The following is a 55712-nucleotide window of genomic DNA, read 5'->3' on the forward strand; positions in this document are numbered from 1 at the left end:
TGGAGCAGTGTCGTTCTGACTGGTAATCCAACGGGGGCGTCAACTGCCGCCACGGCTTCGCGCCCTGGGTGCTCGGCATGGGCCACGCCTTCAGCGAGGACCCCGACGGGGACGCCGGATGGGACCGCGATGAGGTCTACCGGGACACCCAGCGGCAGAGGGCGCTCGAGGCGGACGTGCGCGCCGCCAAGAGGCAGGCCGCCAACGAGCACGCGAGTGACCTCGAGCGCGCGGCCGCGAAGGCGCGCATCTGGAAGGGCCAGCAGGAGATCCGCAAGCTCACCTCAGAGAGGCCGTGGATCAGGCGCGACGCGAGCCGCGAGAGGGTCCCGGAGCTCGCCGTGCAGCCGAGGGGCGCGAAGAACGCGCCGAGGGCCACCAGGCACGCCGCCGAGCGGATGGCCGAAAGGGGAATCACAGACGGACAGGTTAAAAGGGCAATCGCAAGTCCAATGCATACCTTCCCCGTTACGGTCGACTCGCAAGGCCGTAAGGCCCAGAAAATTGTTGGGAGCGATGTCACAGTAGTTATCAATCCAACGACCAGGGATATAATCACGGCATACCCGACGAACAAGAAGATGAGGAGGCGGTATGGCACTGACGAAGAGGCAGGAGCAGATTCTTGACACTCTCCGTATCCCCCATGACATATCGTCCCTCACAGATTCGCAGTGGCTGGATGCGGATGACAAGGTAACTGAGGAGTTGCAGCTCCGGGGCCTATCGGACGATGGCCTGAACGAGTATGGTCAAGACTGCGACGCAATTCTCTATGCCCTTTCGCAGGTTTAAAGCGAACGCTAGAGCTTTACTACCAGTTTTGGAGCAGTGTCGTTCTGACTGGTAATTCAACCGGGGTCCTTCGACGCCGGTTTTGGAGCAGTGTCGTTCTGACTGGTAATCCAACCCGACGACGGGACGTTCGACACGGTAGAGGTCTTAGACCCATAAAAAATGACATCCGTCACCCCGACTCCTAGCCTGGGTTGCAATGTCATCAACGAACTTATACCACACATCGAGCACATTCATACGGAGCGTGGCGGAACCGGCAGGCGCGCGTGCCCCAGGAGCACGTGGCCCATGGCCGTGCGGGTTCGAGTCCCGCAGCTCCGACCATGAGGCAAGCGCGCGCTGCCCGACCCGGGTGAGTCGCTAAACCGCCCTCGCCAGGAGACCGGCCCCCGCCGCACGGCGTGGGCTTCCCATGCCCCCCCGCACGGGGAGGGGGATCGTTGGCCCGCACGAGCCAGATTGGAGCCGAACGTGGCAGACGAGCAGGAAGAGATCGAGCGGGCGGACGAGGGGGAGACCCCGAAGCCCCGCACCGACTGGAAGGCGTAGTCGCGCAAGTGGGAGGGTCCTCCCCGTACGCGTGGGGATGGCCCCGACTTCATGGAGAGTACGAACGCAGCAAAGAATAGGAGGCGGTGCCGCATGTGCTCAGAGGACCCATCCAGCGCCCCGATGGCCTACTTCTCACACGACGCAAACAGCGCCGGCGACATAAAGTGCCGCCGTCTCATAAGGGTTCTCGGCTACGAGGGCTACGAGCGCTGGTGGCGGGTCTGCGAGCTCATGGCGTCTGCGACGGGACACTGCCTTCCGGTGTCCGAGAGGATAGACGCCGAGATACTGTCCGACGAGCTCCGCTTCGATGGCACCAAGGCGCTCATGTCCTACCTGGAAAGCCTGGCGGACTTCGAGCTCATATCCTCCGACGAGCTTTCGCAGGGTCGTGTCGCGTCCGAGAAGATGATGCGCAACGCCGAGAGGTTCGGGCAGAACCGCAGGAACGGACGCCTCGGCGGAAGGCCCAAGAAGGAATGACCTCCGCCATCGCAAAAAACGTGCCCCCGAGCTACGGAAATCCGTGGCCGGGGGCTTTTTTGTGCGCGTAGCGTGTGGAACCGCCACCGAGAACTTTTCCCAAATCCGTGGCAGGATTGTGGCAGCTTTCGTGGCAGCAAACGAAAAAGGTCAGGGGACAAGCCCCTGACCTGCGAAAACATGGAGCCAGCTATCGGACTCGAACCGATGGCCCCCGCTTTACGAGGACTATCATCTGGGTTTTGCAAATGCGGATATTGCGGCTGCTCCCCGCGCGTGCGGAGATGCTCCTGTAGCACTGCATCTGCTTGTCGTTGGCGAGCGTGTAGGGCGTGTGGGAGAGCGTCGTGCTGCGCTCGGCGGCGAAGCGGCCGCACCGTCAACGTCGCGGTGACCTCCTTCGGAGTTCTGGCTGCGCTCCTCGAAGAGGGCAGGGGGTTCTATGTTTTCATGGCATTAGTCCGCAGAAGTCAGAGTCGGTTGCGGGGCTAGCCTCTCTTGCGTTCCATGTCCTCGCGTATGAGCTGCTTTATGTATCCCGCCTTGTTGGGCTGCTCGTTGAGCCACTCCCAGAGGTTGGCCTCGGCAGGGTAGAAGCGGACAGCTGTCTGCTTTACCTTCTCTTTGTGATACTTCTCGCTTGCCCTCTTTTGGGCTTCCGAGACTGCCATCAGCCCCTGTCCTTCCTGAAGAATACAATAACGAGGTTTGAGAGAAGCGATGCGATGAACATCGTAATAAACAACTTGATGTAGTGCATGAGTGACCTCGCAGCTTCGTAGTGGCAACGCTTGTGTGAAAGTTGCCTCCATTATGGAGCGTTGCTGCCGGTTGTTGGTCGGAGGTACCTCACTTCGCGACGCGAGCGGGCGGTTGGGTCGGAGCCTCGGCTTCGTTCGACGCGTGCGCGATACGTAATGGGCGAAGTGGGTGGTTTCTCTCCCGAAAAAGAGATCGAAATCACTCACTTCTCGCTTGCGGCGACGGGTGGACCACTCACTTCGCGACTCTCGTGGCTGTGACATGCCGTGGCGGCAGATGAACCGCCCACATCGCGCCTCCCGCGGCGACGCCGCCGCTCTCCACGGCGACGCCCCACTCCCCAGGCGACACCGCCACAAGAAAGGGGCGCCGCCCGCACGAGCGACGCCCCGAGCCATGTCCCGTGTCCTTCTCACCTACGCCATGCTGGCGAAGATCGAGGCGAAGGCGATGATCACGCCCATGACGGACTCTCCGCCCAGCAGTCCGGATGCCACCACGAGGCCGCTCTCCTGTGCCTTCTCGGCCGCCTCCTGGCGTTCCGCCTCGCCGAGGCCCGCGTTCCTGCGTGCGCTGACCTGCTCGTAGACGATGCGCGCCACGGCACCCAGCGCGGCGGTGACGCTCATATAGAAGGGCAGGTAGACGCCCAGTCCAAGCATCATCGCGGGAAGTCGGGCGAAATAGAGCGCAAGCCCTCCCGCAAGTCCCAGCACGAAGGCCGGTACGCTGGGGATGCCCGACACCATCGTGGCTACGACGGAGGCCTGGGCGCTCACGAACTCCTTGTCCGGCCCGAAGACGTCCGGACCGTAGGCGCTCACCAGGGCGACCATGACGCCCGCCGCGACGAGCGCCCCCAGGACGCCGCCGATGGCCTGGCCCAGCCACTGGGCGCGGGGGTCGGTGCCCAGGACGTGCCCTGCCTTGAAGTCGTTCATCACATCGCCTGCCAGGCCGCAGGCCACGGCCACGACGCCGGCGATGAAGAAGAGCTGCACCTCCTGCAGGCGTGCGAAGGCCGAGACCAGCAGGAGCACGATGAGCCCGAAGATCTCCATGGGGTCGATGCCCGTCTGGCCGCAGGACTGGGCGCTCATGATGGTGGTGACGAAGGTCAGCAGCACCACCGCGACGGCCGGGATGGGGCCGAGCTGCAGCCCGAAGCAGACGAGCACGGCAATCGCCGCGGTGGCGAGCCCCAGGATGCCCGCGTCGAGGCGGAGGTTGCCGCTCACGAGCGAGGTCGTCGCGGCCACGTCCTCGCCCTGCGCGTCGCCGGAGCCCAGGCCGCGGACGACGCCGGCCATCTGGGGCAGGATGTCCTTGACCACCACGGCCACGCCCGATCCCATCATGAGGCCCATGCCCAGGCTCTTCACGATGCCCTGGGCGCTGGCGACGTCCCAGAGCCCGGCGGCGCTGCCGGCCACGACGATGCCGAAGTTGGCCACGACCCCGCCCAGGAGCCACCAGGCCACGGCCACGCCGCCGATGAGGAAGCCGACGGAGAGCATCATGGGCGAGTTGTAGATGCCAAAGGCCACGCCGGGAATGGGCAGTTGCAGCAGCATGGCGGGCAGGAGATGCAGCCCGTCGCGCAGCAGGGCGTAGGTCCCGGCGATGCCCATCGAGCTGAAGAGCTGCCTGCCGGTGCGCCCGCCCGCCTCGGTGGCCCTGAGCGTCTGCGCCGCGGCGTTGCCGGTGGGGAACTCGAGGTTCGCGTCCACGATGAAGTGCCGGTGGATGAGGGCCGTGCAAACGAGGCCCAGGCCCGTGCCAGCAAGCGCCACCAGGAAGATCTGGACCCAGCCGATCTGGCTCGCGAGCCCCAGCATCCACGCGCCAGGTATGGTGAAGGCGAGGCCGCCGGCCACCATCGCGCCCGCCGACATGATGGTGTGGGTGACGTTGGCCTCGTTGAGGCTGGCGTTTCCGAGCAGCTTGAGGAAGAAGAGCGAGATGACGGCCGCGAAGATGATGGGCCAGGGGAGCGCCCCCAGGCGCAGCGCCGTGTAGACGGAGGAGGCGGTGATGATCGCGCAGCCCACGCAGCCGATGATCGCTCCGCGCAGGGTGAGCTGGCCACGCCACGAGGCGCGGCTGGTGCCGTTGTCCATATGCAGTCCCTTCAGGATATCCGCTCCCCCTGTGCCGACGCGCCGGTGCGCGGGCGAGGAGTCGGGTTGCTACGGGCGCCTGCGGGGCCGGACGAGCGCCACAGACTTGCTAGAGTGTAGCGCATGGGTCACGAGCTAGGGAGATGGTCTGATGGGTCAGCGCGGGGAAGGCGGGACGGGGGTCGTCTCGCTTGCCGTGGACGTGGGCAACACGACGAGCTCCTTCGGGCTCTTTGCCGCGTCAGCAGGGGAGACGGACGAGCCCTTGGGAACCTGCGAGCTCACCACCCCGCAAAGTCTCACGGTGGACGAAGCCTGCCTGCAGCTCGGCTCCGTGCTGGAGCTTCTGGGCGGGGGAGAGGGGCTTTGCGGGGGCGTTGCCGCCGGAGCGCTCGTGGGGGGTGCGACCGCCGGCGGTGGCGTGGGTGGGGCTGTCGCTATGCCGTGTGCCGGTGAGGCTGCCGCCCGGACGCGCGTCGCGTCGATCCTCTCCTGCGTGGTTCCCTCTCTGAGCGACGTCTGGGCCCAGGCCTTGGAACGCAGCCTGGGCGTGCGCCCCCTGGTGGTGGGGCCGGGCCTTCGCACGGGGATGTGCATGGCCTACCGTGACCCCGCCGAGGTGGGGCCCGACCGCATCGCCGATGCCCTCGCGGCGCGTCAGAGCCACGGCTCGCCCGTCGTGGTGGTTGACTTTGGCACGACGATGAACGTCGAGGTCGTGGACGCGTCCGGCGCCTTTGCGGGCGGCGTGATCGCCCCTGGTCTGGCCTTGGGCGCGCGTGCCCTGAAGCAGGCGGCGGCGCGTCTTCCCCAGGTGGAGCTGGAGGTTCCGAGCTCCGTCATAGGCCGCTCCACGCGCGAGGCCATGCAGGCGGGAATCGTGCTGGGGGAGGTCGCTCGTGTCGAGGGGCTGGTCGGCCGCGTGATGGGCGAGCTGGGCTGCGAGCCTCCGGTGGTGCTCACGGGCACCCGCGCGGAGGACATGGCGCGCCTTTTGGGAGAGGGGCCGCTGTCCGGGCTTCTGAGCTGCGACCAGACGCTCACGCTGCGGGGGCTGCACCAGCTGCTTCTGGGCCAGGCGCAGAGGCGCGCGCGTAGGTAGGGGCTGCCGCGTGGCATGCGGCTCCTCTCGCCCCAGGGCGGCTCGCCCGACCGGATCGTACAAAGAGTTGTATGTGGTTTTTCTCGCCCGATGGGGTGTATTACAAGGTTAGAAAACACATAAGAGCAGGTAGAAGGCTTGCCGAGAAATACGATTGTAAGCGAAGGCCACACACAAATTTTGAAATCACCCAAAGTGCGACGCCGACCTGGAAACCGACGACAGCGGGCGGGCGTCACGTCATGCGACCTGCGCAATCGCCGCCGTCTGCGTAGCGGATACCCTCGCCCTCGCACTGGGCACGGCGAGGCACCGGCGCGTCTAGCTGCGGCGCTGGTAGCGCTGCATGAGGTAGGTCTCGGCCCAGATGATGGCAAAGAGCGCGACCGCGAGCACCAGGCGCTGCTGGTCCTCGAGCTGCGGCAGGGCCAAGAAGGCGATGACCGCGGCGACGGCCGCCAGGGCCAGGAGGACGATGAGCCAGGTCAGCGGCTCGCGCGGGTCCAGGCTAGTCAGGGGGTTGAGGAAGGTGGGCCTGCCGAGGTCAGAGATTCTCATGCGCTACTCCATGGTGTGCGTTGCGAAGACGGGGTCGTCCTGCCACGGTACGACCTCGCCTGCGGCGAGCGAGGCGGGGACGTCGATGATTCGCTGGTTGGACGACCCGCGGAAGCGCAGGGTGATGTCGTATAGGTCCTGGACGAAGGGACCATCCACCAGCACGTCGAGGCAGGCGAGGATGCGGTCGGTGTGCTCCGTGTGCTGGGATCCGCCGGGGCGCAGCTGCTCCCAGCTGTGGCCGCTGTACATCCAGATGCCCTTGTCAGGGCGCTCGCGGCGCACGCGCTCGAGGAAGTCGACGAGGCCGGCTTGGTTCTCGGGCTCGGTGGGCTCGCCACCCAGGATGGAGAGCCCGTCCACGAAGTCGGGCTCGAGGCTGGCGATGATCTTGTCCTCCGTCGCGCGATCGAAGGTCTTTCCTGCGTTGAAGTCCCAGGCCTCCTCGTTGAAGCAGTGGGGGCAGTGCAGGCGGCAGCCCGAGACGAAGAGCGTGGTGCGCACGCCCGTGCCGTTGGCGATGTCGAAGTACTTGATGGTCGCGTAGTTCATGGGGCTCCCTCGGTCGCGGTGCACCCAGTATAGGCGCTGCACGGCTGGGGCTGGCCTGGCGGCGCCGCTTGCGCGCGCAGACCGCGCATGGTTTGCGCGGGATTCGGAGAAGGGGCAAGCCGCGCATGGTTTGTGCAAGATTCGGAGAATGCGCAGTTCACGGGCGAGAGGCGCGCAGGCTACGGCTGCTTTGCGCACCACGCGAGCCGTGGGACTCCCATGTCGGAGGCTCCGGATGCCGCGGGTTGGCTCATGCGCCACGCGTGTTGCGGGACGTTCGGCACGGGATTCCGCGCAGCTCTCGCCTTGCCTGCCTTAAGAAAGTCTTTCGCGCTTGGACCCTGGCTCCTTAAGCTGCCCTACCCGTATAAACGCAGGTAGTTGGAACGTTGGCCTGCGGGTGGGGGAGGTCTGGATGTACGCGAGGGCAGGGGGCGCTGTCGTGCGCGAAGCTCGGGACGGCGATTGGCAGCTGGCACGCAGGGGCTCCACGTGCGGGATGTGGCGCCGGTGCCGGCAGGGCTTCGGGCGCGGGGCGTGGTGCGACCTGCGGAGGCGCCCCGCGCGCAGGACGTGGCGGCCCATGCTCAGGGACCTCGTGCTGGGAGACCCCGCGCTTGTGGAGCGGCTCGTCGCACGTGCGCTCCTTGCCGCCTTGGTCCCGTTGGCTCTCCTTGCCCTGGCGGCGTTCTGGCTTGCCTGGCAGGAGGGGGGCTGCTCCTTGGCGCGACCGCCCGAAGGGACCCCGGCAGAGCTCGTCGAGCTCTACGCCCGCAACCCCGAGGCGCGCCGCTTCGTCCTTGACTACGCGGCGAAGCACGAGCTCGTGCAGCCGGTCGACCTCTCGTCCTTGGTGGGGTCGCGGGAGGTGCCGCTGCTGCTCCAGTGGGACGAGCGCTGGGGCTACCAATGGTATGCCGGCCAGTACCTCGCCCTCTCTGGCTGCGGTCCCACCTGCCTGTCGATGGCGTACGTCTACCTGACGGGAGACCCTTCCTTCTCGCCGCGCGAGGCGGTGGAGTTTGCCACGGCGCACGGCTTCGCGTCGGGCGGACGGCAGCGAGTGGAGCCTCATACCCGAGGGAGGGAGCCTCCTGGGACTCGACGTGACGGAGCTCCCGCTGGACGAGGGTCGCGTGCGCGCCAACCTCGAGGCGGGAAACCCCGTCATCTGCGTCATGGGGCCAGGGGATTTCACGACCACGGGGCACTTCGTCGTCCTTGCGGGTATGGACGGGGACTCGATTGTGGTGCGCGACCCCAACAGCAGGTCCCGGTCCAAGATGCTCTGGAGCTACGAGCGGCTTGCAGGGCAGGTGCAGGCGCTGTGGGCCCTTCGGAACGCGTGACGCGGGGGGGTTGGGCGCAGGCCGTGCGTTGGGTGGCGTCCCGGCTCGCAGGTCATGCGTGGTTTGCGCGGGATTCGGAGAATGCGCAGGTCGCAAGCGAGAGGAGCGCAGTCTATGGCTGGATTGCGCGTCACGCACGCCATGCAGGCCACGTGCGCCATGCGTGCCGCAGGATGTCCGGAACGGGATTCCGCGCGCCCGCGCCTCTCTCGCCCCCCTGCCAGCCTTAAGAAAGTCTTCTGCGTTTGCGTCCTAGCCCCTTAACACCCTGCTCGCGTATAAAGGTTGCGGGGCACAGGGGCTCCCGCCGGACGGAAGGGCTCCGACCGCAGGAGGGCCCCACCGCCAGCGACGTATGAGGAAGGAACGACATGCAGCGCATCCTCCTGGTGGACGACGACCACGACATCGTCGGCGCTCTCAGGATCTACCTGAACGACCCCGGCTACGAGCTCCACGCTGCCTACGACGGCAGGCAGGCCGTGGCGGCGGTGAGGGCGGGCATCGAAGCGGGGGAGCCCATCGACCTCGTCCTCCTGGATGTGATGATGCCGGTCATGGACGGCTCCGAGGCCCTGGTGCAGATTCGCCGCCTCACCAACGCCCCCGTGATCATGCTCACCGCCAAGGGAGAGGACGCGGACAAGGTCCTGGGCCTCGACCTGGGGGCGGACGACTACGTGACCAAGCCCTTCGTTCCCGCCGAGCTGCTCGCCCGAGTGCGGAGCGCCCTCAGGCGCTACACGAGGCTGGGAGGCAGCTCCGACATGGCAGACGGCCCGGCGGGCTCCGACGCCCTCGTCCTGGGCGGCATCGAGCTGGACGACGCGGGCAAGCGCGTTACCGTGGACGGCGAGCCCGCGGCGCTGACGCCCAAGGAGTACGACATCTGCCGCTTCCTCATGGCCCGCCAGGGGCACGTGTACAGCCCGGCGCAGATTTACGAGGCGGTGTGGGGCGAGCCGGCCTGCGGCAGCGAGGGCACGGTGGCGGTCCACGTGCGCCACCTCAGGGAGAAGATCGAGATCGACCCCGCCAACCCACGCTACCTCAGGGTGGTCTGGGGACGCGGCTACATGATGGGAGGCCAGAGATGAGACGCAACGGCATCGAGTCGGCGAACGAGAACGCAGGCGCGATTTGGGTTTGGTCGGCGTGCGTGGTGGGGGCACTCTCGCTCGTCATTCTCATGCCGCTTCTGCACTACGTCTACCTGACGCTCAACGGATCCGGCTTCACGATGAACGGGGAGCTCGTCTTGCTGGTCACGCTCGACGCGGCGCTCGTGGCGGGTCTGCTTGTCTCGCGGCGTCGCTGGCACATGGAGGATGACATCCGCGTGGCATGGCTCCACCTCTGGCGCTGGGCGCTCGCCTTCTGTGGCATCGTGCTGGGGCTCGTCCTCGGCCTGGCCTCGGAGCTGACGCCCCTGGTGATCTTCGCCTACCTCGTCGCGCTCTCGCTCGCGTTCGTGATGCTCGGCGAGCGCCAGGCGCGCCTGGCGGAGCTGGGGGAGGTCGTCTCTCGCCTGGCGCAGGGCGACTTCGAGGCCCAGGTGGACGTGGGCCAGATGAGGGGGGACCTGGTCGAGATGTCCGAGCGGCTCAACCAGGTGGCTGGCGCCGCATCGGCGGCTGCGGAGGAGCGTGCGCGGGCGCTGCGAGAGGCCCTCGAGGCCGAGCAGGTCAAGACTCGTGCCGAGCGCATGCGCACCGAGCTCATCACCAACGTGAGCCACGACCTCAAGACGCCCCTGACCTCGGTGATCAACTATGCGGACCTGCTCGCGTCCGAGCTCGTCCTCGAGCCTGGCGAGCGAGACGAGCAGAAGCTGGCCGAGTGCGCCGACGTGCTGGGCAGGCAGTCCGCACGGCTCAAGAAGCTCATCGAGGACCTCATCGAGGCCTCCAAGGCACAGACGGGCAACGTCCAGGTCGACCTAGTCTCCATGGACGCGGGCGTGCTCCTCTCGCAGGCGCTCGGCGAGTGGGGCGAGAGGATCGAGGGTGCGGGGTTGGAGTTCGTGGACAGGCTGCCCGAGCTGCCCCTTGCGGTGAGGGCGGACGGGCGCCTGATGGGGCGCGTGCTGGACAACCTGCTGGGCAACGTGGCGAAGTACGGACAGCCAGGGACGCGCGTCTACGTCAGCCTCGCCCCAGGGGAGGGCGTCGCGCGCATGAGCCTCAAGAACGTGTCCGCCGCCCCGCTCGACGTGAGCGCCGAGGAGCTGCTGGAGCGCTTCGTGCGCGGTGACTCGTCGCGTACGACCGAGGGTTCGGGCCTGGGGCTCTCCATCGCGCAGAGCCTGATGGAACTCCAGGGCGGCAGCCTTTCTCTGGACGTGGACGCGGACCTCTTCAAGGTGGAGCTCACGCTACCGCTGGATGCGGGTGTCGCTGCCAGCATGGACGCGGACACGGATGATTCCAGGCAGTGCCCTTCCGAGGACGAGGCGACCACCGTGCTGTAGGCGCCGAGGTGCCGGATGGACCGGGAGGTGGGGTGGGAGCCCCTTGGCCCCTGCTCCCCCTCCCGTCTTGTTGGTCCGGCCTTGCCGGGTGCGTGTTGATCGGCCCTGTGGGTCGCCGTCAATCCACGTCGACTTACACCCATTTGTACTTGTGATGTGCCCTTGCGCAGGGTCCTCGTCACCACATGCGGCGTTGGGGGATGATGCCCATGAGCGTTACGGCATCGTCCTTCTCGTCGTATTCGTAGATCAGGTCGAAGGGTGGGAGAGAGCACTTTCTGGTCCCGTCTCCAAATTCGCGGCGGATGGAATCAGGAAGGTCGCTGCTGCCGCTCAGCGGGAACGACTCGACCATCCGCAGGATTTGCTCCAGGCGGCTTGCGAGCCTTGGCGTGTAGATGGTCTCTGCGTCATCAATGAACTGTTCCGCGAACAGAAGTCTAGCCATGCCGTGCGAGCCTCTTGTCGAGGGCATCAGAGAATGCCTCCATGCCTTCCACGTAGCGGCCTTCTTCTATGTCTGCCCTCCCGTTCCTCAGGCATGCACGAAGCCTCTCCTCGTATGCGGCTCCTTCCGCCGCCTCCTGCAGTCGCCGCTCGAAGATCTCCTCGCTCATGAGCACGAACGCTCCGTTGCCGTTCTCCGTGATGTGGACCACGTCATGAAGCGCGGCATCCTTGACCTCTCGCTGTCGGGTCTTGAGGGCGGCGGAGGAATAGATGGTTGTCATGCCCTCGCTCCTTTCCTTGGAATAGATACCATATACAGTACTATTTTAGATATCAAAAGAAAGCATCTTGTCTCTGCGCTGCAAAGGGCATCTGACTTGCGAAGTCCACGGTGAAGAAACTCGCGCCGTACCTGGAAGCTTCCAGGCACGGCGCGGGTTGCGAGCGCGCGATGTCATGCGGACTAAAACGTCCGCCCCGGCTGCCTACAGGTGCAGCACGCGGTCCTTGATCTCTTCCGTGCGACCCTGGTTCCAGAACTGCGTGCCGATGTAGCCGCAGGTGCGGCGGGCGACGTTCATCTTGGACTGGTCGCGGTTGTGGCAGTGGGGGCACTCCCACACCAGCTTGCCGTCGTCCTCGACGATCTGGATCTCTCCGTCGTAGCCACAGACCTGGCAGTAATCGCTCTTGGTGTTGAGCTCCGCGTACATGATGTTGTCGTAGATGAACTGCATCACGCGGATGACGGCCTCGAGGTTGTCCTGCATGTTGGGCACCTCGACGTAGCTGATGGCGCCGCCGGGCGAGAGGCGCTGAAACTGGCTCTCGAACTGCAGCTTGGTGAAGGCATCGATGTCCTCGCGCACGTTCACGTGGTAGGAGTTCGTGATGTAGCCGTGGTCCGTGATGCCCTTCACCTTGCCGAAGCGCTTCTGGAGGCACTTCGAGAACTTGTAGGTGGTGGACTCCAGGGGCGTGCCATAGAGGGAGTAGTCGATGTCCTCGGCTGCCTTCCACTCGGCGCACTTGTCGTTCATCCTCTGCATGACGGCCAGGCCGAAGTCGGTGCCCTCGGGGTCGGTGTGGCTGTGGCCGGTCATGGCCTTGACGCATTCGTAGAGGCCCGCGTAGCCCAGGCTGATGGTGGAGTAGCCGCCGTAGAGCAGCTTGTCGATGCTCTCGCCCTTGTCCAGGCGGGCCAGCGCGCCGTACTGCCAGAGGATGGGCGCGGCGTCAGAGAGCGTGCCGGCGAGGCGGTCGTGACGGCAGCGCAGAGCGGTGTGGCAGAGCTCGAGCCTCTCGTCGAAGATCTGCCAGAAGCATCCCTCGTCGCCCTGGGCCGAGAGAGCCACGTCGGGCAGGTTGATGGTCACGACGCCCTGGTTGAAACGGCCGTAGTACTTGGGTTTGCCAGGCTCCCAGTTCTTGGCGTGGGCGACGTTGTCGTAGCCGTTGCCCGTGCGGTCAGGGGTCAGGAAGCTGCGGCAGCCCATGCAGGTGTAGCAGTCGCCGTTGCCCTCGGTCTCTCCCTTGCTGAGCTTGTACTCGCGCATCTTCTTCTCGGAGATGTAGTCGGGCACCATGCGCTTGGCGGTGCACTTGGCGGCCAGCTTGGTGAGGTAGAAGTACTCACTGCCCTCGCGGACGTTGTCCTCCTCGAGCACGTAGATGAGCTTGGGGAAGGCAGGGGTGATCCACACGCCGGCCTCGTTGCGCACGCCCTGGTAGCGCTGGCGTAGCATCTCCTCGATGCAAAGCGCGAGGTCATGCTTCTCCTGCTCGTCCCTGGCCTCGTTGAGGTACATGAATACGGTGATGAAGGGCGCCTGGCCGTTGGTGGTCATGAGGGTCACGACCTGGTACTGGATGGTCTGGACGCCGCGCGCGACCTCCTCGCGCAGGCGCCTCTCGACCAGCTGGTCGATCTGCTCGGGCGTGGGGTGGGCGCCGATGGCCTCCATCTCGGCGAAGACCTGGCGGCGGATCTTCTTGCGGCTCACGTCCACGAAAGGCGCGAGGTGGGCGAGCGAGATGGACTGGCCGCCGTACTGGCAGGAGGCCACCTGGGCGATGATCTGCGTGGCGATGTTGCAGGCGGTCGAGAAGCTGTGGGGCTTCTCGATCATGGTGCCACTGATCACGGTGCCGTTCTGGAGCATGTCCTCGAGGTTCACGAGGTCGCAGTTGTGCATGTGCTGTGCGTAGTAGTCCGCGTCGTGGAAGTGGATGATGCCCTCGTTGTGGGCGTCCACGACCTCGCGGGGGAGCAGCTCGCGCATGGCGAGGTCCTTCGACACCTCGCCGGCCATGTAGTCGCGCTGGACGCTGACGACGGAGGGGTTCTTGTTGGAGTTCTCCTGCTTAACCTCCTCGTTGTTGCTCTCGATGAGCGAGAGGATCTTGTCGTCCGTCGTGTTCTTGTGGCGCTTCTGGTTCTGCACGTAGCGGTAGATGATGTACTTGCGGGCCACGGAGAACCTGTCGAGCGCCATGAGCTGGTCCTCGACGAGGTCCTGGACCTCCTCGACGGTCACGGTGTGGCCGGCCTGGCGGCAGGCGTCCTCGACGTTGAGGGAGGCGAAGCGCACCTCGCGGTCGGTGAGGCGCTCGTTGGCGGGCACCTCCGCATTGGCTGCCTTGATGGCGTTCTCGATCTTGCTGAGGTCGAACTGGACCTCGGAGCCGTTGCGCTTGATGATCTTCATTGCTTCCGCCTTCGTCATCGCTGGTTCGCAGCTGGTTGGGCACACCGCCGAGTTATTGGATGCGAGGACAAGACTACCACAACAACTTGGGGCATTTGATTTACTTTGCCACTAGATATTGTTGATAGTTGGTCGATAAGTCTGTTGATAACTGCCGAGCCCCAGCTCCCGCAATTGGTTCTGATAAAAACATTTAACTAAGGCGAGAGGGGCGTCTGATGAGTTTGTGTACGCCCCCCACCGCTCGCCGACGGCGGGCGGAAGCGCCATCCTTGGGGGAGAGGGGCGGGGTGCCAACACGGCTGGGGCCCAAACGGATTGCGTACCGTGCGTCCTGGGGGCCCAAACGGATTGCGCGTCGTGCATTTGCGCACATCCGCGCATTGTTCGGGCGCCGTCCGTCACACGTCGGCAAAGTTCGCGTGCAAGAATGCTGGCGCCGGGACGTCTCCGGCACCGTGACGGCAATGCGAGGGGAGAGGCGCATGCAGTTCTCTAAGAGGCTCGACCTGTTTGGCAGCGAGGTCTTCGCCACGCTCAACGCGCGTCGTCGCGCCCTCGAGGCGGAGGGCCGGGAGGTCTTCGACCTCTCCGTGGGGACGCCCGACTTCAGGCCGCCCCAGCACGTGGTCGACGCCCTCGTGAGGAGCGCCCAAGACCCGGACAGCTGGAAGTACAGTCTGCACGACAAGCCCGAGCTGACGCGGGCCGTCTGCGACTACTACCGCGACCGCTTCGGCGTGGCGGGCATCGAGCCCGACATGGTGATGAGCTGTCGCGGCACCCAGGAGGGCATGGGCCACGTCTGCGCCGCGCTCGCCGACCCTGGCGACCTGGCGCTCATCCCCGACCCCTGCTACCCCGTCTTCCAGGCGGGCACGCTCCTGGCCGGGGCCGAGCCCTGGTACTACCCGCTCACGGCCGAGCACGACTTTCTGCCCCACGTGGCGGACATCCCCGACGAGGTCGCCGACCGTGCCAAGTACATGGTGGTCTCGCTCCCCGCCAACCCCGTCGGCTCGGTGGGCACGCCCGAGGTCTACCGCGAGGTCATCGACTTCGCCCGCGCCCATGACATCGTCGTGATCCATGACAACGCCTACTCCGACATCGTCTTCGACGGCCCGGCGGGCGGCTGCTTCCTGCAGTACGAGGGCGCGCTCGACGTGGGCGTGGAGTTCCTCTCGCTCTCGAAGTCCTTCAACGTCACCGGGGCACGCCTGAGCTTCCTGGTGGGACGGCCCGACGTCGTGGCGGCGGCGCGCAAGCTCCGCAGCCAGGTCGACTTCGGCATGTTCTTCCCCGAGCAGGACGCGGCGATCGCCGCCCTCAGGGGACCCCGTGACCAGGTGGAGGAACAGCGCCTGCTTTACCAGCAGCGCAGGGACGCGCTCTGCGACGGTCTCGAGGCCATAGGCTGGGAGCGTCCCAACGCGCACGGCACGATGTTCGTCTGGGCGCGCCTGCCCCACGGCCGCGGCGACTCCGTGGCCTTCACCCTGGAGCTCATGGAGCGCTCCGGCGTCATCGTCTGCCCGGGTGCGAGCTTCGGCCCGGCGGGGGAGGGCTACGTGCGCTTCGCGCTGGTCATGCCCCCCGAGCGCATACGCCGGGCGGTTGGAGCTATCGCCTCCTCGGGGCTCTAGGCAGGGGAGAGGGGCTGGCGGCGCGCTTTGGTGCCCCTCTCCGTCATGTTTGCATAAAAGGGCGGAAAATTGCTCATATCGTGTCGTTCGTCGAGCGGTCTGGGCCGTTCGTGGCTTGCCCCCTACAATTTTTTGGCCGACTAACATACATGACCGGTCGGCCAAAGACGCTAGGAGCAACGCAAGATGCCACTTTGGAACACACCCGGCAGGGTCAAGGCCGCCTTCTTCGACGCAGACGGCACCCTGCTCTCGTTCAAGACCCACCAGGTTCCCGACTCCGCGCAGATCGCCCTCTCGGAGCTCCGGAAGGCCGGCGTGAAGTGCTTCCTCGCCACGGGCCGTCCCCCCTACCAGGTGGACGAGATCCCCATCGACAACCTGGAGGCCTTCATCCTCCTCAACGGCCAGATGATCGTCACTCGCGATGACGTCCTGCATGCCGAGGCCTTGGACCCCGCCGACGTCGCGACGGTGGTGCAGCAGGTCAGGGACGGCCTCTACGAATGCCTCTTCATGGAGCGCGGCCGCTGCTACGTGAGCGGGCACGATGACAAGGTGCGCGCCGTGGAGGAGGCCGCCGGGCTCAGCTTCGAGGAGGGGGACATCGAGCAGGCCCTCCACAATGAGATCTTCCAGCTCAACATCTTCCTGGCACCCGGCCAGACCGACGTGGTGACCAACGCCACCAGCAACATGCGCCTCACCCGCTGGTCGCCGCACTTCGTGGACGCCTTCCCCCGCCACGGCGGCAAGGCGCGCGCGGTGCGCCGCCTGCTCGACGAGTACGGCATCGCTCCCGACGAGGCGATCTGCTTCGGCGACGGCGGCAACGACCTCGAGATGTTTGGCGTGGTGGGCACCTCGATCGCCATGGGCAACGCCAACGACGACGTTCGCGAGCAGGCCGACTATGTCACCGACGACGTGGACGAGGGCGGCATCTACAATGCCTGCTTCAGGCTGGGACTCGTGACCGAGGCGTAAGGGCACGGTTTCGGCTCCCCTCCGGGAGTGCGCCCGATACTTCTGAGGCGATTGCCCTAGAGCGTTTCTCGCATCGCGGTTCTTCGCGCGGGCGTTGGTGGTCGTGCGCGCGAGAACCTGCAACTCCCTCCGTCGTTGAGCGACGGGAAGCCCATGGAGGGCCTCCCTCGGGCCATCTGAGCCTGTGGTGCCTCGGGTCCAGCACGGACGGCTGCTGCGCAGTCGTGCCATAGGGGCGTCGACTTCCTGCCCTGGTGGTTATCCCCCCCGTACGAGCCCGTCAAGGTCGCGTGCGGGGGGTCTAGCTTCTCCACTTGGTTCGCTTTCATCTAGTTGACGCCCCAACGGCGTGCCAGCTGGTTGCTGAGCTCCGTGAACCCTAGTGGTTCGAGGACGGCTGCAACCTTTTCGTTTCCGTCTATTCCATCCTTAAGACGGTGGACGAGACTCGCGATGTACTCATTGAACTCGGCATCCGTGAGAAACCACTCAAGGTGCCAGACCATGCGCCCGTAGTTGATCTGCTTTCGGCCGCCTACCACGGCGCAGTACAACCGCTCATCATGGGCACATATGTTGCGGAACTTGACGAGGGCCTCGAGTGCCACTCTGACCTTATCGACACTGAGGTACCCGAGGTTACTGCCGACCCTGTTCGTCGACTGGACGATCATCTTGCAGACCGACGCCTTCTCATCAGGTTTCATCAGGTTGAAGAAGTGCTCGATGTTTCCGAAGGTGAGGCCATTGCTCAGGACCCATAGGGGCACGTCGCCATATTCGTCGCGGTAGTGCTTGATGAACTCGGCGTTGCTATTCCGTCGCGTCTTTGACAGGATGCTCACGAGGCCCGATATCTCGTCCGCGTAGCGGGCTGCGTTCATCCCGGCCCGTGCGTATTCGTCGCGCGTGCAGTAACAGTCCTGGAGGAGATAGGCATCTCGGTCCCGGTGGACGTCGGAGAAGCAGTATGCCACAGCCGTCTTGGCGGTCGACTCGGCCCGGATGAGGTAGTGGAACGTCAGCTCCCTCAGGGACCTGTCGAACTCGAACAGGGCATACATGTCGGAGAACTTTGCGTCGCGGACGTACCTGTCGTCGCTTGCGCGTGCTGTCGCGCCGCGATCGATGAACGGGTCCTTGTAGCCGTTCACGACCGAGTAGTACCCTTCCCTCCGCAAAATCGTTGGGGGTCTCGGAGTCCGTCTCCATGCCTCGCTTCTCCAGAAGTTCGACCTGCTGCCGTATCGTCAGGAACGGTTTTCCCATTGCTCCTCCAACAAGAGAAAGGCGGCCACCCGTATGGGCAGCCGCCTTCTCGGACGTGGGCCCCGTGGGGTCACCACATCAATACCGCTGTCATTACTATACCCGTGCAAAGTTCCGGCAGTGCAAAAATCCACTTTAATTTTTCCGAGTGAGCAAACCCTTGAGCTCGAACGTCGCCTCCTTGCAAGCCATGCCCTAGACCTTCCGTCTGGGATGAGGCCATCCCATGCCACTCTTGTCGCAGCTGGGAACCAGCGCCCCCATGCGCTTGACGTCCCTATAGCTCGAGACACGCTGCGCCGCTGGCATCGAGCCGGCGGTGCAGCTCCTCCATGATGGGGATCCCCGCCGAGCAGCCGATCCTGCGGGCACCGGCTGCCACCAGCGCGAGGAAGGAGTCGGCGTCGCGGATGCCACCCGCCGCCTTGACCTTGACCCTCTCGCCCACGTTGGCCACCATCAGTCGCACGTCCTCCACGGTGGCGCCGCCGCTGCCGAAGCCGGTCGAGGTCTTCACGAAGTCGGGCCCCACCTCTCGCGCGATTTGGCAGAGCGCGAGTTTCTCCTCCAGGCCCAGGTAGCAGTTCTCGAAGATGACCTTGCAGAGGACGCCCGCCTCGTGGCAGGTGGTGACCATCTGCCGCATCTCGTCGGCGACGTAGTCCCACCTGCCCTCTTTGACCTGGGTGAGGTTGACCACGTAGTCTATCTCGCTCGCCCCGGAGGCCAGGGCGTCCTTGGTCTCGAAGACCTTCGCCGCGACGGAGACCTGGCCCAGGGGGAACCCGATCGCCGCTCCTACCCGCACGTCGGTGCCCGCGAGGGCTGAGGCGCAGAGGGCGGACTGCACGGGGTTCACGGCGACCATGGCGAAGTGGTACCTCCTCGCCTCGTCGCAGAGGCGCAGGATGTCCGCTTCGCGGGCGTCTGCGTGGAGGTTGGTGTGGTCCACGAGGCGGCAGAGCTCGTCCAGGGTGTAGCGTGTCATGCGTCTCTCCCTTGTTTCGTCTTGCCGCGCCCGCGGGTGCGGCCCACTTCCACGAGTATGCTCGCAGCAGGGTCAAGGCGAGAGGGGAAGAGATGCGAGCGGACGAGTTCGAGGGGCTGCTGAGGCAGGCGAGGAGCATCCGGAGGTTCGACGGGTCGAGGCCCGTGGGCAGGGAGGGGCTCCTGGGGCTGGTTGCCGCGGCGCGGCTGGCTCCCACCGCAAACAACTCCCAGACGCTGCGCTTCCGCCTGGTGTTCGAGCCGGAGGAGGTCGCGGCGACCTTTGCGACCCATCGCTGGGCGGCCGCCATCAAGGACTGGGACGGTCCTGAGCCGGGCGAGAGGCCCACGGCATACCTCGCCGTCTGTGCGCCGTCAGAGATGGCGGAGCTCCCCATCCGCAACGTCGACGCAGGCATAGCCGCCGAGGCGATCGCGCTCGCCGCGAGCGCCCGCGGCCTGGGAGCCTGCATGATAAAGAGCTATGGTCCCGAGCTCGACCAGGTCCTGGGCCTGGGAGAGAGGGGCCTGGCGTGCCTGCTGCTCGTCGCGGTGGGCTGGCCTGCCGAGGAGGTGCGCCTCGAGGATGCCGATGGGGTCGGCGGACTTGCCTATTGGCATGACGAGGAACGAGTCAACCACGTGCCCAAGCTCTCCGTGGAGGAGCTCTTGGCCTAGGGGTGACCACCGTCGCCGGCGCGTAGCCAAAGGGGCGGGGGCGACCGCTCGCGTGGCCGTCCCCGCCTGCGCCTTGCTTGGTGGCCCGCTCCTAGCCTTCTGCGGCCTCGTTCTCCACCGCCGCGTCCCTTAGGTCGATGACCTGGTCAAATGTGAGGCCCGAGCCTTCGACCTGCTCCTGGGGGCCAAAGACGCAGAGGCTGCGCCTCTCCTCAAGCCCATCCAGGCACGTTGCCATGGAGCGCAGGGTCTCCTGCGTGGTTCCCAGGACCTGCCCGCGCAGCTCCGCGCGCCAGCCCTCGGGGCGGCCCGAGAGGTCCAGGCCGTCCTGCCTGCGGGCGAGCTGGCGGGGCTTCACCGGGTTGTCGTGCGCGGCGACGCAGGACACGACGTAGCCTTCGAGCTCGGTCCGGCTGGCGTCCCAGGAGCGCAGCCAGTCGGCGCTGCTCTCGTAGCGGGCGATGCTGGGGGTGACGGCGGGGTCGCGGTAGGACCAGAACTGCGGGAGCCCGCTGGTGGTGCGGCGGAAGCCGACGCCGTAGGCGCCACCCTTCACGCGCACCTCGTTCCAGAGGTAGCCGAAGCTCAGCGCGCGCGAGGCGACGGCCCAGTTGCCGGGGCCGAAGGCGTCGGCAGCCGAGGGGGCGGCCCCCTCTCCCACGTAGCTCACGTTGGAGGCGATGAGGAAGGCCTCGTCCTGGGCCTTGGGCGCGGGGAGCTCGAGCCTGTGTGCCGCCGCGTCCCCTGCGGGGGAGAGACCCAGGCTGCCGCCCGCCGCCCAGAACGCGTCCAGGTCCGCGCGAGGTCCGGTGAAGCTCACCAGCACCTCGTCGGAGCTGAAGACGCGCCGCGCGACGTCTGCGAGCCGCGCGCAGAGCTCGTCCTTGCGCTCGTCCCAGCTGGCGAGGAGCTCCCTCAGGAAGAGGTAGAGGCCCACGCCACCCAGCGCGTCAGCCGCCGTGGCGGAGCGCGAGTAGTGGGTGGAGAGACGCGCCATCGCGGCGGCGTGCCCGTTGTTCTGGAAGTACTGGGAGAGCGCGATGCGCCTCTGCTGGAGGATGGCCAGGATGCGCTCCTGGTCGTCGAAGAGGGTGGAGCCCCACACCTCGGCGGGGATGGTCGCGGCGTCGGCGACGCGCTCCGAGAGCGAGCTCACCCCCACGACCAGGTAGGGCCTGGCCTCGTCGAGGCTGCCCTGCCACGCGTAGGAGTCGCAGAAGAAGTCCAGGCTGCCCAGCCTGCCCTCCACCAGCGTGTCGAGCTCGGCGGCACTGTGCTCGCGGGTGCCCAGGCGCCCCAGGAGCTCGGCCAGGACGCTCGCGTAGGGAAGTTCGTCCGCCGTCAGGCGGCGCAGGTCGAAGTAGTGGTAGACGTAGTCGATCCGATGCGTGGGGATGCCGTGCCAGACGCAGGGGAGAGGTGCCTCGACGCGCTCCTCGCGTGGCTCGGCGGGGGCCTCGGCGATGTCCGCGACGCCCAGGCGCGGGAGGCGCGCCACGTCGGCCGGGTCGTCCGGCGCCTCCTGCTCGCGCCTCAGGGCCTCGAGCTCGGACGCGACTGCGGCATAGGCCTCGTCATCCATGCCCGCGCGCAGCTCCGCAAGCCGTGCCGCCTCGTCGGCCGCGGCACCGTCCTCCACGGGCACGAGCTCCACCTCGGCGTTGTGCGCGCTGTGGCAGACCAGCTCGTCCAGGAGCCGCTCGAAGTAGCCGTCGGCGAGCCCCTCTCGCATGGAGTCTATGCAGTCCTGGAAGCGCAGGTAGTCCACCGGGCGTCCGTCGTCGTAGAGCCAGCTCGACATCGCCTGCATGGAGAGGGCCACTCCGTCGGCGTAGTAGCCCCAGTCGCCCTCGCGCAGGTTGAACTCCGCCTGGGCGAGCGACGCCTCGAGGCGCTCCCTGCCGATGCCGTCCCGCACGAGCCTGGCGCAGGTCCCCTCCACGAGCTCGCGGAGCGCCGGCCCGGAGTCGGGCCTGGTTCCCTTGGCGTGGAAGGCGACCTGAGGCTGGAGCTCTCCGTCCACCAGGATGCCCTGGAACTCGTCCGCGAGCCCGCTCTGGAGCACCGCGCGCTTGAGCGGCGCCTCGTTGGAGCCACAGAGGGCGTCGAGCAGGACGTCCGCCGCGAGCACGCGCTCGCGCTGGCCTGCCGTGCCGATGACGTACGAGAGGCCCACGGCGGCGTTGCCGGGGGCGGTGGCCATGCGCGCCTTGGCCAGGGCGGGGCGCACGGGCTCCTGCGGCTCGAGCGGGTTGGGGGCGCCGGCGTGGCGGTCCTCGGCGCCGTCGAAGCGCTCGGCGATGAAGGCCAGCTCGCGCTCGATGTCCAGGTCGCCGTAGAGCACGGTGTAGCTGTTGGGCAGGGTGTAGTGGCGGGCGTGGGAGTCCAGGAACTCCTCGTAGCTCAGGTCGGGGATGGAGGAGGGGTCGCCGCCGGAGTCGAAGCGGTAGGCGTTGGTGGGGAAGAGCTGGCGGTCGAGGGCCTGGAAGAGGACGTCGTCGGGGTCCGAGGTGGCACCCCTCATCTCGTTGTAGACGACGCCGTTGTAGGCGAGGCCGTCGTCCTCCGTGGGCTCGAGGTGCCAGCCCTCCTGCTCGAAGATGCGCCTGCGCCTCCAGATGGAGGGGTGCAGGACGGCGTCGAGGTAGACGCCCATGAGGTTCTCGAGGTCGGCCACGTTGGTGGAGGCCACCGGGTACATGGTCTTGTCGGGGAAGGTGATGGCGTTGAGGAAGGTCTGCATGGAGCTCTTGATCAGGTTGACGAAGGGCTCCTTGACGGGGTAGCGGTCGCTGCCGCAGAGCACGGAGTGCTCGAGGATGTGGAAGACGCCCGTGTCGTCCTTGGGTGGGGTCTTGAAGGCGATGGAGAAGGACTTGTTGTCGTCCGGGACGGCGAGCCACATCAGGCGCGCGCCGCTCGCGTCGTGGCGCATGACGTAGGCGGTGCCCCCCAGCTCCTCCAGGGGCTCGACCGAACGGACGGTGAACCCGGCGTGCCGCGTGCCGGGCGCGAGGCTGGGGTCGGGCGTGGTGAAGGGAACTCCGCTCTTGCTTGCTGGCATCTTCTCTCCCTCGTTGCCGCGGTCTCGGCCGCGGGCGTCTGTGGACCGCATAGACTTCCGATGTGCTTAACTTACCCCGCCCGCCGCGTTGTAAGCTCAGCAGGCAAAAGCTTGGGACGATTCTGCGCGCCACATGGCGTGCGACGGAGGTCTGCGGTGGGGAAAGAGGCAAAGGGGAGCGTGACGGCCGTCGACGGGGGAGCCGCCGCGGACGGCGACTGCGGGCGAGAGGGCCTCGCGTCCGGTGCCGCACGGGCATCCGTCGGTGCCGTGGGAGCGGGCGTTCGAAGCCGTGCCGGCGCTGCCGACGAGGATGCGAGGCGCAAGGTCAGAGGGACGCTCCTCACCCTGGCGGGCGGCACGCTCTGGGGGCTCAACGGCACGCTCTCGAAGCTCCTCATGGGCAGCTACGCCGTGGACCCGCTCTGGATGGTCTGCGTGAGGGAGCTCACCGCCTGCTGGCTCTTCCTGGCCATGGCGGGCCTGGGCTCGCCCGGGCGCCTGGGAGGGCTCCTGCGCGACCGTCGCTCGCTGCGCGGCGTGGTGGGCGTGGCCTTCGGCTCCATCCTGCTCTCACAGGTCGCCTACCTCGAGGCCATCGACTGGACGAACTCCGCCACCGCGACGGTGCTCCAGAGCCTGAACGTCGTCATCGTCATGCTGGTGGTGTGCGTGCACGGGCGCAGGAGGCCTCGCAGGAGGGAGCTCGCGGGAGTGGTGCTTGCCTTCGGGGGCACCTATCTGGTCGCCACGGGGGGCAACCCCGCCGCGCTCTCGCTCCCGCCGGAGGGGCTGGGCTGGGGCCTGGCCTGCGCGGTCGCCGCCACGATCCTGGCCATCCAGCCCCTCGAGCTCATCCGGCGTTGGGGAAACTTCGCCGTGAACGGCCTCGCCTTCCTCGTGTCGGGGGTGGCGCTCTCGCTGGCCTACCGCCCCTGGGAGCACATGCCCGCCCTCGACGGCGCGGGCTGGGTCATGGTCGCGGCGTCGGTTGTGCTGGGGACCTTCGGGGCCTATGCCCTCTACCTGCAGGGAATCAAGGAGGTCGGCTCCGTTCGCGGCTCGATGCTGGGCACGGTCGAACCCGTGGTTGCCACGCTGAGCTCGGTGCTCTGGCTCGGGGTGGTGTTCGGGCCGGCTGAGCTCGCCGGCTTCGCCATGATCATCGCCATGGTCTTCCTTACGGCGTAGGGGGGAGGGGATTCTCTCCTGGAAGAGGTGGGGGGGCGGTCCGTCTCCGCCGGTGGCATGGCATGCAGAACTCGCCCGAGACGGCGACTTTCTGCCAACTCGGGCGAGTTCTGAACGATTCCGTGTCGGGACCCTTGCGACCGGCCGAGCCTCCTGCCGGCCTACTTGATGACCAGCGTGTCGCAGCTGGCGCTCCTGGTGAGGAAGGTCGAGATCGAGCCCAGGAGGGCGTACTTGATCGATGAGAGCCCGCGTGCGCCGCAGATGATGAGGTCGGGATGGATGACGTCGATCATCTCTTCCTTCAGGGTCTCGCGGATGCGTCCGGCGCGCACGATGACCTCGACGCGCTTGATCTGGCCCTCCGCCTCGGCCTCGGCCACCTGGTCGGCGATGGACGCGCGGAAGTCCTCCTCCAGCGTGGCCACGAGCCCCGTGGGGAAACTCCCCGCCGCCTCGAGCGCCGTGGCGTCGATGACGTGGCCTATGTAGAGCTCGGCGTTGTTGTTTGCCGCGACGATGATCGCCCGTCGCAGCACCTCCCCCTGCTGCTCGGTTCCGTCCAGGGTGACGAGGATCTTGTCGTAGCCCAGGTCCTGGTAGCTTGCCATGGGAACACCTCCAGAGGACGAATGGCACGTTTCCTGGAGTGTACCCGCGGGCGCGGATGGCACTCGCGGCCACGCTGCCGTCGGCCCCTCTGGTGGCGTGGGCGGCGTCCCGGCCTCTGTAGGCGAGAGGGACGCGCCCCTAGGACAGCAGCCCCTCCGACATGGGGTCCGTGCGGCCCTCGTCCGAGGCGGGCCCCTCGCCTCGCGAGGTCACGCGCGCGAAGAGCCGCTCGAAGATGACCTCCATCACGTAGTAAAAGGCCAGGCGGCTGTTGAGGTCCATGTCGTCGTAGGTGATCTGGCGGTCGACCGCATAGAGGGCGTGGTCGGCCAGGGAAGCCAGGCGGTTCTTCGAGAGGCCCGTGAGCGTCACGACCCTCACGCCGCGCGCCTTGGCTATGAGCGTCGAGTCGATCGAGACGCCGGTCTCGCCACTCACGCTGACGGCGAAGAGCAGGTCGTTGCTGCCCAGGAGCTTGGCGGTGTGGGTCATGACGTGACGCTCCCTGAGCACCTCCGCATGCTTTCCCAGGATCTTGAGCTTGCTGCAGAGGTCCTCGCAGGGCAGGACCGAGAGGCCCGAGGCGAAGAAGACGACCTGGTCGGCGGACTCGATGGCATCGACGACCTCCTCCACGAGGCGGTCGTTCAGGAGCTCGCGAGTGCGGACGATGGACTCGTCCAGGCTGGTCCGCTCGATAGTGAAGTTGCGCTCCTCGAGCGAGACGAGATATGAGGACTTCATCTCGTTGAAGCCGGAGAAGCCCAGCTTGTGAGCAAGCCGGGTGATCGCGTTGGGCGCCACGTAGAAGTGCCCCGCGAGCTCCTTGGCGCTGAGCTGCCGCACGCGGTCCTTGGAGGCGACCACGTAGCGCAGGATGTCGGTCTCCATGCGATTGAGCTTGAGCGAGTTCTCCCTCATCGCGTCGTAGAACCTCATGTCGTCTCCCGTCGACGAGCGCGCTCGTGTATTCCTACACACGATTGTGTACGTATACCAGATGCGTGGCGTGCGTCCAAACGTCGTGGTCAGGGGCGCTTCCGGCAGATGCCTCCTGTACAACGTTGCCGACGGGAAGGACGGTCGCCAAATCCCGGGAGGCGACGGCCCGGCCCCTTGGAAGAGAAGGCGCAACTGAGCACAGAGAGGCCAGTGATCCTCATGAAGGACAAGCTCAACATCGTCATCGTCGGCGGCGGCTCCACCTGGTGCCCCGGCATCCTCAAGTCCCTGACCAAGCACCAGGACATCTTCCCGCTCAGGCGCGTTGTCATGTTCGACACCGATGCCGAGCGCCAGGCCGTGATCGGCGACTTCGGAAAGATCCTCTTCCGCGAGGAGGCTCCGGGCGTCGAGTTCGACTACACCACCGACAAGGACGTCGCCTACGAGGACGTCGACTTCGTCCTCTGCCAGATTCGCACCGGCGGCTACGACATGCGCTCCAAGGACGAGAAGATCCCCCTGTCCATGGGTCTGATCGGCCAAGAGACCGTCGGCGCGGGTGGCATGGCCTACGGCATCCGCTCCATGAGCGACATGATCCAGATCGTCGAGGACGTGCGTGCCCGCAGCCCCAAGGCGTGGATCATCAACTACACCAATCCCGCAGCCCTCGTCGCCTACGGCCTGGCACGCGTCTTCCCGGACGAGAGGCGCATCCTCAACATCTGCGACCAGCCCGTCAACCTGCTGCGCTCCTATGGCAGGCTCCTGGGCAAGGACCCCAGCAACTGGGAGCCTACCTACTTCGGCCTCAACCACTTCGGATGGTTCACGCACCTCTACGACGAGTCTGGCCACGACCTCGTGCCCGACATCAAGGACTACACCAAGAAGTACGGTTTCAAGCCCGTCGACGCCGAGCAGCGCGACCAGTCCTGGCTCGACACCTACGCCATGGTGGCAGACATGCTCGATGACTTCCCCGAGTACCTGCCCAACACCTATCTTCAGTACTACCTGTATCCCAAGTACAAGGTCGCGCACCTCGACCCCAACTACACCCGCAGCGACGAGGTCATAAACGGGCGAGAGAAGCGCGTCTTCGAGGAGTGCCGCCGCGTGGCGAAGGTGGGCACCGCCCAGGGCTCGTCGGTCGTCCAGAACGACGCCCACGGCGACATGATCGTCGAGGTCTCCTCCGCGATCTACCGCAACACCCGCAAGACCTTCATCGTCATGGTGCGCAACGACGGCATCATCAAGGACTTCCCCGACGACGCCCAGGTCGAGGTCGCCGCGAGCGTGGGCGTCAACGGCCCCGTGCCGTACGCGGTGGGCAAGATCGACACCTTCTACCACGGTCTCATGGTGAACCAGTACTCCTACGAGCGCCTGGCCATCGAGGCCTACCTCGAGCACTCCTACGGCAAGGCGCTTCAGGCGCTCACCCTCAACAGGCTCGTCAACGACGGCAAGGAGGCCCGCAAGGTCCTCGACAAGCTCGTCGAGGCCAACGAGGGCTACTGGCCCGAGCTCCACTAGGGGCCTTGGGCAACGGCGGGGCGCGCCGTCAGGGTCGCGTCCCGCACCATCAGGGGAGCTGCGAGCGGCGACGCGCGCGACAGGGGCCCTGCCCGGGCGCGCCGCCCCCGCACAAGGAAAGGCAGTTGGCTATGAACAAGGAAGAGGCACTCGCCAAGTTCCAGCGGCTCGGCAAGGTGCTCATGACGCCGGTCCTGATCCTGCCCATCGCGGGCATCTTGGTCGGCCTGGGCAGCGCCTTCACCAGCAAGTCCCTGCTCAACGTGGCGCCTTGGCTGGGCGCTGCGGTGCCGGGCATGCTCTTCTCGCTCTGCAAGGTGGCGGGCAACGTGGTCATGGGCAACATCCCCATGCTCTTCGCCATCTGCGTGGCCTACGGCTTCGCCAAGTCCGAGAAGGCCACCGCGGCCCTCTGCGGCTTCATCGGATACATGACGATGAACGCCGTCATGGGGACCTTCCTCACCAAGCTGGGGACCATAGACCCCAAGAATCTGGCGACCGGCCAGGCGGCCATCCTTGGCACCGTCACGCTCGACACCGGCGTCATCGGCGGCCTCGTCGTGGGCGCGCTCGTGGCCTGGGTCCACAACCGCTGGTACAAGATCGAGCTCCCACCCGTGCTCTCGATCTTCAACGGCACGCGCTTCATCCCCGCCGCCACCATCGCCTTCTGCAGCCTCCTGGGCATCGTGATGTCCTTCGTGTTCCCGCCCATCCAGGCCTCGCTCGGCGCCCTCAGCGCCTTCATCCGTAGCGCGGGTGCCCTGGGCAGCTTCGTCTATGGCTCCTGCGAGAGGCTGCTGCTGCCCTTTGGCCTCCACCACTTCGTGTACCTGCCCTTCATGTTCACCAACCTGGGCGGCAGCCAGACCATCGACGGCAACGCGGTGAGCGGTGCGGTCAACATCTACAACGCGATCGTCAGCTCAAACGACAGGAGCTTCGACATCGAGGTCTCGCGCTTCGTCATGAACGGCAAGGTCGTCTTCGCCATGTTCGGCCTGCCCGGTGCCGCGCTCGCCTTCTGGCGCACCGCGCTTCCCCAGAACAGGCGCAAGGTCGGCGCCCTCATGGTGGCCTCGCTGATCCCCTGCGTCTTCATGGGAATCACCGAACCCGTCGAGTACGCCTTCCTCTTCGTCGCCCCCGTGCTCTTCGTCGTGCATGCCATCATGGCGGGTCTCGCCTACGCCCTCACCTACCTGCTCAACTTCAACGTGGCGGGGTCGACCGCCTTCGGAGGCCCGTTCATCTCGCTCGTGTTCAACGGCATCCTGGGCAGCGCCAAGGGCTCCAACTGGTGGGTGATCCTGGTCCTCGGCCCCATCTACTTCGCCGTGTACTACCTCTCGTTCCGCTTCCTCATCCTCAAGCAGGACCTCAAGACCCCTGGCCGCGAGGACGACGGCCAGGACGTCAAGGAGGTGGCCAGCGCCGGCGCGCCGAGCTCCGAGCTCGTGGAGAGGATCGTCGAGGCCGTGGGCGGGCCCCAGAACATCGGCAACGCCGACGCCTGCTTCAGCCGACTCCGCCTCATGCTGGTCGACCCCTCCGCGGTCGAGCCTGACGAGTACTTCACCAAGGAGCTGGGAGCCCACGGCATAGTCCACGTGAGCGGTGGCGTCCAGATCGTCTATGGCAACAAGGCGTCGCTCTATGCCACGCAGATGCGCGAGATTCTGGAGATGGAGTAGGGATGGGGCTCTTCGACCTTTTTTCGGGCAGGGGCGGGGTGCGCGTCCTGAGCCCTGCGGCTGGCGAGGCGCTCCCGCTCTCGAGCTGCTCCGACCCGGTGTTCGCCCAGGGGATGATGGGTCGGGGCGTGGTGCTCCTGCCCAGCGAGGGACGGCTCTGCTCGCCCGTGGACGGTAGCGTCGAGGTGGTCTTCGACACCCTGCACGCCATCGGCATCAGGTCCGACTCGGGCCTTGACGTGATGCTCCACGTGGGTATCGACACCGTCGAGCTCAATGCGGCGCCCTTCGTGGCGCACGTCAGGGTGGGCGACCGCGTGAGGGCGGGGCAGCCCCTGCTCGATGCCGACCTCGATGCCATCCGGAAGGCGGGCAAGAGCACCGAGACCGTGGTCACGGTGACGGACGCCGACGACCGGCAGGTCAGCGACTTCGCCTCCGGCAGCCTGCGCCGCGGGGACGTGCTCTTCTCCGTACGCTAGCCCTGGCCACCGCGGCAGACATGAACGGCCCCGGCATGCACGTGGTGTCGGGGCCGTTCGCGTTTCTCGTGGTGAGAGGCCGTCCCGGCGCCCGGCATGTGCCGGCGCTGTCATAGTTAGCCCGAACGCTCGGGGTCCGTCCCGGGAACCGCGTCGTGGGGAGGGCCCATGGATCTGGTCGAGTTTCTGAAGGCCGCGCTCTTCGGTCTGGTCGAGGGGGTCACGGAGTGGCTTCCCGTCTCGTCCACAGGACACATGCTGCTGCTCCAGCAGTTCGTGAGCCTCGACGTGTCCGTCGACTTCTGGAACATGTTCCTGGTCGTGATCCAGCTGGGCGCCATTCTCGCTGTCTGCGTGCTCTACTTCGGCGAGCTCAACCCCTTCTCGCGCGAGAAGGACGCCGCGCGGCGCAGGGCCACCTGGTCGCTGTGGGCCAAGATCGTCGTCGCCTGCCTTCCCGCCGCGGTCATCGGCATCCCCCTCAACGACTGGATGGAGGAGCACCTGGGCGGTCCCTTCGTGATCGCCGGTGCCCTCATCGTCTATGGCATCGCCTTCATCGTCATCGAGTCCGGGCGAGAGAGGCGTGCCTCCGCGCTTGCCGCCGCGGGTGGGGCCGGGGCCGTCATGTCGGCTGCGCGCCGCGCTGGCACCGCGGAGGGTCCGCGCCACCTCGCGGCGCGTGCCGAGGGGCCGGAGACGGACGGGCCGTCTGCCCTTGCCGACGCGGGCGCCCGCGTGCGTGACATAGACTCCCTCGACTGGCCCACGGCGATCGGCATCGGCGTGTTCCAGGTGCTCTCGATGGTGCCAGGCACGTCTCGCTCCGGCTCCACCATCATCGGCGGCCTGATCTTGGGCTGCTCCCGCAAGGTCGCGGCGGAGTTTACCTTCTACCTGGCCATCCCCGTGATGTTTGGCGCGAGCGCCCTCCGACTCGTCAAGTTCTTCCTCAAGGGCAACGGATTCGCGCCCAACGAGGCCATGGTCCTCGCCGTGGGGTGCGTGGTGGCGTTCGTGGTCTCCCTCGCCGTCATCCGCTTCCTCATGGGATACATCCGAAGGCACGACTTCCGGCCCTTCGGCTGGTACCGCATCTCGCTGGGCGCGGCGGTCATCGCTTACTTCCTCCTGACCTAGGGCCAGGGGAGGGGGCGCTCGCCCCTCTCGCCTTGCCTGCCCGTCGCGAGTCTCTGCCCCGGCCTTGGTCCCATCAGACCTGCCCGGGGCACATTTTTTGCCGCATCGTCGCGGATGGCGGCGTGAGATGGCGGCTCGACTTTTCAGGGGACGCGTCCGCGACCCTGAGCATTTTGATGAACAGGGGGTAACGGCTGTATAGGACGGCACCCCTTGGGGGTATCGTAGCTGAAGCTTATTCCTACCCGTCAAGTATGATTAGCTTTGCTACCTTGCCCGTGAGGGCAGGAGTGCGGGAGGGCATCATGCCCGCGCCCGCCCAAGGAGAAAGGCACCACCATGAAGAACGATGCTACCAAGCGCACGCCCTTCGCGACCCGTCGCCAGGCCCTCAGCCTGGGCGTCGGTGGGTTCGCGGCCCTCGCGCTCGCCGCCTGCAGCCCCGACGACGCCAGCTCCAGCAATGGCGCCAGCTCCTCCGACGCCTCGGCTGACGCCACCCCCGTCGCCATCGACGCCACCGCCTACGACAGCCTGATCGCCTCCGGTGCCGTCGCCGACGACGCCACCGTCCAGGCCAGCAGCTGGGCCAAGGCCATCAAGGACGCCGGCAGCTTCCGTGTGGGCACCACGCGCACCTCGACCCTCTTCAGTCTCCTCAACGAGACGGACGGCAAGCTCCGCGGCTTCGACGCGGGCCTCTCGCAGCTCCTCGCCCGCTACATCCTGGGCGACGAGTCCAAGATCGAGGTCACCCAGGTGACCTCGGACACCCGCGAGTCCGTGCTGACCAACGGCCAGGTCGACGCCGTCTTCGCCACCTACTCCATCACCGACGCGCGCAAGAAGCTCATCTCGTTCGCCGGCCCCTACTACACCTCGCAGCAGGGCATCCTCGTCAAGGCTGACAACACCGACATCAACGGCGTGGACGACCTGAAGGGCAAGAACGTCGCCGCGCAGTCCGGCTCCACCGGCCCCGGCGTCGTCGCCGAATTCGCGCCCGAGGCGAAGGTCCAGGAGTTCAGCACCGACGAGGAGGCGCGTACCGCTCTGGAGCAGGGCCGCGTCGACGCCTACATCATCGACATCACCTTGCACTACGGCAGCGTCGCCAAGAACCCGGGCAAGTACCGCATCGCCGGCGACCCCTTCGGCCCCGACGACCCCTACGGCATCGGCCTGCCCCTCGACTCCGACGGCGTCGCCTTCGTGAACGCCTTCCTCAAGAAGGTCGAGGACGAGGGCACCTGGGCCAAGCTCTGGCAGATCGCCATCGGTGACCGCACCGGTGTCGCCTCCGCTCCCGAGGCCCCTGCCATCCAGGCCTAGCCCGAAGCGGACGGGACGGCCGCGGCGAGTCGCCCACGACATGAACCTTGGCAACGGGGCCTTCGTGCGTTCCCTGCGCGCGATGGCCCCGCTGCGGTAAGGAGAGGCACATGGGGCTCTCTGAGCTTCTCACCACATATGGCGACGTCTACCTGACGGCGTTGCTCACCACCTGGAAGATGACTGCCGTCTCGTACGTGGGCGCGATGGTGCTCGCGCTGGTGGTCACCGTCATGCGCGTGTCCCCCATCAGGCCCCTGCGCGTCGTGGGCGACCTCTACGTCCAGGTGTTCCGCAACATCCCGGGCGTCTCGCTGGTGATCATCATCGTCTACGCGCTGCCCGTCCTCAAGGTCGTGCTGGACTATGGGCCAAGCGTGGTCATCGCCTGCGTGCTCCTGGGATCCGCCTTCGGCTCCGAGAACTTCATGAGCGGCATCAACACCATCGGCGTGGGACAGATCGAGGCGGCACGCTCGTTGGGCATGGGCTTCGTCCAGATCCAGCGACAGGTCGTGATTCCCCAGGCGCTGCGCTCGGCGGTCCTCCCCATGACCAACCTGCTCATCGCGGTGATGCTCACCACGGCCCTGGGATCCCAGGTGCCGCTGAGCCCCAATGAGCTCACGGGGGCAGTGTCGTACATCAACACGAGGTCCACTGGCGGCATCCTTGCCTTCGCCATCTCGGCCTTGGGCTACGTGCTGACCGCCGTGGTCATCGGCTTCGTCGGAAACCGCATCGACAAGAGGGTGAGGATCGTCCGATGAGCTCCCATACCGATACCATGTCCATGAGGGACGCCCTCTTCGAGGCGCCCGGCCCGAGGATGCGCCGCAACATCCGTGTGGGCATCGCCATCTCCCTTGTCCTCGTCGCCGTCGCGCTGGGGCTCGTCGTCCAGCGCTTCTACCTGACAGGCCAGCTCGCCGCCAAGTACTGGACCTTCTTCGGCCAGGCGTCCACCTGGGCCTTCCTGGGTCGCGGCTTTTTGGGCACCATCCAGGTCGCCCTGGTGGCGGGCGTCATCGCCCTGGTGCTGGGTCTCGTGCTCATGCTGGGAAGGACCAGCGCCCTGAGGCCGGTCGCGCTCGTCTCGCGCGTGGTCATCGACTTCTTCCGCGGCGTGCCCAGCCTGCTTCTGATCTACTTCTTCTTCCTGGTCGTTCCCCAGTACGGCATCAAGCTCTCGTCCTTCTGGATGATCACGCTGCCGGTGGGGCTTGCCGCCTCGGGCGTGCTCGCCGAGGTCTTCCGCGCGGGCGTCAACGCCGTGCCGCGCGGCCAGGTCGAGGCGGCCATGTCGTTGGGCATGAGCAAGCACAAGATCACCTTCAAGATCGTGCTGCCCCAGGCCATCCGCTTCGTGATTCCCACGCTCATCTCGCAGCTGGTGGTCGTGGTCAAGGACACGACGGTCGCCTACGTGGTGAGCTACCCCGACATGCTGCAGAACGCGCGCGTGCTCATCACCAACTACGACGCGCTCGTGAGCACCTACTTCGTGATCGCGATCATCTACATCCTGCTCAACTACCTCATCAACAAGGCGTCTGTCGCGGTGGCGCGCAAGACGGGGACCAAGATCATCTCGCGCACGAGCACGGCCGCCGTGTAGGGAAGTCGCCGGTCGCGCGGACGTCGTGGCAGCTCGTCTGTCCAAGTCCGTCGGCGCGAGGCGAGCGGACGCATCCCATGCAGGCGAGAGCCACGAACCATCCCCTGCCGCAATGCAGGGCAAATAGCCAAACGCAACGTCGATCGGAGACACAGATGGCCATGGAAGAGACCAGCACCCAGCTGCCCGTCATCGAGCTTGACCACGTCAACAAGCACTACGGAGACCTCCACGTCCTGCGCGACGTGAGCCTCAAGGTCAAGAAGGGCGAGGTCGTCGTGGTCATCGGGCCCTCGGGCTCCGGGAAGTCGACCCTCTGCCGCACCATAAACCGGCTCGAGACCATCGACGACGGCCAGATCCTCATCGAGGGCCGGCCCCTGCCCGAGGAGGGCCGCGATCTCGCCGCCGTGCGCGCCGAGATCGGCATGGTGTTCCAGTCCTTCAACCTCTTCGCGCACAAGAGCATCCTGGACAACGTGACCATGGGTCCCGTCGAGGTGCTGGGAAGGCCCCGCAAGGAGGCCGAGGCCGAGGCGATGGAGCTCCTGAGGCGCGTGGGCGTGGCCGAGCAGGCGCAGAAGGTGCCGGCCCAGCTCTCGGGCGGGCAGCAACAGCGCGTGGCCATCGCGCGCTCGCTGGCCATGCACCCCAAGGCCATGCTCTTCGACGAACCCACGAGCGCCCTTGACCCCGAGATGATCAACGAGGTCCTGGACGTCATGGTCGAGCTCGCCCGCCAGGGCATGACCATGGTGGTGGTCACGCACGAGATGAACTTCGCCCGCCGCGTGAGCGACCGCGTGGTCTTCATGGCCGACGGCCAAATCGTGGAGGAGGGCTCGCCGGCGGAGTTCTTCGACCATCCCAAGTCCCAGCGTGCGAGGGACTTCCTGGACTCCATCAAGGGCCACTAGGCGAGAGCTGCGGAGGTTCGGGCCGAGGGGGTGGTCCTCTTGGCTGTCGGCCCTGACCAGAGGGGGCGCCTCTCTCGCCCGCTTCTCCTTGTGTGCTTGAGCCAGCTGCGGACTTTGCCAAAAGGGAGGTCCGCAGCTGGCTGCGGCGCTTGCTACCATCCAAGGGTGCTTTGTGGGACTACATCCGGGCAAGGCAAGACTGACGAGGAGACCCATGACCAGCATCCTGTTCATCTGCCACGGCAACATCTGCCGCTCGACCATGGCGCAGTACGTGATGGAGCAGCTCGTGCGCGAGACGGGGCTCGAGACGGAGTTCCGGATTGACTCCGCGGCGACCAGCCGCGAGGAGATAGGCAACGACGTCCATCCCGGCACCCGGAGGAAGCTCGAGCGCGAGGGCGTGCCCTGCGGGCACCATCGCGCCCGCCAGGTCACGCGTGCGGACTACGACTCCTTCGACTATCTGGTGATCATGGACGAGGAGAACCGCCGGGGCCTCTCGCGCATCATCGGCGACGACCCGGAAGGCAAGGTCTCGAAGCTCCTGGACTGGGCGGGGGAGGGTCGAGACGTGGCCGACCCCTGGTACACGGGCGACTTCGACGCAACGTATCGTGACGTGAGCGTTGGGTGCGCGGCGCTTCTCGCCCGGCTCGTCTGCGACGACCAGGCGCATTGACGCTGGGTACCAGTAAGGCGGACGACTTCATCTTGCTGGCGGAACGAAGTGCGCTGGCATAGCAGCTGGTATAGCGGAGAGGAAAGAGCCTGGCATGGACGTCAGAAACAAGAACATGCTGATACTGAGCGAGCAAAGGCTGGCCGATAACATCTCGGTCGGGAAGTACTCCTACTACTCGCTGGACGACGACCCGGACACGGTCTTTGACCGGGATGTCGTTCATTACAACTATCCCGGCCATGGGAGCCTGAAGATAGGAAGCTTCGTCTCGATTGCGGTGGGCGTGGAGATAATCATGGGTGCGGCGAACCATGCGATTGATTGCTTCTCGTCCTTTCCCTTCAACCAGGTGAGCCTGGATTGGGCGCGCAGGACGACGATCGAGAAGAAGGACATACCCGACAGGGGCGACACGATCATAGGCAACGACGTCTGGATCGGGCGTCAGGCGACCATCATGCCGGGCGTGCGCATCGGGGATGGGGCAATCATCGGCGCGCGTGCCGTGGTGGCCAAGGACGTTCCCGCATATGCGGTTGTCGTGGGCAACCCCGCCAAGGTCGTCAAGTTTCGCTTCGAGGACGAGACCATCGAGTTCCTCGAGGCCCTAAGGTGGTGGGACTTCAGCGACGGGCAGCTGGACCGTGCGATTCCCTATCTGACGAGCCTGGATTTGGATTCGAGTCGAGATGCCTTGCTTGCGATAAAGGCCGGCTCGTAGTCAGGGCGATCGGAGGAGAAGGGAGCGCCTCTCGCTCAGCTCGCCTGAGCGCGCCTGGCGCGCCACGCCGCAGCCATGGTCTCGAGTGCGTGATGGATGGCCATGACGGGGTGGTGCAGGAGCATGCGGGGTCCCGCCCAGCGCATCACCTCGCGGATCTGTTCCGCACGCGCCGGGGCGTAGCAGTGCGTGGGGCACTGCGAGCAGAAGGTCTTCGTCGCCATGTGGGGGCAGCGAGCTATGCGGGCGAGCGCGTAGTCGAGCAGGTCGGCGCATTCGTCGCACAGGCCGTCACGCGAGCCATGGAGCGCATGACAGCGCAGGGTGATCATCTGCGAGACGACCTCGGCCTCGCGTCGGCGCTTTCTCTCGACCTTTTCGTCCTTGCCCAATTCGGCCCGCCCGTTCCGTCGCCCGACGAAGTTATTCGTTGAGTCCATTAGTCAAGACTAACTTCGGGGTCGCGAGAGCGCAAGCCGAGGGGGCGCTACTCCTCTGAGGCGGGGGAGACGTAGCCCGTGTCGATGGTGAGCTCCACGTCCGCGCCAGGCACGCGCCTGCGCACGATGGCCTCGACCGCCTGGCGCAGCTCGTCGTCCGAGATGTCCACGCCGTCCGGCTTCCTGCAGTCCAGTCGCACGCGCATGAGTCCCCGGTCCCGCCAGAAGTCCACGTCGTGGACGCTCAGGCGCCGGTCGAGCCCAGCGAGCTCGCCCGAGACCCAGTTGCGCAGGTCATCGCTGCCGACCTCGGTCTCGATGGGGTCGCAGTGCAGGATGATGCGCAGGTGCTCGTCCTGAAGCAGCTCCCGTTCGATCCGGTCCAGGACCAGGTGGCTCTGCCGCACGGTGGCGTCCGCAGCCATCTCGACGTGGGCACTGGCAAACTGCCTTCCGGGACCGTAGTCGTGAATCAGCAGGTCATGCGTGCCCAACACCCCCGGATATGACATGATCCTCTCGTACACCCGCTGCACCAGCTCGGCGGAGGGCGTCTGGCCCATGAGGGGGTCCACGGTGTCGCGCAACAGGCCGATGCCGCTCGCCACGATGAAGGCGGCGACGGCAAGTCCCGCCCAGCCGTCCAGGTCGCGTCCGCTTGCCGCGGAGGCGAGCGATGCGAGAAAGACGGCCGAGGTGGCGATGACGTCATTCCTGGAGTCGACGGCCGTGGCCTCGAGCACGCCCGAGCCGATGCGTCGGGCGAGCGACCTGTTGAAGCGTGCCATCCACAGCTTTACCACGATGGAAAGGAGCAGGATTCCCACGGTCACCAGGTCGAGGCCGGGGGCCTGGGGGGCGAGGATCCTCTCCACCGAGGAGCGGGCGAGCTGCACGCCGACGGCCACGACCAGGACCGCCACCACCATGCCAGCGAGATACTCGTAGCGGCCGTGCCCGTAGGGATGGCCCTCGTCGGCAGGGCGGCTGGCGAGCTTGAAGCCGATGAGGCTCACCACGTTGCTCGAGGCGTCGGAGAGGTTGTTGATGGCATCGGCGACGATCGAGACGGAGCCCACCACGACGCCGACCATGCCCTTGGAGAGGCAGAGCAATACGTTGAGCACGATGCAGGTGACGCTCGAGAGCCTGCCGTAGCCCGAGCGCACCGCTGCCGACGAGGTGTTGTCCGCGTCCCTGACGAAGGTCCGCACCAGCCACTCAGTCATGGCCCTCCTTGTAGTGGGATGTGGCGGCCACGACATGGGCCAACGTTCGTCCCTCGACGAGAAGCTCGCAGGTTGCGCCTATGGCCATGCGCATGACCTCCTCGTCGTCTACGACGGTGTGGAGAAGAATCTTGTGAGACACCCGCTACCTCCTGACTCGACCGCCGCTCTGGAGTCCGTGGGCTTGCGATGCCCGGTAACGTGGAATGGTACCCCGAACCCGTCTTGGCGAACGGCATGCCGCCAATCATGTCTTTCTGGCTTTCTCACCATGCTAGTATGGATGCGTGACGCATGCAAAACGAAGGAGATAAGATGCCAGCCGTACAGGTGAGGGAGATGCCCCAGGACCTCTACGAGAAAGTGGCGGAGGAGGCGCGGCTCGAGCGCCGCTCCTTGGCGCAGCAGATGACAGTGATCGTCGAGGAGCACTTCGCAGAGGGGCGTGTCCTCCGTGAGCGGAACCGCCACATCGAGACCCCCGAGCTCGAGAGCCTAGGAATCCGCATCGAGGGGAATCGCGAGGAGCGCAGGGCGAGGCGCCGGCTTGTTCTCGAGAGGATTCGCTCGCGCGTCTGCTTCGAGCTCCCGGATGGCTTTCCCAACGCTGCGGAACTCGTGAGAGAGGACCGTGATACCCGATGATCGTGCTGGATTGCTCGGCGGCCGTGGAGATTGCCCGAGACAGTGCTGAGGGCAGGGCGCTTGCGGGACTGATGCATGAGGACGAGACCATTGTCGCGCCCTCCCTCCTGCTGGTAGAGGCGAGCAACGTCGCCTTCAAGTATTTCCGGGCGGGGCTGCTTGACAGGGCTGGTGCCCTGGCGCTTCTCGAAGACTCTCTCGCGCTCGTGGATGGCTTCGCGGACATGGCGGTGCTCGCCCGTGAGGCGCTGGGCGAGTCCATGAGGCTGGGCCATCCCGCCTACGACCTCTTTTACCTGGTGCTCGCTCGTAGGCTCGGGGCAACGCTCTTCACCTTGGACAAGGGGCTCCTGTCACTTTGCGAGGAGTGTGGCGTCGACACTGTGCACGAGCTGCCGACTGACGGGGAATGAGGCCAACCGTGCGGATTGGGCATGGGGTTTGCCAATGTGTCCGGGGCGGGGGTTAGACTCTTACGGACGCCACCGACCTCAGGAGTGCAATGCCCAGCTTCGACGAGTTCCAGACCAGCCTCTTTGGCAGTGACCTTACGACCGCGCCCGTGCCCACGATGCCGGCGCATCCCGCCCGGCCCGATGCTGCGACAGCCCCCGTGGCTGCCGATGCGGCCCGTGCCGCGGAAGAGCCCGCCTGGGTCCCGCCCGCGAACCCCCGCGCCGCGCAAGGCGGCGTGGACCTCGCGGGCCTCAACCCCGCCCAGCGCAGGGCGGCGGAGTGCACGAAGGGGCCCCTGCTGGTGCTTGCTGGTGCGGGGTCGGGCAAGACGCGCGTCCTCACCTTCCGCATCGCCCACATGATCCAGGACGAGGGGGTGCGACCCTGGCAGGTCCTGGCCATCACCTTCACCAACAAGGCTGCGGCCGAGATGCGCGAGCGCCTGGGCAAGCTCCTGCCTGGTGGTACCCGCGGCATGTGGGTCTGCACCTTCCACGCCATGTGCGTGCGCATGCTCCGCGAGGACGGCGAGCGCCTGGGCTACCGGGGCAACTTCAGCATCTACGACGACGACGACTCGAAGCGCCTGGTCAAGTCCATCATGTCGGACCTCGACATAGACCAGAAGCAATGCCCGCTCCCCGCCATCCGCTCGCTCATCAGCAAGGCGAAGAACGCGCTCGTCTCGCCCGACGAGATGGAGGCGCAGGCCAAGTCGCCCGTCGAGCGCGCGGCCGCTCGCGTGTACCACTCCCTCGAGCGCCGCCTCGCCCGGGCCAACGCCATGGACTTCGACGACCTCCTGGTCAAGACCTTCGAGCTCCTCTCCAAGTATCCCGAGGTGCTCGACTCCTACCAGGAGCGCTTCCGCCAGATCAGCGTGGACGAGTACCAGGACACCAACGGCGTGCAGTACGCCATCACCAACCTCCTGGCGCGCAAGTACAAGAACCTCATGGTCGTGGGCGACGACGACCAGTCCATCTACTCCTGGCGCGGCGCCGACATCCAGAACATCCTGAGCTTCCGCAAGGACTACCCGGGGGCCACGGTGGTGAAGCTCGAGCAGAACTACCGCTCCTGCGGCCACATCCTGAGCGCCGCCAACGCCGTGGTGCGCAACAACTCGCGTCGCGAGGCGAAGCGCCTGTTCACGGATGGTGGCGATGGCGAGAAGATCGAGGTCTTCCAGGCCTCCGACGAGCGCGACGAGGGACGTTGGATCGGCTCCGAGATAGAGAAGCTGCACGACCAGGGCACCAGCTACGACGACGTGGCAGTCTTCTACCGGACCAACGCGCAGTCGCGCATCCTCGAGGACATGTTCCTGCGCGCGGGCGTGCCCTACAAGATCGTGGGTGGCACGCGCTTCTTCGACCGCGCAGAGATCCGTGACGTGATGGCATACCTCAAGCTCGTCGTGAACCCCAACGACGACGTGAGCGCCCTGCGCGTGGTCAACACGCCGAGGCGCGGCATCGGCAGCACCTCGATCCGCAAGATCCAGCAGTACGCCGCCGAGGAGGGCATCTCGTTCTTCGCCGCCGCGGAGGCCTGCGTGGACGAGCCTGGCATCGTGGGCGCAAAGGCCCGAGGCGGCCTCGCCCAGTTTACCGGTGCCATCGAGGTCGCCCGTCACTTCTCGGGCGACCTGGGCGACGTGGTCCAGATGATCGTGGAGCGCTCGGGCCTCATAAAGGCGCTCGAGGCGGAGCAGACGGTCGAGGCGGACAGCCGCGTAGAGAACATCAAGGAGTTCTTCGGTGTCGCGCAGGAGTTCGACGAGACTCACGACGACGTCACCGAGACGTTGGAGAGCCTGCGCCAGCTTCGCGAGGCCGGCGCCCTCGACCTCGCCGGTGCCCCTGACGTGTCGGCGGACCAAGCTCCCGCAGCTGCCGTCTCTCTGTCCTCTGACAGTGAGTCGCCTTGGCGAGCGAGCGAAGCGAACGTCGAACTGCCAGAAGACAGAGAGATGCCACCTGCAGCCGCGGAGAAGCTTCCCGTCCTCATGGAGTGGCTCGCCCTGCGCTCCGACCTCGACTCCCTGGCGGGCCAGTCCAGCGCCGTCACCATGATGACCGTGCACTCCGCCAAGGGACTGGAGTTCCCCGTCGTCTTCGTGGCCGGCCTCGAGGAGGGCATCTTCCCGCACCGTGCCCATGAGGGGGACCCCGAGAGCATCGAGGAGGAGAGGAGGCTCGCCTACGTCGCCATCACGCGTGCGGAGAGGCGGCTCTATCTCACCTATGCCGCGACGCGCAGGACCTTTGGCTCGGTCTCGACGAACCCACGCAGCCGCTTCCTGAACGAAATTCCCGCGGAGGACGTCCATGCCACCGGTGTGGGCTCCTCGGGCTTCAGCGGCGTGGGCTGGGAGAAACGTGGCGACCGCCATGGAACCTACGGTTCCGGACGTGGCTCGGAGGTCTACGGAGGGCACGTCTTCGGCTCGCGGACCCGTTCGACCGGAGGCTCTCCCGCGGCCCGTCCCACGGGTCCTGTGCCGATCCAGCGCGACCGCGCGAAGGCGGCCGAGAGCTTTGCCCCCGGGGACCGCGTCTCTCACAAGACCTTTGGTCCCGGCGTCGTGAAGTCCGCCTCGGGGGACACGATCGAGGTCTTCTTCAGCCGGACGGGCAAGACAAAGAAGCTGATGAAGGGCTTCGCTCCCATCGTCAAGATCGAGGGCTAGCAGCTCAGGCGCCCAGCAGCTCAGGCGCCCAGCAGCTCGAGGGTCTTTCGCACGATTGCCGCGCAGTCGTGGGCGGCCTTGCGCTCGAAGCTGGGGTAGTCCTGCTGTGCCGAGCCGTCCGCCTTGTCGCTGATCGCACGCACGATGGCAAAGGGGATGCCGTTCAGCCAGCAGGCATGCGCGATGGACGCGCCCTCCATCTCGCAGCAGTCGGCCTGGAACTCTTGGACGATGTGGTCCTTCTGGCTTTGGCCGCTCACGAACTGGTCGCCCGAGGCGACTCGTCCCTCTATGCAAGAGATGCCCAGGTCAAGTTTGCTTACGGCGCGAGCCACGGCAGAGACGAGCCCCTCGCTTGCCGGGAAGGCCACGACGGGGAGGCCGGGCACCTCTCCCTTGGCGTATCCCAGCGCGCTCACGTCCATGTCGTGGTGGACGGCGTCGTGCGAGACGAGGATGTCTCCGATGTCGAGGCGGGCGTTGAGCGAGCCGGCGACGCCGGTGTTGATGACGTGCGTGACGTCGAAGCGGACCGCCAGGGCCTCCGCACAGACGGCTGCGTTGACCTTGCCCACGCCGCAGCGCACCACCACGACGGGAACACCTTCGAGAGTGCCCTCGTGGAACTCCATACCCGCGAGACTCGTGACCTCGTCGTCCGCGATGCCCGCGACGAGACTCTCGACCTCGACCTCCATGGCGCCGATGATTCCGACCTTCATGTGCGGCTCCTCCCTGCCATGCCGTGCGATTTGGCTTTCTTGTGCTCCGTTCGTCGACGTCACGGATTCTAGGCCTTCGAGCGGAGTTTCGTACGAGCGTCCGGGGCTGCCGAGAGCGCCCAGTGCGTGTTGGCAGTCACCGACGGCGTCCGACGTGCGCCATGCGCTACTGGCTACGTCCAACGCGCGCCATGCGCCATCGGCGGCGTCCGGTGCGTGCGAGTTTCGCTCGACAGCGTCGAACGCGCTTTGCGGCAATCGCCCAACTGGGCAAACGTGACGCTCTAGGGCGCATTGGACGCTTTCGGCTGCATTCGGCACGCGTTGGGCGCCGTCGGCGGTACACGACACGCATCGGGCGTCGTGGGGAGAAACTCGCGCGTGTCCGACGTTACGGAACGACGCTCGTGCGCGCTGGGTGTCGTCACACGTGCCGGAAGCCCGGACGTCGTGGTATGCGAAACGAATCCAGGAGGCGCTCGAAGTAGTCTGCGTTGCAGACGTCCGCGAACGAGAAGCGAACGACCCTTGCCGACCGTGTGAGCCTCGACTCCCTCAGCCTCTCTGCCGAGAGCAGCTCGACGGCGTCTCGTCCCTGCGTCATGACCGGATCGACGTACTTCTGCCGTCCGTCGAGTTCACCGACGACCATGCTTCCGTCCGAGAGCCTCCACAGGAAGTCGACGCGGCTACCTTTGCCAGTGAGAGGGTCGACGAACTCCACCTGCAGTTCAGGTACGACGAAGCCGAGCTCTATCATCCGCGCACGGGCGATTGACTCGCCACCACTCTCGGAACGGGGGTCGGCATGCGAGAGGGTGAGACGCGCCTGCCTGATGCCGCGCCGTCCGGCGCCAAGCCGGCCGAGGGCCTTGTCGAGTGAGTCCGTATGCGATTCCAGGCGCCGCAGCGTCGCGTCAGCTACCGCCAGACCGTCTCCGAAGTCCATCGAGAGAAGGCAGTCGACGGCACTTCGCTCCAGGGAGGTCACCCTGATGCCCGAGGCGAACGTCGTTTCTCCAGCATCGGTGGCGTGCCATCGCACGAGGCCGCGGGAGTGACGCCCGCTGCCAAGGTGGCAGACGTGTACGTGGGAGAGCTGTCGGTGGGACACGGGGAGGCCGTGAGCGAGTGCGGCGGTCGCGTCGCAGAAAGTCCAGTCAGGGTGCATTGCGCCGAGGGAGCGTGCGAGCCTCAGCTGTTGCTCCCCGATTCCAAGGGACTGCCATAGCTCGCTGTGGACGAAGACCCCCGGATAGGGGCTGTGCAACATGCCACTGTGCACGAGCCGTCCCATTGCCTCCCTGTCGGTTCTGCCGAGCATGCAGGCGAAGCGTCCGTCGCGATCCGCCTCGTCGAGCCGCGCGTCGATCCTGTTGAGGAAGTCCTCTCTCCTCGGCATGGCCCGTGTCCCCTTCACAACGTGTGATGCCTTTTTCTGGTCGGTCAGGCCCTGGGACTTGCCATAGGGCCGTAACAACCACCGTACGTGGGGCACGCGCGGATTTAGGATACGGAATAAAACGTGCTTGCACGAGACTTGCATGCAGCTTGCACCAGACTGGTGTGCGACTTCGTGAGCTGCGGAAAGGCCAGGCTGAATGATGCGTGGCGTTCCTTGGCAAGGGAGGGTGGCGAGAATTCCGTGACGCCCGCCGTCCAAAGACGACCGCTGACGGTGCCCGGCGCTCGCCGTGGTGCCGTCGGCATGTTGTGAGTGTTTGCCACCTGCGCTTTCATGTGTCGTTCGGTCAAAAAGTGTCAGTCATCGTCGGCGCTCGGTGCGCATGAGGCAACTGACTGTGCTCAACGCCCGACGCGCGCCGCCCCCAACCGAGAGCGTCCAGCGCGTCTTATGTTCCACTGACGACGCCCGATGCGTGTCGTGTACCGCCGACGGCGCCCAACGCGTGCCGAATGCAGCCGAAAGCGTCCAATGCGCCCTAGAGCGTCACGTTTGCCCAGTTGGGCGATTGCCGCAAAGCGCGTTCGACGCTGTCGAGCGAAACTCGCACGCACCGGACGCCGCCGATGGCGCATGGCGCGCGTCGGGCGCAGTCGGGTGATGCTTACGCGTGCTGGACGTAGTCGATGCAGCGAGGCACGCATTTGACGTTGCGAGGGCGATGCTCGCGCGCGTTTGACGTAGTGGCGGATGAGAGGCGCGCGCCGGACGTAGTGGCAGCCGAGAAGTGCGCACTGGGCGTCCTGGGAGGCATGACTTGAGCGCAGGAGACGGTCGAGTGCGCAATCTCCGGTGGCGCCAGGTCCTACGCTCCGGTGGGATAGCTCATGTGAGCCTCGTCGATGCCGCGCAGCGTCCCCTCAAGGTAGCGCCGTGCCCACCAGCGCGCCTGTGCGAGGTCGCTGTCGTGCCAGTTGCCGCACTCCTCGGGTCGGGCGCCGGGCACCTCGCCCTCGAAGCCCTCGATGAACTCGAAGAGCCTCGTCACCAGGCCAATCACGTCCTTGGACTCGAGCAGGCCAAAGAGCAGCAGGTAGAAGCCAGTGCGGCAGCCCATGGGCCCGAAGTAGACCACGCGGTCGGACCACTCGGGATCGTTGCGCAGGAAGGTCGCGGCGAGGTGCTCGACCGCGTGCGCCGCGGCGGTGTCCATCGGCGGTTCCCGGTTGGGCGCGGTGAGGCGCAGGTCGAAGGTGGTCACGTCCACGCCCTGCCACGAGTCCACGCGCGACACGTAGACGCCCGGCTCGAGCGTGAGGTGGTCGATCTGGAAGCTGGCGATCTTCTCCATGCTTGTCCTCCTTGCCGGGGTCGCGCCCACGGCTGCGATGTCGTTTCCAGCAGATGATATGCCAGGTGAGAGCGACGCGTCAGGCAAGGGCAGAACATCAGGCGAGAGTGGCGTGCGGCCTTCGCCGCGGCCTCCTGCCTACGTCATGCGTCGCGGGCGTCAACATCACCATGGCTCACAACGCCTAGGCCTGCCCGACCTCGGCCCGCGCGAGCCAGGCACGCCTCGCCAGCGCCCGCGCCAGGGTGTCCACGGCGGCCGCGGGCACAACGTCGTCGCGCACGTGGAGGTGCACCACGCCCCGTGCGCCAAACGGCGTGAGCTCCCCGAAGGTCAGCTCCACGTCGAACTCCGGGTCGAGCTGCCCTGCGAGCAGCGTTTGGGCCAGCCCGCGCACCTCCTCCGTCACGGCGTCCAGGTCCGCGCCCGGCGCGACCACGAGCGGCAGGTCGGCCACGGTCACCTGCCAGCGGGTCCTGCGCGTCAGCGCCGTCTTGTTGAGCACCGAGTTGGGGATGAGCTGGAGCTTGCCGTCCCGCGCGCGGACCATGGTGGACCTCCAGGTCACGTCCACCACCTCGCCCGAGATGTCACCGACGGTCACCTGGTCCCCGGGCCTCACCACGCGCGCCACCATGAGCCCCAGGCCACCCACCAGGTTGGATATGGTGTCCTGCAGGCCGAGCGAGACCACGAGCGAGGTGACGCCCAGCGCCGTGACGAAGGCGGTGGGCTCCACGCCGAAGACGGGCTTGAGCACTCCCAGGAGGGCGAAGGACCACACCAGCGCCCTCAGGAGGTTGACGAAGATCGACGCGGAGGGCACGTTGGAGCCGTCAAGCGCCTTGCGCGCGGCACGCACCACGAAGTGCTGCACCACCAGGGCGATGCCCAGCACCACGACCAGGAAGCCCGCCCTCGTGGCGAACTCCCCCAGGCCGAGGCCCAGCACGCTCGTCTCATCCAGAGCCGTCACGCCCGTCGCCTACGCCTCCTGCGCGCCCATGCCCACGAGATCCGGGCCGGTATGGACCAGAAGGTCGGCCGAGAGCTCGTAGCGCTGGACGGAGGCGACGTTGGGCACCTTCTCGCGGATGCGCGCCTCGAGGTCATCGAGCAGGTCCTTGGTGTTGATGGAGGCGCAGAGCCCGATGTGGCAGCGCTCGTAGCGGCCCGCCTTCTCGGCGCAGAGCTCGACCATGGTCGAGAGGGCCTTCTCCCATCCGCGGGCCTTCTTGGCCATGACGTAGTAGCCACCCTCGTCGCAGGTGAGCACCGGCTTGATGTTGAGCATGCTGCCTATGCGGTAGATGTGCTTGTTGATACGCCCGCCCTTGTAGAGGTACTCGAGCGACTTGACGGCAAAGAACACGTCGGTCTTCTCGGCCACGTCGGCGAGGCGGTCCCCCAGCTCCTCGTAGGGCGCGCCGGCCTCGATCATCTCGACCGCGCGCTCCACCACGAAGCCGGCCATCATGCCGATGGACTTCGTGTCGACCACGGTGACGGGGAAGTCCATGGACTCCGCGACCATGTGTGCCGTCTGGTTGGTGGCCGAGAGCGCGCTCGCGATGGTCACCACGACGGCGCTTTGGTAGCCGTCGTCGCGCGCCTGCTCGATCGTGGCCTGGATCTGCTTGGGCGACGGCAGCGAGGTGGTGGGAATCTCTTCGGCGAGCCGCCTCACGACCTCGTCGGGGCTTATGTCCACGCCGCTCTGGAAGGTCGAGCCGTCCGAGTAGATGATGCGCAGAGGCACCACCCGGACGTCGTGCACCCGGGCGAACGTCGCGTCGACGTCGGCTCCGGAATCGGTGATTACGGCGATGCGTTGATCGTTCATGGCGCCTGCGCCCTCCCGGGTCTGCGGCCTGCTGGGATGGGGCGAAGGAGACGTCGCCCTACGTCGATGGTAGGGCATGGGCGCGCCTCCTGCATGCCGCGGCGGCAGAGGTTCCCTCGCCTTGGGCGAGTGATGGAAACGGCCCCAGGCCCATCCGAAGGCGAGAGGGGCATGGGTAAGCTATAGGGACGGCCCCGCACGGGAGGTCGGCGCCAGCGGGCGCCGGGCCACGGGTTCAGACACGAACCAGACACGAACCAGACACGAACACGCATGCAGGGAGCGCAATGACCGACAAGAGGGAAGCGTCCGGCAAGAGGCACAGCGCAGCGGCGCTGCGTCGCCATCCGGGGATCATCAGGGAGCCGGCGGTGGTGAGGCGCCTCTCCCGCTCGAGCTCGATAGAGCGCATCACCAGCAACGGGACCATCGCCGCCGCCGTCATGGTCGCGGCGGCGCTGCTCGCCGTCGCCGTGGCAAACTCCCCGGCCTACCTGCTGGTGCACGAGTTCCTCGAGGCGCCGCTCGTCCTCGGGCTGGGCCCCGTCGTCGCCTCCATGAGCGTCGAGGCCTTCGTGAACGACTTCCTCATGGCCATCTTCTTCCTCCTCGTGGGCATCGAGCTCAAGTACGAGATGACCGTGGGCCAGCTGCGCCGTCCCCGCCAGGCGGCGCTGCCCATGCTTGCGGCGGTGGGCGGCGTGTGCGTGCCCGCGGCCATTTACCTGGCCCTCAACTGGGGCGGCGCGCACCACGGCTGGGCCATACCCATCGCCACGGACATCGCCTTCGCCCTGGGCGTCATGTCGCTTCTGGGAGACCGCGTCGCGCCCGAGACCAAGGTCTTCTTCCAGACCCTGGCCATCGCCGACGACATCCTGGCCATCGTGGTCCTTGCGCTCTTCTACGGCCAGGCGATCGACGTGGGCTGGTGCGCGGCCGCGCTGCTCATGGTGCTCCTGCTCGCCGCGCTCAGCGGCATGAGGGTCTACTCCGCCAAGCCCTACCTGGTCGTGGGCGTGGGCCTCTGGCTCTGCATGTACAACTCGGGCATCCACGCGACCCTTGCCGGCGTGGTCCTGGCCTTCTTCCTCCCCGCCAAGTCCGACGTCAGGCTCTCGGGCCTCAGGGACTGGCTGGGCCACCAGGCGGGCAGCCTGGACGAGCGCTACGACGACTCGAGCCACGTTCTGGGCCAGCACGACTTCACCGAGGCGGCCGTCCGCGTGGAGAAGGTCATGCACCACGTGACCCCGCCCCTGCAGCGCGTCGAGCGGCTCATCTCGGTCCCGGTGAACTTCCTCATCCTGCCCCTCTTCGCCTTCGCCAACGCCCAGGTGCGCCTGGTGGGCACCGACCTCGGCCTGGTGCTGGGCGACCACGTGGCGCAGGGCGTCTTCCTGGGGGCCGTCCTGGGCAAGCCCCTGGGCATCATCCTGGTCACCTGGGTCCTGGTGAGGGTGGGCTTCGCCCGGCTGCCACGCCGCGTGAGCTGGGACCAGATCTTCGCCGTGGGCATCATGGGAGGCATGGGCTTCACCATGTCCATCCTCATTGCCGGGCTGGCCTTCCCCGACCCCGAGGAGGTCGTGGCCGCCAAGTGCGCCATCCTGGCGGGCTCCTTCGCGGCAGCGCTCCTGGGCATCGCCTTCGTGCGGGTGAGCGAGCGGGTGCTGGCGGCGCGCGACGAGAGCGGACCCGCGGGGGCGTCAGAGGCGTCAGCCGCGGCCGGCGACGGCGCGGGCGGCACGTCCGATGAGGCCGCCGGAGGGCACGCCTCAGGGCGAGAGGAGCGTGGCTAGCATGGGCAGGCGCGCCGGCCAGGGCCTCAACCCCTTCGCGCCCCTTCCCGACGGCGCCTCCGGCGGCCGGGGCGTCCCTCCCGAGTGGGCGGCCCCGGCGGCGGAGTACGGCGAGCTCCAGCGCCTGGTGGACGCGGTCTTCGAGGACGCGCCCGGGGGAATGGTGAGCCGCATGGACCTCGTCCTCCGCGCCCAGCTGGTCGACCTCCCGGACGACCTCGCCGAGGTCGTCGAGCTCATGCCCAGCGGGAGCTACACCCGCCCCAGGCTCTGCGACCAGATGAACTCGATCATCACCGCGCACGGCTGGGGGTCGGTCTACGGGACGGTCCAGTAGGGACGGCCCCCCGGGCCATCTTGGCCCCGGCCCAGGGTACGGGCGAGGGCCGCCTCCTTGGCCGCCGTCTCCGCGGCCGCGAAGGTTTCGCCTCCCTTGCCGATTTCCCGGCGCGTCCCGTGGCCCCGCCGGGCGGGGATATACTTCTTGCGCAGACCAGAGCCGAGGAGGAAGCCATGGCAAACGCCTACGAGCAGCTGATGGACGCAGAGCTGGATGCCGAGCTCGCACGCCTGGAGACGCAGGCGGACGAGACGGCCGCGCAGGGACTCAAGCTGGACATGGCCCGCGGGAAGCCCTCGCCGGAGCAGACCGCGCTCTCGCGTCCCATGCTCGACCTCGTCAGCTCCTCCACGCCCCTCGTGGACGGTGACGCCATCGTCGACAACTACGGCACGCCCGAGGGCCTGCCCTCCGCACGTCGCCTCGCGGCCCAGATCCTGGGCGTCGACGCCAAGAACGTCGTGGTCTCCGGCTCCTCGAGCCTCAACCTCATGCACGACCTCGTGGCCCACGCCTTCGTCCATGGCGTGGGCGGCTGCGAGCCCCTCTGCCGCCAGGGCGAGGTCAAGTGGCTCTGCCCCAGCCCGGGCTATGACCGACACTTCGCCGTCACGGCGAGCTTCGGCATCAAGAACGTCCCGGTGCCCATGGGCGAGGACGGGCCCGACATGGACCTGGTCCAGGACCTCGTGGAGGGCGACCCCACGGTCAAGGGCATCTGGTGCGTCCCCAAGTACGCCAACCCCACGGGCGTCACCTACTCCGACGAGGTCGTCCGCCGCTTCGCGGGCCTGAGGCCCGCCGCGCCCGACTTCCGCATCTACTGGGACAACGCCTACGTCGTCCACTGCTTCGAGGGCCGGGACGACGCGCTCCTCGACATCTTCGCGGCCATCGGGAAGGCGGGCGGGTCGCGCCTCGCCTATGAGTTCGGCTCCACGGCGAAGGTCACCTTCCCCAGCTCGGGCATGGCCTTCGTCGCCGCAGACGACGAGGACATCGCCGAGGTCAGGGCCGCCTTCGCGGTCGAGCGCGTGAGCTCCGAGAAGTTCTCGCAGCTGGCGCACCCCCTCTTCCTGCACGACCTCGAGGGAGTGAGGGAGCACATGGCCAGGCATGCGGCCATCGTGGGCCCGCGCTTCGCGCTGGTGGAGCAAAAGCTCCAGGAGGGCCTGGGCGGCATGGGCCTCGCCAGCTGGACCCACCCGCACGGCGGCTACTTCGTCTCGTTCGACGGCCCGGAGGGGTCGGCGAGGCGCATCGTCGCCCTCATGGGCGAGCTGGGCGTGAAGCTCACGCCCGCGGGGGCCACCTGGCCCTACGGCAGGGACCCCCGAGACTCCAACATCCGCATAGCCCCCACCTACCCCTCGCTCGAGGACCTCGGCCGCGCGCTCGACGTCTTCGTGCTCGCGGTGCGCCTCGTCTGTGCCCGGATGGAGGGCGAGAGGCGCGCCCGCTGATTGGGATTTGGGTCCATCTCAGGGTTTTGGGTAGAATCATGCGACATGCGTGTGGTCCCTTGGGGCCGCGCGCTAACCTCTTGTAGCAAGAATCCACCCGTTGGTCCCGGTCCCGAGGAAGGTCGCGCACATGGCACGCAAGCCAGGCCCCACAAGCAAGAAGCGCCTCGCCAAGGCGAAGCCTGCCGCCTCCACGGTCGGCGGTGGGGGCAAGGCCGGTGTCGCGGGCTCCCGTGAGCGCCGCGAGGCCCGCAAGAGGCGTGTCACCGCCATAGTGGTGGGGGCCTTCGCGGTGCTCATGGCCCTTTCCATGATGTTGCCCTCGCTCGCCGCGATCTTCTCGCCCGCGTCGTCCTCGAAGACCGCCGACGCCAGCCAGAGCCAGGCGAGCTCCGACTCCAGCTCCCAGGACCAGTCCTCGGGCGACTCCGCGACGGACTCCGCCGCCACCGGCATCGACGCCGTCAACGCCCGGTACCAGAAGGACGTGGACGAGCTCAAGGCCAGGCTCGACTCCGACCCCAAGGGCCTCGCCACCCTCCTCAACCTGGGCAACGACTACATGAGCTGGGCCTACGCCTCCAGCTCCTACGCCACGAGCGACGACCAGAAGGCGCAGGTCGCGGAGCTCTGGAAGAGCGCCATCTCCTACTATGACCAGTACCTCGAGCAGAAGGACTCCAACGTCGTGCGCGTCAACCGAGCCCTCTGCCAGCTTTACTCGGGCGACACGGACGCGGCCAGGGCCGCCCTCGAGGAGCTGACCGCCGCGCAGCCCGACTACGGTCCCGCCTGGGCCAACCTCGGCATGGTCTACGAGGCGGCCGGCGAGTCCGACTCCGCCAGGGAGGCCTACCAGAAGGCGGAGGAGAAGGACGCCAACGACGAGTACGGGGCCAAGAGCTACGCCCACAGGCGGCTTGCGGCCATGGATGCCGCGGCGAAGGCGGCCGACTCCGGCAGCACGTCCGGCAGCGGCACGTCCGGCCAGACCGGCGCGACGGGGACGAGCTCGGGCACCACGACCCAGGGCCTCTCCGACGTGCTCGCGAGCAGGTCAGGAACCAGCCTGTAGGACCACGAGCAGGGGCTTGCGGTCCCGCATCGACGAAGGAGCAGAGATGGGAATCTCCATTAGCAACAGCAGGAGGGGAGAGACGAGCGTGCTCTCCGTCGTCGGCGAGGTGGACGTGTCCAACGCCAACGAGCTGCGCGACGCGCTCGACCGCGCCATCGAGGAGGGCCCCGCGTCCATCGAGGTCGACTTCTCCGAGGTGCCCTACATAGACTCGACCGGCATTGGCGTGCTGGTCGGTGCCGCGCACCGCAGCGCCGACGCCAATGCGACGCTCAGCGTGACCAACCTTCAGAAGAACATAGCCCGCGTGCTCGCGCTCCTCGGCGTCGACAAGGAGCTCGGAGCGGGAACCCAGGAGTAGGGGGCCATCTTGTTTGGCATAGGAGAGACCGAGCTCGCGATCATCGTGCTCTTTGCGTTCCTGCTCTTCGGCCCCGACAAGCTGCCGGGCATGGGACGAACCATCGGCCGCGCCATCAGGCAGTTCCGCGAGGCGCAGGAGGGCTTCACCTCCGTGGTCCAGGCAGAGGTCATCGATCCCCTTAACGAGGCCATGGGCGACCCGTCCCAGGCGAGCAAGGCGCGCGACGCCCGCCGCTCCGCCCTCGACGAGGACTCCGACCTCGACGAGGACGCGGACGTCCCCTCCCGTCGCAGCACCGAGACCTTCGCCCAGCGCAAGGCCCGCCTTGAGGCGGAGCGCGCCGCGGCCCAGAAGGGGGCCGCGTCGGCTCAGGAGGAGCCCGTGCCCTCGGAGCCCGCGCCCGTCTCGCCAGCGGACGGGACCAAGGGCGAGGGCGCGACGGTCACCGGCGCCGACGAGGCGACGGCCACGTCCGAGGACGCTCCGGCCGTGCCCGAGGAGGCGCCCGCGAAGCCGGACACCTCCGCCGCCGCCCTCTATGCCATGAGGCCCCGAAAGCGCAGGGACGCTGACTCCAGCACGACCGTTCCCGTCCCCGATTCGGACGCAGGCTCCGACGCCGACGCGGCGGAACCCAAGGAGGTCTAGAGATGCCTATCGGACCAGCGCGCATGCCGCTCATGGACCACCTGGGCGAGCTCAGGCGCCGCCTCACCATCGTCGTGGTGTCGGTCCTCGTGACCGCCGTCGTGGTCTATGCCGCCACGCCCACGCTCATCGACATGATGATGGACCCCATCCGCTCCTCGCTCCCCGAGGGGACGACGCTCACCGTCCTCACCGTCCTGGGCGGCTTCACCATCCGCTTCAAGGTGGCCATGTTCTTCGGCGTGATCGTCTGCACGCCCATCATCGTCTGGGAGGCCATGGGCTTCTTCCTGCCCGCCCTCAAGGAGAACGAGCGCAAGTGGGTCGTGCCCACGGTGGGCGCCATGGTCGTCCTCTTCTTCCTGGGCATGCTCTTCTGCTACTTCGTGATCCAGAAGGCGGCCATCGGGTGGATGGTCGACCAGGCCATAGACTTCGCGGGCGTGATCGCGGACGCCGAGGACTACCTCAACATCATGATGCTGCTCGAGATCGGCTTCGGCCTCGCCTTCCAGCTTCCGCTCGTGATCTTCTACCTCTCGGTCCTGCACCTGGTCCCCTACAAGACCCTGCGCGAGCAGTGGCGCACCATCTACGTGGCGTTGCTCGTGCTCTCGGGCGTCGTCACCCCCGACGCCTCGCCCGTCACCATGGTCCTGATGTTCGCCGCGCTCATCGGCCTGTACGAGGTCGCGCTGGCCGTCGCCCGCTACGTGCTCATCGCGCGCGACGGCAAGGAGTCGCTCAAGTGGAGCCGCGAGGAGTACCAGGAACACAAGCTCGAGGAAGAGGACGCCTAGTTGAAGCTCGTAGTCACCGAGAAGAACGACGCCGCTCAGCAGATCGCACGCCTGCTCTGCACCACGGGGAAGCCCAAGGCCGACAAGGTCTACGACACGCCCGTCTATCGCTTCTCGCATGACGGGGAGGACTGGGTGACCATCGGCCTGCGCGGCCACATCATGCGCCCCGACTTCCCCGTGGAGCTCAGGTACAGCAAGAAGGACGGCTGGGTGGGCGTCACCAAGGAGGGCGAGGTCCTTCCCGCCCGGATTCCCGACAACCTGGCCCGCCCCCCCTACGAGAAGGTGCGCAAGCCCTTCACCAAGGAGGGCGTCGACGTCAAGGGCTGGAAGGTTGCCAGCCTGCCGTACCTGGTGTGGACCCCCATCCAGAAGGAGCCGGCCGAGAAGGGCATCATCCGCGCCCTCAAGAACCTGGCCAAGAAGGCCGACTCCATCGTGATCGGCACCGACTTCGACCGCGAGGGCGAGCTCATCGGGTCGGACGCCCTGCGCCAGATGCGCGAGGTGGCGCCCGACACGCCCGTGAGCCGCGCGCGCTACTCCGCCTTCACCAAGGCCGAGATAGACCACGCCTTCGAGAACCTCGTGGAGCTGGACCAGGACCTCGCGGACGCCGGCGAGAGCCGCCAGTACATCGACCTCATCTGGGGCGCCGTCCTGACGCGCTACCTCACGATGGCCCGCTTCGGTGGCTTTGGCAACGTGCGCTCCGCCGGCCGCGTCCAGACGCCCACGCTGGCGCTGGTCGTGGAGAAGGAGCGCGAGCGCGAGGCCTTCGTCCCCGAGGACTACTGGGTGATCTCGGGGCAGCTCGCGCCCCAGGGTAGCGCGGACGAGGGCGCCCGCTTCAAGGTGTCGCACGCCACGGCCCGCTTCAAGGACGAGGCGGCGGCAAAGGCCGCCTTCGAACGCGTCCGCGACGCCCGCGAGGCGACGGTGACCAAGGTGGAGAAGAAGAGCCACACCACCCGGCCGCCCGCGCCCTTCAACACCACCTCGCTCCAGGCCGCGGCCGCGGCGGAGGGCATCTCTCCCGCGCGCACCATGCGTCTGGCCGAGAGCCTCTACATGGACGGCCTCATCTCGTACCCGCGCGTGGACAACACGGTCTACCCCAAGTCACTGGACCTCAAGGAGGTCGTGAAGGCGCTGAGCGCCGTGCCACAGTATCGCCCCACCTGCACGAAGCTCCTGGCCGGAGGTCCCCTTCATCCGACCCGCGGCAAGCAGGAGACCACCGACCACCCGCCCATCTATCCCACCGCGGCGGCAGACCCCGACCGCCTGGAGGGCCCGGCGTGGAGGCTCTACAACCTCATCGCGCGGCGCTTCCTGGCCACGCTCGAGGACCCCGCGCTGAGCGAGAGCACCAAGCTGGGCTTCGACGTCGCCGGCGAGCCCTTCCAGGCCAGCGGCACCGTGATCGTGAAGCCGGGCTTCCGCGCCATCTACCCCTTCGGCTCGCGCAAGGACGAGCAGCTGCCCGCCCTCGCGCAGGGCGACGTCTGCGACGTGGTCGGGATGGGCCTCGACGCCAAGCAGACCGAGCCCCCCGCCCGCTACAGCCAGGGCCGGCTCATCCAGGAGATGGAGAAGCGCGGGCTGGGCACCAAGTCCACGCGCGCCTCGATCATCCAGCGCCTCTACGACGTGAAGTACCTCAAGAACGACCCCGTCGAGCCCAGCCAGCTGGGCATGGCGGTCATCGAGGCCCTGACCCAGTACGCGCCGCACGTGACGAGCCCCGACATGACGGCGGAGCTCGAGGCCGACATGACCAAGGTGGCCGAGGGCAGCGACACCCAGGAGGGCGTGGTCACGCACTCCAGGGCGCTGCTCGCGGGCATGATCGACGCCCTGATCGAGCACAAGGACGACCTGGGCGACGCCATCGCCGACGCGGTCACCGCCGACGCCAAGGTGGGCACCTGCCCCAAGTGCGGCCGCGACCTGGTCATGAAGAGCTCGGCCAAGACCCGCGGCAGCTTCATCGGCTGCATGGGCTGGCCCGACTGCGACGTGACCTATCCCGTGCCCTCAAACGTGAAGGTGGCGCCCATCGAGGGGGAGGCCGGCGTCTGCCCCAAGTGCGGCGCGCCGCGCATCAGGTGCACGCCCTTCCGCTCCAAGTCCTACGAGGTCTGCGTCAACCCCGCCTGCGAGACCAACCGCGAGCCCGACCTGGTGGTGGGGGAGTGCGCGACCTGCAAGGCTGCGGGCACCCACGGCGACCTGATCGCCCACAAGAGCGAGCGCACGGGCAAGCGCTTCATCCGCTGCAGCAACTACGACGTCTGCGGGACGAGCTACCCGCTGCCCCAACGCGGAGAGCTCCATGCCACCGGCGAGGTCTGCGAGCACTGCGGCGCGCCCATCGTCGAGGTGGTCACCCAGCGCGGCCCCTGGCGCATCTGCGTCAACATGGACTGCCCGGGCAAGGAGAAGAAGCCCGCCCGTGGCAGGGGCGCCAAGCGTGGCTCGGGAACGACGCGCGGCTCGGGCGCGCGCGGGAGCAGGGCCAAGAAGGGCTAGGAGAGAGGGACGACGAGGGGCGTGACGACGGCAGGACGGGAGGGGAGCCTCATGAGCCAAGCAACTTACGGGTCCGCGAAGGCCCCTGCCGTACCCGCGCGAGGCGCCTTCGTCAGCCTCGAGGGAATCGACGGGAGCGGCAAGTCCACCCAGGCGGCGCTCCTCGCCCGCCTCATGGAGGGGGTCGGCCTGGAGGTCGTGAGCCTGCGCGAGCCCGGCGGGACCCAGGTCTCGGAGAAGGTCCGCTCCATCCTCCTCGACCCCGCCAACGACATGATGGCGGACGAGTGCGAGCTTCTGCTCTACGAGGCCTCGCGGGCGCAGCTCGTGCGCCAGGTCATCGTGCCCGCCCTCGCGCGGGGGGCCGTGGTGCTCTGCGACCGCTACTACGACTCCACCTATGCCTACCAGCACGGCGGGCGCGGATTGGACGAGGGCCTGGTCAGGCGCTGCAACGAGTTGGGGAGCTGCGGCCT

Annotated in this window: 52 protein-coding genes, 1 tRNA gene and 1 pseudogene (1 of these 54 only partly in view); 34 read left to right on the top strand and 20 right to left on the bottom strand. The window is 66.9% G+C overall.

Features of this window, described 5'->3' with window-relative positions; all coding sequences use genetic code 11:
• Window positions 1-47: 47 nt before the first annotated feature.
• The 4 genes and pseudogenes from HMPREF1868_RS10120 to HMPREF1868_RS03660 all read left to right on the top strand — a co-directional run.
• Window positions 48-269, top strand: a pseudogene (locus HMPREF1868_RS10120) (phage minor capsid protein); the annotation flags it as partial.
• A gap of 72 nt (window positions 270-341) precedes the next feature.
• Entirely contained in the window at window positions 342-629 is a 288-nt protein-coding gene (locus HMPREF1868_RS10125; protein ID WP_072500486.1) for a DUF4258 domain-containing protein, read from the top strand.
• Between the two features lie 407 nt (window positions 630-1036).
• Window positions 1037-1122, top strand: a tRNA-Leu gene (locus HMPREF1868_RS03655).
• A 318-nt stretch (window positions 1123-1440) separates the two neighbouring features.
• Window positions 1441-1833: a Lin1244/Lin1753 domain-containing protein gene (locus HMPREF1868_RS03660; RefSeq protein ID WP_062530553.1), complete on the top strand. Its 393-nt coding sequence runs from the start codon at window positions 1441-1443 to the stop codon at window positions 1831-1833.
• A 488-nt stretch (window positions 1834-2321) separates the two neighbouring features.
• Here HMPREF1868_RS03660 and HMPREF1868_RS03665 read toward each other — a convergent pair whose 3' ends face one another.
• Together HMPREF1868_RS03665 and HMPREF1868_RS03670 are read right to left on the bottom strand one after the other, a co-directional pair.
• Window positions 2322-2504: a hypothetical protein gene (locus HMPREF1868_RS03665; protein ID WP_062530554.1), complete on the bottom strand. Its 183-nt coding sequence runs from the start codon at window positions 2502-2504 to the stop codon at window positions 2322-2324.
• Between the two features lie 507 nt (window positions 2505-3011).
• Window positions 3012-4715, bottom strand: coding sequence for an OPT/YSL family transporter (locus HMPREF1868_RS03670; RefSeq protein WP_062530555.1), 1704 nt, complete (start codon window positions 4713-4715; stop codon window positions 3012-3014).
• Window positions 4716-4866: 151 nt separating this feature from the next.
• On the opposite strand from HMPREF1868_RS03670, the gene HMPREF1868_RS03675 reads away from it, so the two are divergent.
• Window positions 4867-5817 carry a type III pantothenate kinase gene (locus tag HMPREF1868_RS03675; protein ID WP_062530557.1) on the top strand — a complete coding sequence of 317 codons (951 nt, stop codon included), beginning with the start codon at window positions 4867-4869 and terminating at the stop codon, window positions 5815-5817.
• A gap of 321 nt (window positions 5818-6138) precedes the next feature.
• On the opposite strand, the gene HMPREF1868_RS03680 is transcribed toward HMPREF1868_RS03675, so the two are convergent.
• Together HMPREF1868_RS03680 and nrdG are read right to left on the bottom strand one after the other, a co-directional pair.
• On the bottom strand, window positions 6139-6375 hold the full coding sequence (locus tag HMPREF1868_RS03680; RefSeq protein ID WP_062530559.1) for a hypothetical protein: 237 nt from the start codon (window positions 6373-6375) through the stop codon (window positions 6139-6141).
• Window positions 6376-6378: 3 nt separating this feature from the next.
• Entirely contained in the window at window positions 6379-6927 is a 549-nt protein-coding gene (nrdG, locus tag HMPREF1868_RS03685) for an anaerobic ribonucleoside-triphosphate reductase activating protein (protein WP_062530561.1), read from the bottom strand.
• A 1022-nt stretch (window positions 6928-7949) separates the two neighbouring features.
• Here nrdG and HMPREF1868_RS03690 point away from each other — a divergent pair.
• From HMPREF1868_RS03690 to HMPREF1868_RS03700, 3 genes are all read left to right on the top strand, one after another.
• On the top strand, window positions 7950-8276 hold the full coding sequence (locus HMPREF1868_RS03690) for a C39 family peptidase (RefSeq protein ID WP_062530563.1): 327 nt from the start codon (window positions 7950-7952) through the stop codon (window positions 8274-8276).
• Between the two features lie 371 nt (window positions 8277-8647).
• Window positions 8648-9373, top strand: coding sequence for a response regulator transcription factor (locus HMPREF1868_RS03695; protein WP_062530564.1), 726 nt, complete (start codon window positions 8648-8650; stop codon window positions 9371-9373).
• The gene (locus HMPREF1868_RS03700) at window positions 9370-10746 is read left to right on the top strand and encodes a histidine kinase dimerization/phospho-acceptor domain-containing protein (RefSeq protein WP_062530569.1); all 1377 of its coding nucleotides are present in this window, start codon (window positions 9370-9372) and stop codon (window positions 10744-10746) included. The genes HMPREF1868_RS03695 and HMPREF1868_RS03700 overlap by 4 nt, the downstream gene beginning before the upstream one ends.
• A gap of 178 nt (window positions 10747-10924) precedes the next feature.
• Here the strand turns inward: HMPREF1868_RS03700 and HMPREF1868_RS03705 are convergent, their stop codons facing one another.
• The 3 genes from HMPREF1868_RS03705 to nrdD form a co-directional block, all read right to left on the bottom strand.
• Window positions 10925-11194, bottom strand: a complete 270-nt coding sequence (locus HMPREF1868_RS03705; RefSeq protein ID WP_062530571.1) for a type II toxin-antitoxin system RelE/ParE family toxin — start codon at window positions 11192-11194, stop codon at window positions 10925-10927.
• The gene (locus HMPREF1868_RS03710; protein WP_009278703.1) at window positions 11187-11477 is read right to left on the bottom strand and encodes a hypothetical protein; all 291 of its coding nucleotides are present in this window, start codon (window positions 11475-11477) and stop codon (window positions 11187-11189) included. The genes HMPREF1868_RS03705 and HMPREF1868_RS03710 overlap by 8 nt, the downstream gene beginning before the upstream one ends.
• A gap of 204 nt (window positions 11478-11681) precedes the next feature.
• The gene (nrdD, locus tag HMPREF1868_RS03715) at window positions 11682-13904 is read right to left on the bottom strand and encodes an anaerobic ribonucleoside-triphosphate reductase (protein WP_062530573.1); all 2223 of its coding nucleotides are present in this window, start codon (window positions 13902-13904) and stop codon (window positions 11682-11684) included.
• A 485-nt stretch (window positions 13905-14389) separates the two neighbouring features.
• Between nrdD and HMPREF1868_RS03720 the strand changes: the two genes are divergently transcribed.
• Both HMPREF1868_RS03720 and HMPREF1868_RS03725 read left to right on the top strand, forming a co-directional pair.
• Entirely contained in the window at window positions 14390-15550 is a 1161-nt protein-coding gene (locus HMPREF1868_RS03720; RefSeq protein WP_062530574.1) for a pyridoxal phosphate-dependent aminotransferase, read from the top strand.
• A 186-nt stretch (window positions 15551-15736) separates the two neighbouring features.
• A complete protein-coding gene (locus HMPREF1868_RS03725) occupies window positions 15737-16537 on the top strand; it encodes a Cof-type HAD-IIB family hydrolase (RefSeq protein ID WP_009278706.1) in 801 nt (266 codons plus the stop codon).
• A 329-nt stretch (window positions 16538-16866) separates the two neighbouring features.
• Here the strand turns inward: HMPREF1868_RS03725 and HMPREF1868_RS03730 are convergent, their stop codons facing one another.
• A complete protein-coding gene (locus tag HMPREF1868_RS03730; RefSeq protein ID WP_255353936.1) occupies window positions 16867-17718 on the bottom strand; it encodes an Abi family protein in 852 nt (283 codons plus the stop codon).
• A 365-nt stretch (window positions 17719-18083) separates the two neighbouring features.
• A complete protein-coding gene (gene deoC, locus HMPREF1868_RS03735) occupies window positions 18084-18794 on the bottom strand; it encodes a deoxyribose-phosphate aldolase (protein ID WP_062530578.1) in 711 nt (236 codons plus the stop codon).
• 92 nt (window positions 18795-18886) lie between these two features.
• Between deoC and HMPREF1868_RS03740 the strand changes: the two genes are divergently transcribed.
• Entirely contained in the window at window positions 18887-19471 is a 585-nt protein-coding gene (locus HMPREF1868_RS03740; RefSeq protein WP_009278710.1) for a nitroreductase family protein, read from the top strand.
• 91 nt (window positions 19472-19562) lie between these two features.
• On the opposite strand, the gene HMPREF1868_RS03745 is transcribed toward HMPREF1868_RS03740, so the two are convergent.
• Window positions 19563-22535 (bottom strand): insulinase family protein, encoded by a 2973-nt coding sequence (locus tag HMPREF1868_RS03745; protein ID WP_062530580.1) that lies wholly within the window; start codon window positions 22533-22535, stop codon window positions 19563-19565.
• 156 nt (window positions 22536-22691) lie between these two features.
• On the opposite strand from HMPREF1868_RS03745, the gene HMPREF1868_RS03750 reads away from it, so the two are divergent.
• Window positions 22692-23726: a DMT family transporter gene (locus HMPREF1868_RS03750; RefSeq protein ID WP_082719513.1), complete on the top strand. Its 1035-nt coding sequence runs from the start codon at window positions 22692-22694 to the stop codon at window positions 23724-23726.
• A gap of 161 nt (window positions 23727-23887) precedes the next feature.
• Here the strand turns inward: HMPREF1868_RS03750 and HMPREF1868_RS03755 are convergent, their stop codons facing one another.
• Together HMPREF1868_RS03755 and HMPREF1868_RS03760 are read right to left on the bottom strand one after the other, a co-directional pair.
• The gene (locus tag HMPREF1868_RS03755; protein ID WP_062530582.1) at window positions 23888-24337 is read right to left on the bottom strand and encodes a universal stress protein; all 450 of its coding nucleotides are present in this window, start codon (window positions 24335-24337) and stop codon (window positions 23888-23890) included.
• 139 nt (window positions 24338-24476) lie between these two features.
• Window positions 24477-25277, bottom strand: a complete 801-nt coding sequence (locus HMPREF1868_RS03760) for a MurR/RpiR family transcriptional regulator (protein WP_062530584.1) — start codon at window positions 25275-25277, stop codon at window positions 24477-24479.
• Window positions 25278-25499: 222 nt separating this feature from the next.
• Here HMPREF1868_RS03760 and HMPREF1868_RS03765 point away from each other — a divergent pair, with 222 nt between their 5' ends.
• The 10 genes from HMPREF1868_RS03765 (at window position 25500) to HMPREF1868_RS10165 (ending at window position 35417) form a co-directional block, all read left to right on the top strand.
• Window positions 25500-26825: a family 4 glycosyl hydrolase gene (locus tag HMPREF1868_RS03765; RefSeq protein WP_062530929.1), complete on the top strand. Its 1326-nt coding sequence runs from the start codon at window positions 25500-25502 to the stop codon at window positions 26823-26825.
• Between the two features lie 131 nt (window positions 26826-26956).
• Window positions 26957-28522 carry a PTS transporter subunit EIIC gene (locus tag HMPREF1868_RS03770; RefSeq protein WP_062530585.1) on the top strand — a complete coding sequence of 522 codons (1566 nt, stop codon included), beginning with the start codon at window positions 26957-26959 and terminating at the stop codon, window positions 28520-28522.
• A gap of 2 nt (window positions 28523-28524) precedes the next feature.
• Window positions 28525-29004: a PTS sugar transporter subunit IIA gene (locus HMPREF1868_RS03775; protein WP_062530587.1), complete on the top strand. Its 480-nt coding sequence runs from the start codon at window positions 28525-28527 to the stop codon at window positions 29002-29004.
• 168 nt (window positions 29005-29172) lie between these two features.
• The gene (locus tag HMPREF1868_RS03780) at window positions 29173-30144 is read left to right on the top strand and encodes an undecaprenyl-diphosphate phosphatase (RefSeq protein WP_062530589.1); all 972 of its coding nucleotides are present in this window, start codon (window positions 29173-29175) and stop codon (window positions 30142-30144) included.
• Window positions 30145-30483: 339 nt separating this feature from the next.
• Window positions 30484-31476 carry a glutamate ABC transporter substrate-binding protein gene (locus tag HMPREF1868_RS03785; protein WP_062530591.1) on the top strand — a complete coding sequence of 331 codons (993 nt, stop codon included), beginning with the start codon at window positions 30484-30486 and terminating at the stop codon, window positions 31474-31476.
• 110 nt (window positions 31477-31586) lie between these two features.
• Window positions 31587-32246 (top strand): amino acid ABC transporter permease, encoded by a 660-nt coding sequence (locus tag HMPREF1868_RS03790; RefSeq protein ID WP_062530593.1) that lies wholly within the window; start codon window positions 31587-31589, stop codon window positions 32244-32246.
• Window positions 32243-33094 carry an amino acid ABC transporter permease gene (locus tag HMPREF1868_RS03795; RefSeq protein WP_062530595.1) on the top strand — a complete coding sequence of 284 codons (852 nt, stop codon included), beginning with the start codon at window positions 32243-32245 and terminating at the stop codon, window positions 33092-33094. The genes HMPREF1868_RS03790 and HMPREF1868_RS03795 overlap by 4 nt, the downstream gene beginning before the upstream one ends.
• A gap of 155 nt (window positions 33095-33249) precedes the next feature.
• On the top strand, window positions 33250-34011 hold the full coding sequence (locus HMPREF1868_RS03800; protein WP_009278751.1) for an amino acid ABC transporter ATP-binding protein: 762 nt from the start codon (window positions 33250-33252) through the stop codon (window positions 34009-34011).
• Between the two features lie 214 nt (window positions 34012-34225).
• Window positions 34226-34693 (top strand): low molecular weight protein-tyrosine-phosphatase, encoded by a 468-nt coding sequence (locus tag HMPREF1868_RS03805; RefSeq protein WP_062530597.1) that lies wholly within the window; start codon window positions 34226-34228, stop codon window positions 34691-34693.
• 94 nt (window positions 34694-34787) lie between these two features.
• Entirely contained in the window at window positions 34788-35417 is a 630-nt protein-coding gene (locus tag HMPREF1868_RS10165) for a CatB-related O-acetyltransferase (RefSeq protein ID WP_062530599.1), read from the top strand.
• 35 nt (window positions 35418-35452) lie between these two features.
• Here the strand turns inward: HMPREF1868_RS10165 and HMPREF1868_RS03815 are convergent, their stop codons facing one another.
• From HMPREF1868_RS03815 to HMPREF1868_RS09730, 3 genes are all read right to left on the bottom strand, one after another.
• A complete protein-coding gene (locus HMPREF1868_RS03815; protein WP_082719514.1) occupies window positions 35453-35809 on the bottom strand; it encodes a nitrous oxide-stimulated promoter family protein in 357 nt (118 codons plus the stop codon).
• A gap of 95 nt (window positions 35810-35904) precedes the next feature.
• A complete protein-coding gene (locus HMPREF1868_RS03820) occupies window positions 35905-37086 on the bottom strand; it encodes a cation diffusion facilitator family transporter (RefSeq protein ID WP_062530601.1) in 1182 nt (393 codons plus the stop codon).
• The gene (locus HMPREF1868_RS09730) at window positions 37079-37228 is read right to left on the bottom strand and encodes a hypothetical protein (protein WP_009278756.1); all 150 of its coding nucleotides are present in this window, start codon (window positions 37226-37228) and stop codon (window positions 37079-37081) included. Before HMPREF1868_RS09730 ends, HMPREF1868_RS03820 begins: the two co-directional genes overlap by 8 nt.
• A 173-nt stretch (window positions 37229-37401) precedes the next feature.
• Here HMPREF1868_RS09730 and HMPREF1868_RS03825 point away from each other — a divergent pair, with 173 nt between their 5' ends.
• The 3 genes from HMPREF1868_RS03825 (at window position 37402) to HMPREF1868_RS03835 (ending at window position 40882) form a co-directional block, all read left to right on the top strand.
• On the top strand, window positions 37402-37731 hold the full coding sequence (locus HMPREF1868_RS03825) for a hypothetical protein (protein WP_062530603.1): 330 nt from the start codon (window positions 37402-37404) through the stop codon (window positions 37729-37731).
• Window positions 37728-38144 (top strand): type II toxin-antitoxin system VapC family toxin, encoded by a 417-nt coding sequence (locus tag HMPREF1868_RS03830; RefSeq protein WP_072500111.1) that lies wholly within the window; start codon window positions 37728-37730, stop codon window positions 38142-38144. The genes HMPREF1868_RS03825 and HMPREF1868_RS03830 overlap by 4 nt, the downstream gene beginning before the upstream one ends.
• Window positions 38145-38233: 89 nt before the next feature.
• Entirely contained in the window at window positions 38234-40882 is a 2649-nt protein-coding gene (locus tag HMPREF1868_RS03835) for an ATP-dependent helicase (RefSeq protein ID WP_082719515.1), read from the top strand.
• 20 nt (window positions 40883-40902) lie between these two features.
• On the opposite strand, the gene HMPREF1868_RS03840 is transcribed toward HMPREF1868_RS03835, so the two are convergent.
• The 5 genes from HMPREF1868_RS03840 to HMPREF1868_RS03860 form a co-directional block, all read right to left on the bottom strand.
• A complete protein-coding gene (locus HMPREF1868_RS03840; protein WP_062530605.1) occupies window positions 40903-41604 on the bottom strand; it encodes a 5'-methylthioadenosine/adenosylhomocysteine nucleosidase in 702 nt (233 codons plus the stop codon).
• A gap of 424 nt (window positions 41605-42028) precedes the next feature.
• Entirely contained in the window at window positions 42029-43006 is a 978-nt protein-coding gene (locus HMPREF1868_RS03845) for an acyl-CoA synthetase family protein (RefSeq protein ID WP_062530607.1), read from the bottom strand.
• An 868-nt stretch (window positions 43007-43874) separates the two neighbouring features.
• A complete protein-coding gene (locus tag HMPREF1868_RS03850; protein ID WP_009278762.1) occupies window positions 43875-44360 on the bottom strand; it encodes an S-ribosylhomocysteine lyase in 486 nt (161 codons plus the stop codon).
• 184 nt (window positions 44361-44544) lie between these two features.
• Window positions 44545-45336, bottom strand: coding sequence for a mechanosensitive ion channel family protein (locus tag HMPREF1868_RS03855; protein WP_062530609.1), 792 nt, complete (start codon window positions 45334-45336; stop codon window positions 44545-44547).
• 9 nt (window positions 45337-45345) lie between these two features.
• Entirely contained in the window at window positions 45346-46203 is an 858-nt protein-coding gene (locus HMPREF1868_RS03860; RefSeq protein WP_062530611.1) for a DegV family protein, read from the bottom strand.
• Window positions 46204-46490: 287 nt separating this feature from the next.
• Here HMPREF1868_RS03860 and nhaA point away from each other — a divergent pair, with 287 nt between their 5' ends.
• From nhaA to tmk, 9 genes are all read left to right on the top strand, one after another.
• Complete coding sequence (gene nhaA / locus HMPREF1868_RS03865; RefSeq protein WP_062530613.1) at window positions 46491-48005, top strand: Na+/H+ antiporter NhaA; 1515 nt, start codon at window positions 46491-46493, stop codon at window positions 48003-48005.
• A 1-nt stretch (window position 48006) separates the two neighbouring features.
• Window positions 48007-48342 (top strand): 3-demethylubiquinone-9 3-methyltransferase, encoded by a 336-nt coding sequence (locus HMPREF1868_RS10185; RefSeq protein ID WP_197414942.1) that lies wholly within the window; start codon window positions 48007-48009, stop codon window positions 48340-48342.
• 176 nt (window positions 48343-48518) lie between these two features.
• Window positions 48519-49808: an aspartate aminotransferase type Ic gene (locus HMPREF1868_RS03875; protein ID WP_062530615.1), complete on the top strand. Its 1290-nt coding sequence runs from the start codon at window positions 48519-48521 to the stop codon at window positions 49806-49808.
• 130 nt (window positions 49809-49938) lie between these two features.
• A complete protein-coding gene (locus tag HMPREF1868_RS03880; protein WP_062530617.1) occupies window positions 49939-50883 on the top strand; it encodes a tetratricopeptide repeat protein in 945 nt (314 codons plus the stop codon).
• 46 nt (window positions 50884-50929) lie between these two features.
• Window positions 50930-51247, top strand: a complete 318-nt coding sequence (locus HMPREF1868_RS03885) for an STAS domain-containing protein (RefSeq protein ID WP_062530619.1) — start codon at window positions 50930-50932, stop codon at window positions 51245-51247.
• 9 nt (window positions 51248-51256) lie between these two features.
• Window positions 51257-51898: a Sec-independent protein translocase subunit TatA/TatB gene (locus HMPREF1868_RS03890; protein ID WP_062530621.1), complete on the top strand. Its 642-nt coding sequence runs from the start codon at window positions 51257-51259 to the stop codon at window positions 51896-51898.
• 2 nt (window positions 51899-51900) lie between these two features.
• On the top strand, window positions 51901-52698 hold the full coding sequence (gene tatC / locus HMPREF1868_RS03895; RefSeq protein WP_062530623.1) for a twin-arginine translocase subunit TatC: 798 nt from the start codon (window positions 51901-51903) through the stop codon (window positions 52696-52698).
• Window positions 52699-55236 carry a DNA topoisomerase I gene (locus HMPREF1868_RS03900; protein WP_062530625.1) on the top strand — a complete coding sequence of 846 codons (2538 nt, stop codon included), beginning with the start codon at window positions 52699-52701 and terminating at the stop codon, window positions 55234-55236.
• Window positions 55237-55287: 51 nt separating this feature from the next.
• Window positions 55288-55712, top strand: partial view of a dTMP kinase gene (gene tmk / locus HMPREF1868_RS03905; protein ID WP_009278773.1) — the 5' portion only. 295 nt of this gene lie beyond the right edge of the window; the window shows 425 of its 720 coding nt (coding positions 1-425); it begins with the start codon at window positions 55288-55290; its stop codon lies off the right edge, out of view.

The organism is Olsenella sp. DNF00959 (genome assembly GCF_001553055.1).
Lineage (GTDB): Bacteria > Actinomycetota > Coriobacteriia > Coriobacteriales > Atopobiaceae > Olsenella_I > Olsenella_I phocaeensis.

Excerpts from the sequence above, each read along its gene's own strand:
- nrdG (WP_062530561.1), bottom strand. The coding sequence starts at position 6,927 with ATGAACTACGCGACCATCAAGTACTTCGACATCGCCAACGGCACGGGC.
- HMPREF1868_RS03710 (WP_009278703.1), bottom strand. The coding sequence starts at position 11,477 with ATGACAACCATCTATTCCTCCGCCGCCCTCAAGACCCGACAGCGAGAG.
- HMPREF1868_RS03760 (WP_062530584.1), bottom strand. The coding sequence starts at position 25,277 with ATGAGGTTCTACGACGCGATGAGGGAGAACTCGCTCAAGCTCAATCGC.
- HMPREF1868_RS03835 (WP_082719515.1), top strand. The coding sequence starts at position 38,234 with ATGCCCAGCTTCGACGAGTTCCAGACCAGCCTCTTTGGCAGTGACCTT.
- HMPREF1868_RS03720 (WP_062530574.1), top strand. The coding sequence starts at position 14,390 with ATGCAGTTCTCTAAGAGGCTCGACCTGTTTGGCAGCGAGGTCTTCGCC.
- HMPREF1868_RS03845 (WP_062530607.1), bottom strand. The coding sequence starts at position 43,006 with ATGCCGAGGAGAGAGGACTTCCTCAACAGGATCGACGCGCGGCTCGAC.
- HMPREF1868_RS03785 (WP_062530591.1), top strand. The coding sequence starts at position 30,484 with ATGAAGAACGATGCTACCAAGCGCACGCCCTTCGCGACCCGTCGCCAG.
- HMPREF1868_RS03805 (WP_062530597.1), top strand. The coding sequence starts at position 34,226 with ATGACCAGCATCCTGTTCATCTGCCACGGCAACATCTGCCGCTCGACC.
- HMPREF1868_RS03780 (WP_062530589.1), top strand. The coding sequence starts at position 29,173 with ATGGATCTGGTCGAGTTTCTGAAGGCCGCGCTCTTCGGTCTGGTCGAG.
- HMPREF1868_RS03745 (WP_062530580.1), bottom strand. The coding sequence starts at position 22,535 with ATGCCAGCAAGCAAGAGCGGAGTTCCCTTCACCACGCCCGACCCCAGC.
- HMPREF1868_RS03770 (WP_062530585.1), top strand. The coding sequence starts at position 26,957 with ATGAACAAGGAAGAGGCACTCGCCAAGTTCCAGCGGCTCGGCAAGGTG.
- HMPREF1868_RS03705 (WP_062530571.1), bottom strand. The coding sequence starts at position 11,194 with ATGGCTAGACTTCTGTTCGCGGAACAGTTCATTGATGACGCAGAGACC.
- HMPREF1868_RS03850 (WP_009278762.1), bottom strand. The coding sequence starts at position 44,360 with ATGGAGAAGATCGCCAGCTTCCAGATCGACCACCTCACGCTCGAGCCG.
- HMPREF1868_RS03820 (WP_062530601.1), bottom strand. The coding sequence starts at position 37,086 with ATGACTGAGTGGCTGGTGCGGACCTTCGTCAGGGACGCGGACAACACC.
- HMPREF1868_RS03725 (WP_009278706.1), top strand. The coding sequence starts at position 15,737 with ATGCCACTTTGGAACACACCCGGCAGGGTCAAGGCCGCCTTCTTCGAC.
- HMPREF1868_RS03675 (WP_062530557.1), top strand. The coding sequence starts at position 4,867 with ATGGGTCAGCGCGGGGAAGGCGGGACGGGGGTCGTCTCGCTTGCCGTG.
- HMPREF1868_RS03670 (WP_062530555.1), bottom strand. The coding sequence starts at position 4,715 with ATGGACAACGGCACCAGCCGCGCCTCGTGGCGTGGCCAGCTCACCCTG.
- nrdD (WP_062530573.1), bottom strand. The coding sequence starts at position 13,904 with ATGAAGATCATCAAGCGCAACGGCTCCGAGGTCCAGTTCGACCTCAGC.
- HMPREF1868_RS03880 (WP_062530617.1), top strand. The coding sequence starts at position 49,939 with ATGGCACGCAAGCCAGGCCCCACAAGCAAGAAGCGCCTCGCCAAGGCG.
- HMPREF1868_RS03825 (WP_062530603.1), top strand. The coding sequence starts at position 37,402 with ATGCCAGCCGTACAGGTGAGGGAGATGCCCCAGGACCTCTACGAGAAA.
- HMPREF1868_RS10165 (WP_062530599.1), top strand. The coding sequence starts at position 34,788 with ATGGACGTCAGAAACAAGAACATGCTGATACTGAGCGAGCAAAGGCTG.
- HMPREF1868_RS03860 (WP_062530611.1), bottom strand. The coding sequence starts at position 46,203 with ATGAACGATCAACGCATCGCCGTAATCACCGATTCCGGAGCCGACGTC.
- nhaA (WP_062530613.1), top strand. The coding sequence starts at position 46,491 with ATGACCGACAAGAGGGAAGCGTCCGGCAAGAGGCACAGCGCAGCGGCG.
- HMPREF1868_RS03875 (WP_062530615.1), top strand. The coding sequence starts at position 48,519 with ATGGCAAACGCCTACGAGCAGCTGATGGACGCAGAGCTGGATGCCGAG.
- HMPREF1868_RS03700 (WP_062530569.1), top strand. The coding sequence starts at position 9,370 with ATGAGACGCAACGGCATCGAGTCGGCGAACGAGAACGCAGGCGCGATT.
- HMPREF1868_RS03695 (WP_062530564.1), top strand. The coding sequence starts at position 8,648 with ATGCAGCGCATCCTCCTGGTGGACGACGACCACGACATCGTCGGCGCT.
- HMPREF1868_RS03660 (WP_062530553.1), top strand. The coding sequence starts at position 1,441 with ATGTGCTCAGAGGACCCATCCAGCGCCCCGATGGCCTACTTCTCACAC.
- HMPREF1868_RS03840 (WP_062530605.1), bottom strand. The coding sequence starts at position 41,604 with ATGAAGGTCGGAATCATCGGCGCCATGGAGGTCGAGGTCGAGAGTCTC.
- HMPREF1868_RS03800 (WP_009278751.1), top strand. The coding sequence starts at position 33,250 with ATGGCCATGGAAGAGACCAGCACCCAGCTGCCCGTCATCGAGCTTGAC.
- tatC (WP_062530623.1), top strand. The coding sequence starts at position 51,901 with ATGCCTATCGGACCAGCGCGCATGCCGCTCATGGACCACCTGGGCGAG.
- HMPREF1868_RS03740 (WP_009278710.1), top strand. The coding sequence starts at position 18,887 with ATGCGAGCGGACGAGTTCGAGGGGCTGCTGAGGCAGGCGAGGAGCATC.
- HMPREF1868_RS03790 (WP_062530593.1), top strand. The coding sequence starts at position 31,587 with ATGGGGCTCTCTGAGCTTCTCACCACATATGGCGACGTCTACCTGACG.
- HMPREF1868_RS03665 (WP_062530554.1), bottom strand. The coding sequence starts at position 2,504 with ATGGCAGTCTCGGAAGCCCAAAAGAGGGCAAGCGAGAAGTATCACAAA.
- HMPREF1868_RS03765 (WP_062530929.1), top strand. The coding sequence starts at position 25,500 with ATGAAGGACAAGCTCAACATCGTCATCGTCGGCGGCGGCTCCACCTGG.
- HMPREF1868_RS03885 (WP_062530619.1), top strand. The coding sequence starts at position 50,930 with ATGGGAATCTCCATTAGCAACAGCAGGAGGGGAGAGACGAGCGTGCTC.
- HMPREF1868_RS03680 (WP_062530559.1), bottom strand. The coding sequence starts at position 6,375 with ATGAGAATCTCTGACCTCGGCAGGCCCACCTTCCTCAACCCCCTGACT.
- HMPREF1868_RS03755 (WP_062530582.1), bottom strand. The coding sequence starts at position 24,337 with ATGGCAAGCTACCAGGACCTGGGCTACGACAAGATCCTCGTCACCCTG.
- HMPREF1868_RS10185 (WP_197414942.1), top strand. The coding sequence starts at position 48,007 with ATGGGCAGGCGCGCCGGCCAGGGCCTCAACCCCTTCGCGCCCCTTCCC.
- deoC (WP_062530578.1), bottom strand. The coding sequence starts at position 18,794 with ATGACACGCTACACCCTGGACGAGCTCTGCCGCCTCGTGGACCACACC.
- HMPREF1868_RS03775 (WP_062530587.1), top strand. The coding sequence starts at position 28,525 with ATGGGGCTCTTCGACCTTTTTTCGGGCAGGGGCGGGGTGCGCGTCCTG.
- HMPREF1868_RS03795 (WP_062530595.1), top strand. The coding sequence starts at position 32,243 with ATGAGCTCCCATACCGATACCATGTCCATGAGGGACGCCCTCTTCGAG.
- HMPREF1868_RS03830 (WP_072500111.1), top strand. The coding sequence starts at position 37,728 with ATGATCGTGCTGGATTGCTCGGCGGCCGTGGAGATTGCCCGAGACAGT.